Raw genomic sequence first — 57,671 nt, forward strand, 5'->3', positions numbered from 1 at the left:
TATTTCGAGTAAAAGTGTTTTGACGAGATGGATTTCCAAGTATACTAGTGGGGAAGAAATGAAACCTACTCGTAAAGGAAAAGGACTATCTCATATGAATAAAGGACGTAAAACCACTCTCCAAGAACGTATTGAAATTGCTCAATATACGATCGCTAATGATTTCGATTATCAGAAGTCGATTGAGAAATACAAAGTTTCTTATCAACAGGTGTATGCATGGGTTCGTAAATATCAATCTGGCGGTGAGGATGCGCTTCATGATCATCGGGGACGTAATAAGCCTGTAGAAGAGCTAAATGATCATGAACGGCTCAAGCTTCGGATCAAAGAACTAGAGGCGCGAAATGAGTACCTGGAAATGGAGAACGCCCTTGCAAAAAAGTTGGCAGAGATCCGGCGACGAAATACACGTTAACCTTAGTTCGACATGTAGACTTGTATCAAGCCATCCAAGAACTGCACTCGGAGAAAGGCTACGCCATCACAAAGCTGTGTAAGCTAGCTGGAGTCGCTAGGTCTGCCTATTATAAATGGCTGAAATGGAAGCCATCCACCAGAGAACTTGAAATGATTTCACTCGCTAAGGAAGTAAAGCTGCGCTATGACAAGAGAAAAGGAGCACTCGGATACCGTCAAATCCGCACCCAATTAAACCGAAAACTCAAGAAAAATTACAACAAAAAGCGTTACTATCGAATCATGTGTGCTCTTGGATTGAAAGCAGTCATTCGCAGGAAACGACCCAACTATGTGAAAGCTTCAGAAATTCATGTAGCGGAAAATGTAATGAACCGTGAATTTCAAGCAGATGCTCCTAATATGAAGTGGTGTACCGACGTTACAGAATTGAAGTACGGGAACGGTCGTAAAGCCTATCTGAGTGCTATTCTCGATGTATACGATAACTCTATCGTCTCATGGGTGTTAAGCCCCTCCAACAACAATAAACTCGTCATGGATACGGTGAAGAAAGCCTACTGTAAGAATTCGGGGGTCACTCCACTTCTTCATAGCGATAGAGGCTTCCAATATACCTCACATGAGTATAATTGGCTCCATATAAAATACGGATTTATGAAAAGCATGTCTCGTGTAAGCCGATGCTTGGACAACCAACCTATTGAACGATTCTGGGGCACTTACAAATCAGAAAGCTATTATCTTACAAAGCACGTTACCTATGAAGACGTCCTCAAAGACGTTAAGGAATATATTCATTATTACAACAACTATCGCTATACAGAGTGTTTGGATGGCTTGTCACCTAACGAATACCGACGTGCTGCATAATGAACAAAACTCAGCTCGGTTTAACCGAGCTGAGGAATGCAAACTAACTATTTTGTTTTTTACACTGTCTACTTGACAGGGAGCACTTCAGACAAGGATGCGGTCTATTTCGATTCGCTAAAACCTTTCATAGCCGACCGCTCTTTAAAGCGGTGAGTGTACACGGAGTCGTGTTATCAGCACGGCTCCTCTTCTATTTTTATCATAGCATAGGTAAAATCATACCTCAATGTCTTAAATTCAGAATATGTAAGTTAGACAAATAAACAATACCAAAGGAGGGGACATTTGTGAAATTGGGTAAAATGTCGTTAGTCTTAATTTGCATAGTCGTAGTAATTTCTGTTCTAACTGCTTGTGGAGCTGATGATATCAAGCACAAAGAAAGTGATAATTGGCGAGTTTCTTTTCAGCGGAGTACAGGCGCCTGCACTATCGTTTATTTGGGTGAAGAAAACCTTATTGAAAATTTTAGATATGAAGTCATTGGTAATAACATATCTCAAGAAGGCAAAGCACTAAAAGAACATACCCCTCCATTTAAGATATCTGGAACTGTAACCGATTCGGAGAAGTCTAATGATCCAATAGAATTTAAAATCTTTTGGAATAATCAAAGTGAAAATGTAGTATTTGAATGAACAAGTTTGAAATTGAATAGTCGATTTGGCAATAGACATATATTTTTGAATACCTTAGGAGCCTTTGCTCTGTTAACGCTGTTCAGTGTGATCATATTGTTCAGTTATTGTTTCCAACTGTTGGTTTAGTTTTACTTGGACGATCCATACCGCAATTATTTCAACTTATTTGAAATAAAAATGATCAATAGCAACATACTATCAGGTCTCGCTATTGATAAGTCTTATTTTTTCATTGTACAAAGGATATTCGAATGTTCATGATATATTGTTTGAATTGTGTCTAAAAAGTTATATTAGGAACGTTGGTAGGTTGATAGAAAATTGGCCTCGGTCCTGAACTCTATCGAGGCTATTCGCATTCGTAGAGGTAGCGTTATTTTATGCCGAATTCCACTAAATATATCAATTATTTTACATTATTTAGGTAGTTATGTATAATAGAGTCGAATCGGCCGGTTCGACTAAAATGGAGAGGTGGAAGAAAATGAAATCTAAAAGGATATTTTCAGTTGTTTTTGCATTTGTTTTGATGTTCACACTCTCGCAAAGTGCTTTCGCAATTAGGGGTGAAAATGATACGAGGGAAACAGCTATGTGGGCAGACAACGGTTTTGCGTACAGCTCTTACACGGATCACCCCGATGATGAAGACTGGTTTAAAATATACAACAATGAAAGTTCCAGTAGATTTGTGTTCTTAACACTCGAAAACGACAGGTATATAAACTATGATATCATGGCCTACTACACAAGATCTGACGGAACTCCTGCCACCATAGAAGCGGGCGATCAAGGCCAGGGGCAAACAGATTTTTGTGGTTTCTGGATTCAGCCTGGAACAACTGCATATATCAAGGTAAAGGGACATAACGGAAGCTTTGGCTGGCCGGGATTAGAGACTACTTACAGACTGTTTATTAATTTTCAAAATTGATACATCTATAAATATGAGCACCCTCTATTTGGGTGCTTTTTCTTATGCTTTCCGATCAAGCCCGAGGGCTAACAGCTGGTGAACGCTCTGTATTTTACATGGAACTGGCTTGGGGTTGGCGAGGGAATTATAGCGCTACTAATACGTAAATGAATAATATATTTAGTGCCGGATACAATATTTTCATCTTAAAAGGAGCCATTCCTGTAATGAATTAATTTGAGGTTTGAATAAAAAGAGCGTCTCCTGTATGCTGGGTTCCGAATGGTCGACATTCATTCCCTAAGTTAGAAGGAGGACGCTCAATATGAAGTATAAACAATCTAAGAAACAGAATCAACGTATTGAACAAATTACCGAAAATACACTGGTTATCGGTGCAGACATCGCCAAAGAAACCCATGTAGCACGCGGGATCGATTTTCGTGGGATCGAATTGGGAAAAGATTGTGTATTTAAAAACGACCGTTCAGGTTTGTTAAAACTAGTATCGTGGATGAAGGAACTTCAACGGCAACATGCCAAGACTGACGTCATCTTCGGCATCGAACCAACCGGACACTACTGGTTTACCCTGGCTGAGTTTCTACAGCATGAGGGCATTAAACTAGTTATCGTAAACCCTCATCATGTTAGCAAGAGTAAAGAACTTGAAGACAATTCACCAACGAAAAACGACTACAAGGATGCCAAGGTTATTGCAGATCTCGTTCGTAACGGCCATTATTCGGAGCCCCGGCTTCCAAAGAGCGTTTATGCGGATTTACGCATCCTCATGAATCATCGAGAAAAGGTTATGTTAAACCTGGGTCAAGTCCAAAGACGGATTCAAAATTGGCTCGACCGGTTCTTTCCTGAATATCAAAACGTGTTTGCTGACTGGGAAGGAAAAGCCTCTCTCATCACGCTTGCAGAATTTCCTACCCCGCAAGAAATTGTAACACTTGGAGCTTTCACAGTTTTGAAACGGTGGAAACAAGAGGTTAAACGGGCGGTTGGCATGAAGCGAGCAGAGAAACTGGTTCAAGCAGCTCAGGACTCTATCGGCCTCACAGAGGGTTTAATGGCAGCCAAGATTGAATTGAAGAACTTGCTGGAGCAGCATACTTTGTTTACTCGGCAGATAGACGACATCATGAGACAGGTGGTAGAACTGCTTGAACAGATCCCTGGTTCGGAAGAAATGCTAACGGTTCCTGGGGTTGGAGTCGTAACATTGGCTGGATTTCTGGCCGAGGTAGGCGATCTCAAAGGATATAATCATAGTCAGCAGATTATACGGCTTGCGGGCTTTAATCTAAGGGAGAACAGTTCTGGGAAGAAGAAAGGGAAGTCCACGATTACCAAACGGGGACGGTCTCGACTTCGAGCTTTACTGTTCCGTGCGATGATGCCCATGGTGGCAAAAAATACAGAATTTAAAGCGCTGCATCACTATTACACGAAACGAGCCCAGAACCCGCTAAAGAAGAAACAATCTATTGTAGCCTTATGTGGAAAACTCATTCGAGTATTGCATACGTTGGGAACAAAACAGATACGCTACAATGCAAATGACGTATTGGGACCGGTACGCCAGTCTCAGCTACAGATGGTTGCTTAATTCAAACATTAACGATTCATCTTGCTTCACAGTGCTTAGACTTCAAACGCGACAAACAGAAGCACGGAGTAGCCGCAGATTTTTCATCATAAGGGCAACGACCCAGTAAAGGAGCAAGAAGCGGCATCCACCCCTTGAGAGGTAGAACGAAGGAATGTGAGGGCATAGACCCAGTGTGACATGGGAGGGTAAACCGTCGAGGGAATTGTGGATATCCAAGGTGCGATCATAGGTACCATCCACAGATTGGAAAATGTGTTCCAGGCTTTATTCCCGTCACCGGTTCCTCGAGAAAAATATGTCATAACAGCATGATATCCCCATCTCTTGAGAACATCGTGTTTGAGATTCTAAGAAAACGTGAGCAAATGAAAGAAAACATTAATTTATAGTGGGAGTGATGAGTATGTTGCATTCGGTTTTCTTGGCAATAGCATTTCAGTTTGCAGATACCATGGGATTCTCTGGGATTCTCGGTACAGGACAATACAGCAATTAAAAAGCTTGGACAAGGAACGAGCTTCGTTATATATACACCAACGGTATTTGGAACTGCTACAAATTATGAAATAAAAGTACCTGATCGTGCGACTATTAAAACAGACGAGATTCTTATTAACTATTTTGATGACCATGATGCATATGTGTTTGGAGCGAGACAATTAAAAAATAATTCGATTATCGAAAAAGAAATAGTACATTTGGATTAAATACAGGAACCCAACAGTCGAAGAAAATTACTCAGAAGGTTGAAATAAAGTCTCAAGGAGAAAAAGTATCTCTTAACGGAAAAAGTGGTTGGTATATACCCTATGTAGGAGAGCGGCCTACAGGTGGAATGCTGAAATGGATTGAGGGAGATACATGGAGTTAGATACTTCCAAATTATCCAAAGCTTCATTAATCAAGATTGCTGAATCAATGGTGGAAAAACATCATGTTTTTCGTCTAACCTTTTTTGTGGGCAAAGCCACAATCCCAGACGTAGTATTTATTCGCGCCGGCTTCGATCTTTGTACCATCTATTAAGCTTGCGTGGCGCAAGAGACAAACACGGTCGGTCAGGACTCTCCACTGATCTAGCGGTCAAAAATGTCCGTTAGAGCATGAAAACAACCACTACGCTCCTCTAACGGACACTTTTGACCCTTAGAAGCGAAAAATTCCATTTTTCGCGACAATTTCCTTTGTAACGGACATTTATGTCCGTTACAAAGGCGGGGTGACACAGAATCAACGCTAACGGACATAAATGTCCGTGTACGAGTGACCCGGCCAGAACAGGGGGATGCACGCATTTTGGGGTACGCAAAAGAGGCGTCTTCAAGTCGGAAGATCGACTTTTAACACAGCCCCCTGTCTTAACATTAGAACTACCTCATGCTATTCAAATCAATGATGCTCTCAAACTTGATGCCTGAATTATCGATCATCGTTTGATTGGACTGAATGAAGATCTTTTTCTCTGAGGTCAATTGTTCAAGAGCTGGAGCATAAGACTTCAAATCGTCCAAGGTTGTTGAGAGGATTTCTTGGCGTTCACGCTTTAGGTCAGCTTTAGAGTACTGCTTATAATACATACTTGCGCCGATTCCTTGTACACCGCCATTTTCTGTACTTGTGTTTAAATCAAAATCATTCACGGTGGTGATGATGATGTTTTCTAGCTCTAGCTCAGTTAGCTTCGATTCACGCAGAAATTTGCCAAGCCCGTTGAAAACCTGGAGAGTTGCTGGGATATCCGGAGTTCGAGCAGCATTGAGCAGTACACTATTGTCTTCATTGATTTGCATACTTCCGGCATAAGCGCCTGCATCACGCATCATTGGCATCAAATAATAGGTTTCCAAATATTTGGCCAGAACTCTCAACTTACCGGAGTAAGCGATACTGGAATCAGCGAGATTGCCCACCTGCATAACGGTGGCTACGTTCTCCGAGCGGCTTTGGTCGACAATAGCTAAAGAGTTTGGAACCGCAGGCAACTGAATGGTTGGCTTAGGATATACTTTACTGTTCAACTTAGCTAGTACCGGCTGCATGGATTCTCTAGCTTGCTTGTAGAAAGAACTACTACCACTTACATCGATGACTAGACCGTTGCGATTGAATACCTTGTCTCGTATAGCGGAGATTTTCTCCAAAGCTGCTTTTTGCTTATCTTTACTTGAGTTAACTTCTCGCAGATAGTGTAAATAAGACAAGGAGCCTGAGCCAATAGGGCCGGAGGCTAAGGTGTTATACCGATTAGCTGCTGATTGACTAGCTATGGCGTAATCGTAAATGAAAGCTTCATCTACCACATTGTAATGTACATTTTGCTCAATTCCCTTCAGATAATCCTCCAACTTACCAGAATTGAGAAAGCTTGAATCGTTTACGACCGTATCTAATTGCTCCAAAAGATCTTCAAGTTCAGTTTCTTTGCCATGAATGATGACATTTAGCGTAGGATGATATTCCGCGTTATTATTATATTTGCCATAGGTAGTGGAGAAGAAGCTAATTCCTTTAATGTTTCGTTGCTGTAGAACCTGATTATAGATATCGACCAGCAATTTAGCTTCAACCGCCTGTGAAGTCTCTAGGACGGATTGGTCAAATCCTAAGAGAATCGAAAATTCCCCTTTCATGTCAAAGTTAGTATGTGTATAAACCATTTGATCGATTGTCTCTTTTGTAGCGTCGAAGTTGAGGGAAGACTGTTTGAAATCCTCAAGTTTAAGTCTAGGGGTGGCTTGTAAGACTTCGGCAGATTCAGGCGTCGTCAACCATTTCTCAAACGCCTCGGATTGCTGCTGAATGGCCGCCAGCTCAGCTTTGCTGTATTGTTTCTCAGGAGCCTTTTTCTTGGCAGAAGGTTTGTTCTGGCTGTTGTCTCCCGCTATGACCGTACTTTTGTACGGGTTATCAAGGAAATAGCGTTTGACGATACTTTGCAGATAACTCTGCCCCTCTGGTTTCTTAAATTCGTTATAGTAGGCAGCTTTGTCCAGATAGAGAAGTGGATTATCGGCGTATGTAAAGCCATCCATTACGTTGGTGATATTACTTAAATCACTGCTATAACTTGAGTATTCATTACTTTGGTCCATCTGGGAAATGAGCTCTTCACGGTTAAAGCCGTTCCCCGCGAAGCCTCTCAGTGTCTGCATATAATCCGTGATGACTTTCTCCTTCTCAGCAGTCGCTATATCTGGAAAAAGGATTCCTTGTGTAAGTATTCCTCTTTCATTCCCAATGACGGTCAGCAGACTTGGATAGACTTTCGATACTTTCTCACTCGTTAGACTTGAGATTATGTCCATGGCTGCGACTGCCTTTGGATCTTTCATAGAAGGGCCAGAAAATAGCAGACCAACGCCGTATGAATCTGGTTTGTTTTCTCCTGGTAGGGCGGTATAGATTGTTCCTGATGGGATATTAGGCATGTCGTCAAAGCTGATATCTTCATTAGGCTCAGGCTTGTATTTCGATAGATAAGAATCGAGGGTGCCAAGTGTCCAGTTCAGGTCCTGATTGCCTGAGAGATAGATTAGCGCATTAGAAGGTTTGTAGAATTGGCGATAGACCTTAAGCACATCTTCATAAGTGAGCTGCTCTAATCCTTCTAACGTGCCGCCACTCGTAAAACTGAGGGAGGTTCTGCCATAAAGACTGTTATAAAGTTGTTCCATCAGGAATTGACTGGCCTCCCCACCTTTATTCATTCTTCCCTTTATCTCGTTGTACACGATCCCGTTATATTGAACTTGTCCATTTTTAATTTCTTGGCGTACGCCTTGCTGCAGGAAAATGTTCTTTTCATGTAAAAGCATAGGTTTCAGTAACGCGTTGATGTATACATCTGCTAGATTCTGAAAATCCCTCTTATTTCTAGTCGTAAAAGGGTACATTGTATAATCATCTGACGTCATAGCATTCAACAAGCTGGCCACGGAATTGCCTTTAAGAGAAATTTGAATATTACGCGAGGGGTACTTCTCTGAGCCGCACAGAAGCGCATGCTCCAGTACATGGTTTGCTCCCTTATCATCTTCAGGCGGTGTCTTGAATCCAATAGAAAAGGACATATCCTCGCTATTATTATCAAAATAGAATACCTGTGCACCTGAACTATGCCTTAATAAATACGCGGTTTGTTGTTCATTTAACTGCTGTTTCTTAACAAAAGTAAATCCATATTTGGCTATATCAATTCCTGCAATGTTATGGTCAAAGGTTGGACTTAATGGAGTTACTGTCTCAACAACAGCACCAGGTGATCCTTCATTAGATACGGCTGCCAAAACAGAGCTTGAAGCTGACAAGGTTAGGCTGGCTGATAGCAATATAGCGCAACTTCGTTTACTAAAACATGATTTCAGAGTGATCTTCATAGTAAATTCTCCTAACTATTAGATTATGTAAACTTATGAGCGAATACTGGTAAGTATAGGTCATAGATTTAAAATATTTAGCAGAAAAAGATTAAGTTTTCCTAAAGTCCATAACCAGTTTTGATGTCAATATGTGAATACACGAATATTAAAAATTAAATGTCTTGATGTTCGATGCTTCCCAATGTTATGCTCTAAAGAGCCTCCTACATAGATCTAGGGGGTTTTATTTCGTGTTTACTCGCGCGTCCATAAATCTATTAAAACTACGCCTATTATGGGCGACAATTGATATAAGCAGTATTCTAGGAGGTTAAGCATGAGAAAATTTATAGCTGGGGTAATTGCTGGGGTGCTTCTCTTTGGGCTTGCGTTTGTGTTCACGGATACCGTCAAATCACTAACAGCGGCGGAAACCGGAATCTACAATATTAAGAAAAAGGATGGCACCCCGGTCTCGGAGGGCGTTGTCATACACGGAACAGTCTACGCACCGGTTCGAGCGATGGCTGATGCGGTCGGTTGTCCATTATCGGTAGAGGGGAAGACGATTATCATCGAAGGCTCTGGAAAGCCGCCGATGATTCAGACAATGGCCAGCGCATCGAGCGAGGAGGATCAATTGCTGGCCGAGATTAACAGCTACAAAGCGAACATTAAGACAATGAAACGTGTGATCGATAAACTAGAAGAAGAGAAGACCAAAGAGGTGAACCCCGGAACGCCTCAAGGACCTGCAAGCGATCCTTAAGAAGCAATATGAAAACTTAGGGGCAAATCAGGCGAAGGTCAGTGTCCTGGAAGCCAGACTAAAGAAGCTGAAGGAGGAAAGGGCCGCTAATAAATAGGGAGTGTGGAAGTGTTTGCTATAATATAACTTGTACATGGAACAGGCTTAAAAGGGTGGTCGGCTAATCTCCCGGAAGGGAGGTGATGCCTGTGGAGATTAAGGACGCATTGACGATAATGATCGGATTTGGCGGGCTAATTATAGCACTGCTGATGCTGATTGTAACGATAGTCGTGGCGATTAATCAAAACGAAAAGAAATAGACCGCCCACCAGGTAAAATATTTATCATAGCACAAGCTAATTCATACCTCAATCACGGGAGAACTTCAAATAACGTCTTATCCGGGAGGTCTTATGGTTAAATTTCTGAAGCTGAACGGTCTCAGTACTTTGTATGGTCTGCATTTTGCAATTCAAATCGAACTGCTGATGAACACATACCGACTTGCGAGAGTAACAGAAATGGATTTGGCGAAGGCGAATACGATGATCGGTTGGACGGTGCTGCTGATATGGATAGCCACATCGTTTCTGATGTATGGGCTGACGAAGGTTTTATTAGGGAGTCGAAAAATAAAATTCTGGACCTCTGTGCTTTGGATTCCGTATGCTGCAGCTGTTATTTATGCCTTTGGCAGTCTGTTCCCGATCACGGATCGAGGGGAGATGCCGTCGCCAGTCATGGGACTTATCTTAATCGGGGCAGCATTTCTGTATCCCTTCTATATTATATTGATCAATATGCTGAGCTTCATACGAAGTGAGGATGTTCCCAAGAGTGGGTAGCGTTATATGACTGCAATCGCGTTTAGTTGCATATAAGCAGTTATTTTCCTCCCCTTCACCGCCAGTCCACCATATAACATATAAAAAAGCCCCGTCAGAGCGATCTAATCCTCTCTGACGGGGCTTCTCATTAATTCTGCTCTTCCTCAAGCTTCCGCAGCTCGATTCTGCGGATCTTGCCGGAGTTGGTCTTCGGAAGATCAGCGATGAACTCGATCTTGCGCGGATACTTATAAGGAGCCGTCAATTGCTTGACATGCTGCTGCAGCTCTTTGATCAGCTCGTCCGATTCTGTTACGCCGGTCTGCAGGACGATGAAGGCCTTGACGACATGCCCTCGAATCTCATCGGGGCTTGCGACAGCGGCGCATTCCTTCACCACCGGATGCTTCATCAGAGCCTCCTCGACTTCAAAAGGACCGATGGTGTAGCCGGAGCTAATAATAATATCGTCGCCGCGTCCTTCAAACCAGAAGTAGCCATCGGCATCTTTACTGGCCCGATCCCCGGTAATGAAGTATTGCCCGTGGGTGGCGAGCTCTTTTTTCTCAGGATCCTTATAGTAAGTATGGAACAGAGCTGGCATTTCACGGTGTACCGCGATATCGCCTACCTGCCCGGGAGGTGCTACTTGCCCATCCTCATCCACAACTTCCACGAGACCCTCGGAGATCGCCCGGCCCATCGAGCCGATGCGTACTCCGACATCCCTCAGATTGCCGATCAACAGTGTGCTCTCCGTCTGTCCATATCCATCACGGATCGTTATGTTGAATTTCGTCTGGAAGGTGCGGATCACTTCTTCATTCAGAGGCTCGCCGGCAGATACGGCGCTGCGCAGAGAAGCTAGGTCATAATCCTCAACGTCTGTAGCTTTTGCCATCAGTCTGTATTCGGTAGGCGTGCAGCATAATACATTGATGCGCAGCTCTTGAATCAAGCGCAAGTACTCCTTCGGAACGAAATGGCCATCATACACGAAGCCGGTCGCGCCATTACCCAATATCGATAAAAAAGGGCTCCAGATCCACTTCTGCCAGCCTGGGGCTGCAGTGGCCCAGACGAAATCGGACTCCTGAATATTGATCCAAGGGGAGGTGATCCGTAAATGGGCGTAGCCCCAGCCATGGCGATGCACGACGCCCTTCGGCTGCCCTGTCGTGCCGGAGGTATAGGCCAGGATCGCCATATCATCGCGATGGGTCTGTACAGTCTCAAACTGCAGTGCTTGTCCTTCCATAAGCTGATGTATGTTTAGCCATTCATGCTGGGTATCATCAGCCTTAGGAAGATCCGACGTGGTGAGTCGGTATTGCAGGGCGGGCAGTTCCTCCTTGATCCGTTCGACCTCTTGGACACCTTCCGGCCAGACGATGACAGCCTTGGCTTCAGAATGAAGGAGCCGATAAGATATATCCTTAGCTCTTAGCATTTGAGAAGAAGGGATGATGGCGAGGCCCAATTTCAGACATGCCAGATAAATCACATAGGCCATAATACTTCTGGGTACCATGACCAGCACCCGGTCTCCTTGGAGCAACCCCAGCTTTTTCAGCGCATGAGCAAGCTGATTAGCCTTGCCAAGCAGTTGTCCGTAAGTGATCTCATCGCGTTCTCCCGCTTCATTTAAGTATTTCAAGGCGAGCTTGTCCGGATTATGGCGTTCGAACTCTGAGGCCATATTATAGAATTCCGGCGCTATCCATTGCTTGTAATCCATCTATACCGTCTCCTTTTGTCGGCGCATCCTCAGCTGTTGAACTCATAGTTCAACAGTTACTTCATCTCAACGAATATGATGAGGTATTAGTATCAGATGCTAATGGTGCTTATTATACTACAGTATGGACTATGTATGAATTATAAATATGAATTGCAATTGAATTTTTATAAAGGAAAAGGTCTGGATTGTATCCTAATGCACAGCCCCTTCAAGGATCTGAAGGGGCTGGCAACTATATTATTACCAGTAGCTTCTGTGGCAATTTTTATGGTGATGACGGCGCCGGCGATGACGAAGCACTCCGTGATCCACAGTAACATGACAGTGTTTGCTCACTTTTGGTACAAATTTGATCGTAGTCACCTGAGTCTCGACGATTCTCTTGAAGCGGGTTTTTGGTCTTGGCTCACGATGGCAGCATCCTTGTTGATAATACATTTTTATTCCTCCCTTCTGTGGTAATGCATTGTATGACGTTGTGATAAGCACGGAAACGTACAAATGACCAAAATGGGGAGGGGCTAACTGAAATGCAGGTATTTGGAGGGGATAGGTGGGAGAAAATATATAAATATCCCGGCAGTTTAGACGAACCGCCAGGATAGTGTATAATCAGATAGTGGCTTGAAATGAGCCGTATATTCAGTTAGCATACGTGTAGCTGTCATTCGTCTTTTTTAACAGTTTTTTGAATCCGGGTGAAGCATACAGTTTCTTGTCCTTGGTAATGAATAGCACCTCTGTATTGGGGATACTCTCGGCGAATTCCAGGCCTTTCTCTACCCCCATCAGAACAAGCGCGGTGTCCATCGTATCGGCATCGGTTGAACTGTCGGTAATGATTGTAACACTGCTGATGTTGTTATCAACAGGGTAGCCTGTCTTCGGATTGAGAATGTGCGGATACATTTTGTCATCTTCAATGAAATAACGCTCGTAGATCCCTGCGGTAACGACGGTCTTGTCATTAACAGGCACGGTACCGATCGGCTTGCCGCGCTGTTGGTCGGGATCCTGGATTCCGATGTTCCAATCCTTGCCGCCGGGCTTCTGGCCCATGGCATATACATTGCCGCCCAGATCGATAATCGCGCTATCAAAGCCTTGATCTGCCAGATAGTCGTAGACGAGGTCAGCGGCGTAGCCTTTACCGTAGGAACCAAGGTCGATTTCCATCCCTTTTTCCGTCAGGTACAACTCGTGCTTGGCTTCATTTAGTTCAAGCTTCCGATAGTCGCACAGCTTCTGCATGGCTGCAATATCTTCGGGGGAAGGCACATGGGCGCCTTCATGGCCTATATTCCATAAGCTGACGAGCCTGCCGATGGTCGGGTCCAACAGGCCCTCTGAACGCTTGGCATATTCGACAGCATAGGCGACCAGATCGAACGTATCCTTCGACACTTGAACCGGCGCGATTCCAGCATTTGCGTTAACCTTGTAAATTTCGCTGTGCTCATTCATTCTGTTGATCTTGTTGTCGATTTGTTTCAGAAGATCTCCGAGCTCGTCGAAATTCTTCTTGGTTGCCCGCTTGTCATAAATTTTGATATTTACTACAGTATCAAAAATAAAGAAGGTTTCCTTCATAGGATCAAGAGTTTGGGCTTCGCTTTCGGAACTGGGGCTGGCGTTGTTGCCGGAATTTCCGCAGCCTGCGAGCAGGGAGCCGACAATGGACATCGTTACCAACAAAATAGCTGCTTTCTTCATATTCATCGGATTAACCTCTTTTCTGCCTGACTTTTATCGTCCTTGATTGTAGCAGAAATGAAACATTACTAAAAGGACAAGTTTTCACAATAAAATCAGTTCCTTTCTTATTTAAAATGATTATTTTGTGAAAAGATGGAGGATGAGACAATTATCACACTTGTGTGATGAAAGTTACATGTATAATGAGTTCATCTAAGATTTAGATTATCAAAAAATAAGGAAATAAGGAGTTGCACATGAAACGCGGAGATATTCTGCTGATCGGATTAGTCGTCGTTATTGCGTTAGCCTTTATTATTCCACGCTGGTTCGATCGAGATTCAAGTGAAAAAAATCACAACGAACTTAGAACTGCTAAAATCACGGTAGATGGGAAATTATTTAAAGAGGTAGAACTTACACAAGAAGAACAAACCGTGGAAGTCGAAAATGAACACGGGCTTAATATTCTGAAGATTCATGATTACGGGATTGAAATGATTGATGCGGATTGTCCAGATAAAGTATGCCTTTCTTTCGGATTCGTAGATCGGACAGGAGGTACAATCATCTGTCTGCCGCACAAGCTTATGGTAGAGATTCAGGGTCCGGCAGAGGAGGATGGTATTGATGCAACAGTTAAATGAGCAAGCTAATATCGCTCTGAAAAGAACAGTTATCGTCGCTATTTTTGCTGCGGTGGCTGTTGTGCTAAGTTTGGTTGAATCTTTGATTCCTCTCAATATGGGGGTTCCTGGCGCCAAGCTGGGGCTTGCCAATATTATGGTTTTGACCTGTCTTTACTTTTTACGTGCTCGGGATGCTCTGATGATGGTGCTGCTCAAGACTCTTCTGACAGCCTTTATCTTCGGCACATTTTCGAGCTTTCTGTTCAGTATTATGGGGGCGCTGTTCAGCTTTGTAGCGATGTGGTTCCTGCTGTGGGTCGGCCGAGACAAGCTTAGCTTTATCGGCATCAGCATCGTCGGCGGGATTGCGCATAATATCGGGCAGTTGACAGCTGCATGTATTTACTTCAACACCTCGAAGATATTCTACTATTTGCCGATGCTGCTCATTATGGGCGTACTTACGGGGATCGCGGTAGGGATCGCTGTCAGGTACCTGGTACCCTCCTTATCGAAGCTGTCCTTGTTCGAAAATTTCCTGGGATAACAGCAGCTATAACTGGTAAGAGAGGCTTAACAGGCGGTGACTGTATGAGAAGGCGGAGGAGGAGAGAAAAATGAAAGACACGGTACTGGCATATGAATTGCAGCAGGTGTCCTTTGCTTATCATCCGCAGCAGCAAATTCTCGATAATATCAATCTGCGAATTACGGCGGGCAGCTGGGTTACCCTGGTCGGCGCTAATGGCAGCGGGAAGTCGACACTCGCCAAATTACTTGGCGGGCTGTTAGCGGCAAATGCCGGCAAGATTTACGTTGAAGGTACCGAGATGAATCAGGAATCGATTACACATCTTCGGCCGCGGATCGGCATGGTCTTCCAGAACCCAGATAATCAATTTATCGGTGCAACCGTTGAAGAGGATATCGCCTTCGGTTTGGAAGGGCGCTGCTTGCCCCGAGATGAGATGGTAGAACGAGTGAAGCGCTATGCGGATAAACTGGAGATCGGTCATCTGTTGTCCAAGCACCCTGCGGAGTTGTCCGGCGGGCAGAAGCAACGGGTGGCCGTTGCTGCGACATTGGCGATGGAGCCGGGCATCGTTATCTTCGACGAAGCCTCTTCTATGCTGGATGAGAAGGCGCGTGGGGAACTGCAATTGATTATGCGAGAGATGAGCGAGAGTGGCGGATATACGATCATCTCTATTACCCATGATGCTGAAGAGATATTAGCTTCCGATCGGGCAATCGTCCTGAAGGATGGCGGAGTAGCGGCTGATGTCAGCCCCTTGGAGCTGTTCCGCAATCAAGAGCTGCTGAGTTCCTGCCGTCTGATCGCCCCGTTCCGGGTGCGTCTGATTCAGGAGTTGAGCAGCCGGGGCATTGAGCTTGATCCTGGCCAAGACATCGAGGAGGTGAGTGAGCAGCTATGTCGGTACATTTCGAGCAAGTAAGCTTCGCTTATGATGATCGCAGCTTATGGAGACACGGCGCGTTGGCCGATGTCAGTCTCTCCATAACGCCGGGCAGCTTCGTCGGTATTGCCGGCATAACTGGCTCAGGCAAATCCACGCTGCTCCAGCATCTTAATGGGATTCTGAAGCCTACTGCTGGAAGAGTGAAAGTGCTAGATTTCACAATAGGAGCAGGGGATAAAGGACCGCTGCGTGAGCTGCGGCGGCGTGTCGGTCTTGTATTTCAATTCCCAGAGCAGCAATTATTCGAGGATACCGTAGAGAAGGATCTTTGCTTCGGTCCGCTTAACTTCGGAGTACCTTTGGAGGAAGCAAAGGATCGGGCCAGTCGGGCGCTGGAAATGCTGGGGCTAGACGATTCATTTCTGCCGCGCAATCCGTTTCATCTTAGCGGTGGGCAGATGCGCAAGGTGGCGATCGCCTCGATCCTGACGATGGAGCCGGATATTATCGCGCTGGATGAGCCTACGGCTACGCTTGATCCGCAGAGCCGGGCAGAGCTGCTCCAGCTGCTATCCCGGCTGCAGCGCGAGGAGGGCAAGACGGTCATCGTCGTTACGCATCGCATCGAGGAAATGCTGCCGTATGCGGAGTCCTGGATCGTGATGAAGGACGGCACACCGATATTTCAAGGCACGCCCGCTGAGCTGGTTCGTGAAGAGCGGCATTTATCGGAGGCTGGTCTGGCTCTTCCGGAATGCATTCGGCTTTGGAATCAGCTGGCGATCAAGCTCGGTTTGGAGCAAGAGGAGCCCTGCTTGAGCGCTGAGGCTATTGCCGAACGGGTAGCTGCTTTATATGAGCATGAGGTTCATCCGCCTACATGGGGAGGAGGAGCTGGCGATGCGGGATAAGTTGCTATTCGGCCGCTGTATCGACACAGGGTCCCCCATTCACAGACTTGATCCACGAGCCAAAATTACGGGGATGATACTCTATCTCATCGCGATTATAGCTGTCGGTTCCTGGCCGATGCTGCTCGTCACTGTGGTTTTTTCCATTGTTTATATGCTGGCGACGCGGATTCCGCTGAAATATTTCGTGAAGGCCGCCAAGCCGTTATGGGTACTTATGGTTTTTATTTTTGTTGTGCAAAGTCTGACGGTGGAGAGCGGCGAGGTTGTTTTGCAGATTGGCGGCTGGGCTTTATATGCCGGCGGCTTAAAGAGCGGATTCATCGCGGCGGCCAGAATGGCCTTGCTGGTTTCTTTTACAGCGATTCTTACGTTTACGACGACACCGGGATTGCTGAATCAAGGTCTGGACGGCGTGTTGAAGCCGCTGCAGAAGATCGGCATTAAGACGCAGCGCCTGACGCTGATGATGAGCATCGCACTACGCTTCATACCAACCATTCTCGACGAGACGCACAAAATACTTAAAGCACAAGCGGCGCGCGGCGCGGATATTAAGGAACTGCCGTGGAAGGAGAAGGGGAAGCTGCTCCTATCTTTGCTCGTACCGGTGACGGTCAGCGCCTTTCGTCGGGCAGAGGAACTAGTACTGTCGATGGAATCAAGAGGCTATATCGTCGGGGCACCCCGATCGGAATATCATTTGCTGACATGGCAGACCAAGGATACCTGGTTTGTACTCAGCTATGTGCTTCTGGTCGCGGTCGTTCTGACATATCGATTCATATAAAAATACTGGGCTGGAGGGAAACGTCATGGCACGTTATTTTAATGGAAAAGAAGTTGAATTGCTGGCACCGGCAGGCACCTTCGAAATCTTCAAGGAAGTGATTCAGGCGAATTGCGATGCGGTCTATTTCGGTGGACCGAGCTTGAACATGCGGCTTATGCGCAAAGGCTATAATTTCACGCGCGAGGAGATCGTGGAGGCTGCCAAGATGGCTCACTCCTTAGATAAAAAAGTATATATCACCGTCAACAATCTGCTGAACGAGAATGAGCTTGATGAGGCACGGGATTATTTGCAGTTCCTCGATGGCGCAGGTGTGGATGCCTTGATCGTTCAGGATTTTGCTATTTTAGAGTTAATTAAGGAAATGAATCTGTCGCTTGCCGTCCATTCCTCCGTGATGATGAATGTGCATAATGTGGAGATGGTGAAGGCGCTGCAGGAGTTGGGTGTATCGCGAGTGGTTTCTTCCCGGGAGATGGATCTGCAAGAGACCCGTTATCTTAAAGCAGTGACAGGGATTGAAATAGAATATTTCGTGCATGGGGATATGTGCTCGGTGCATGGGGCTAACTGTTATTTCAGCTCGATGGTATTCGGGATGAGCAGCAACCGCGGGAAATGTATGAAGCCGTGCCGCTGGGATTATCGGATCAAGAAGGATGGATATGTCTTCCCGGCCGAGTACCCTCTAGCAGTTAAGGATATGTACATGTATGAGAATATACCAGAGCTGATCCATGGCGGCATTACCTCCTTTAAAATAGAGGGCCGCATGCGCGATACCGCATTCGTATTGATGCTGGTCAATGCTTATGGCGACGCGATTGATCGCTATATCGCCGATCCGGTCGGATTTGAGCGGACGCGCGACTCGAAGCTGCTCTACGAGAACCGCAAGCGTGATTTTTCCACGGCATACGCCTTCGGACGTCCTGGATTATCGAATATTAATAAGCGCTATGAAGGTACCGGCAAGTTCTATAGCACTGGCAAGGTGTTCAGTACGCCTACGGCGGAGAGAGAGCTTGGGGAGAAAAGATTGGATGCGATTCGCGACAAGCTCGCTGAAATCCGTAAACCATCTGCGTCCACGGCCGAGGTGTCGGTACATGTCAACAATGTAGCTCAAGCGAAGGCAGCTTTATCTGCGGGAGCCGATCATATCTATCTGTCGGGTGATGTATTCGAACCGGATCATGCATTTACTAAAGAGGAGATCCATGAGCTGGCTGCAGATAAAGGGAAGGCGAAGATCTATCTATGCCTGCCGCGTATGATGAATGAGCTGCAATTCGAGATGTATGATGGTCTTTTGTCAGGAGATCGGCTGCCGATCGATGGCATTATGGTCACTAATCTCGGTGCTATTCATAAATTTGCGAATGCTGGATACCCGCTGATCGGGGATTACAATCTGAATGTCTATAATCGTATTTCGGCGGAATTCTATCATCGGCTCGGCGTAGAACGACTTACCGCTTCGATGGAGCTGCCGCTGAATGATCTGGCTGCGCTGCTGGATCATACGAACCCGCCTATGGAGGTTATCGTACATGGCTCTCCAGCGTTAATGTATATGGAACATGATTTATATGAAAATACGGAAATATTCGAGCCGATCGGTGAAGAGGAGAATTATTTCGTAAATAACAGCATTCTCGTGATGAAGACGGATAAAGGGGAGAACCCGGTGTATCGGGATGTACACGGTCGTTGTCATCTGATGATGGCTAAAGAGCTGTGCTTGATGCCGGTTGTGCGCGAGCTGCTGGAAGCAGGGCTGTCTGTATTGCGTATTGAGGGTGCGACCTACAAGCCGGAGCAATTGCAGCAAATTGTGAGCGCCTATAAAGCGGCTATTGCTAACCCTGAGACAGCGGAGCAGACTTACACGGGTATGACATCCGTCTATGCAGGCTATACGCTTGGAGCATTGCAGTTCGATGGCGGCGATGTAGGGAAGAGCCTGGGGATGAAGGAAGAGGCTGTCACAACCAGTATTAAATCGTAATGGTAATATAATTCATTTTAACCGGTTTTGTAATAAAAGATTCACACGGAAGGAGCATGAAAGATGCATCAATATATCGGACCTGAAGGTGTTCTTGAGAAGCGCAGTCAGTATTTCTATCCTTGCACCAGCTATTTCTATCGTAATCCTCCTCAGATCGTTAAGGGCGAGATGCAGTATATGTACGGACATGACGGCAAGCGATACACCGATTTCTTCGCCGGTGTCTCTGTCTGTGCCAGCGGTCACTGTAATCCTGACATAGCCAAGCGTACAGCAGAACAGCTCAAGACTTTACAGCATACCTGTACGCTGTATTTGACACAGCCGAACGTTGATCTGGCTGAGCGTCTGGCTGACGTATTGCCTGGGGAGCTGCGCCGAACCTTCTTCGTGAACAGCGGTTCGGAAGCGAATGAAGGCGCGATGCTGCTGGCTCGCTTGCACACTGGACGCAAGGGTTTCATTGCCTTGGAGCAGGGGCTGCACGGGCGTACTTACTTAACGATGAGCGTGACTGGCCTTACGATGTGGCGGGCTGATCCGCAATTGGCGCAGCCCGGAGCGGAGGATGTAACGTTTATTCCGCGTCCATATGAATATGGAGTAGATGCAGATGTAGCCGCCCGGCGCTCGATTGACGCTTTGAAGGCCGTCCTAGCTGAGAAGGGGGATTCCATCGCCGCGATGATCGTTGAACCGATCCAGGGCAATGGCGGAATTATCGTTCCGCCGGACTGGTATTTTCCTGAAGTGAAGGCGCTGCTTGAGCAATATGGCGTACTGATGATTGATGATGAAATTCAGACCGGTTTCGGCCGTACCGGAGAGATGTTTGCGATGAGCCGCTGGGGAGTCGTTCCGGATATTATTACGATGGCCAAAGCACTGGGAAGCGGCATTCCGATCGCGGCCTTTGCTTCGACCGATAAGATTGCGGCCAGCTTCACACGTCCATCTGCCTCCACCTTCGGGGGCAATCCGGTATCCTCTGTAACCGGCCTGGCTGTCCTTGATTATATCGAAGCGCATGGAATGGTTGAGCACTCTGCCAAGCTTGGTGAGCAGCTTATGTCAGGGCTGAGAGAGCTTGCCGAGCGTTACAGGGAAATCTCTGACGTGCGCGGAGCAGGTCTGATGGTGGGAGCTGAGCTATGCGCGGATGATCCGGCGCGCGGAGCAGCTTTGATTGATGAGGTGCTTGAAGAAATGAAAGACCGCGGATTCATTATTGGCAAGAACGGCGTAGATCGTAATGTGCTGGCTTTCCAGCCGCCGCTTGTCATTACAGCACAGGATGTTGAGGAGATGCTTAATGCGCTGCGGTCTTCACTGCAAATTGTAATGAGCTAGAGACAATTGAGCTCTAACATTATTCCATGAAAAAGTTGCATAGTGTGCGTGTTATGGAATAAGAAGGAGAGTGGAATCCATGGAATATGCCAAAAAAATTGGCTCGAAGATCAAGCTATATGGCGAGCTGGTCATGTTCTCACACACGTTATTCTCCCTGCCGTTTGCCATCATTTCGATGGTATGGGCGGCAGGAGGGCTCCCTTCCGGGCGTGTCATGCTCTGGGGACTGATCGCGTTGATCGCTGCCAGGAATGGAGCAAATGCCTTCAATCGCGTCGTAGACCGTGTATTCGACGAGCAGAATCCGCGGACGGCGCATCGCCATCTGCCAAGACGGCTGCTCGATGCGAAGGAAGTGCTGATCTTCGTCGTCGTCAATTACGCGATCTTTATTTTTGCCGCGGCGATGCTGAATACACTTTGCTTTATTTTGTCGCCGGTCGCTATCTTCCTGATCTCATCGTATTCATATACGAAGCGATTCACCTTTCTAAGTCATCTGTATCTGGGCTTCTCGATCGCTTCGGCGCCGATCGGCGCCTGGTTCGCTGTGACGGGGAAGTTCGCCTTCACACCGTTCATTCTCGGCACGATCGTCATGCTGTGGATCGCCGGCTTCGACATCATCTACGGATCGCAGGATATCGATTTCGACCGCAGTCATGGACTATGGTCCATACCGAGCTTCTTCGGACTGAAGAATGGGCTGCGGATCGCCGCAGGCCTCCATGCTATTATGGTGCTGCTGCTCGTTGTCTTGATCCCGATCCGTCATTTAAGCTGGCTCTATATACTCGGTATCGTTATCGCAGTAGCCCTGCTGATGGTCGAGCATAAAATCATCAAGCCATCGAACCGAAAACGGATGAATATCGCATCCTACAACCTAAATCAAGTCATCAGCATGGTCATCCTCTTCTGTACGATGGCGGACTTCTTCCTGCTGTAGACGAGTGGGGAGATATCGAAATAGGTTATATGCGGAACCGTATGGGCCAAGTCTGCAAAAAGGCAGGCTTGGCTTTTGCGCGTCTAAATCGGGCGTAAACCCCATTCGTGTCACCACAAAAAACTACTAACTCGAGCCGCAAACCCTTTGCGCCCACTGCGAAAATCCCCGTGCAAGGTAAAAAGATGCAAATATGCAGGCTTTACACACTACGACGGCGACAACGAGCATACTAGAGTAACAAAAAAGCGGCCCCCTCTACAGATACATGAATCTGTTAAAGGAAGTCCGCCTTTTTTAATTATCGTTTACCGATCTCTTCCACTAAAGAAGTCTAGCAGCACACGCAAATCCTTATGTGCAGGATAGGCACTCAATTGATCGATGAGGGCTGCGGCCTCGTCCAGATAATGCTTGCTTAGCTGCTCGGTCTTGGCGAGCGCATCGGATTGCTGGATGGCTGCAATGACGGGATCGATCAGCTGCGACGGAGTGTCTGCCGAAATTGCGCGGATTCGCGGAGCCAGAGGCTCATCCTCGAGCGCAAACAGCACCGGCAGTGTAACCTGGCCATGACGCAAATCGCTTCCGGCAGGCTTGCCCAATTTCTCCGAGGACTGCGTGAAATCAAGTATGTCGTCACGAATCTGGAAGGAGATCCCTAGCTTCTCTCCGAAGCTGTAGAGCAGATCAGCTGTAGCCTCGTCTACGCCAGCGGCGAGTGCGCCGATGCGGAGACAAGAGGCCATGAGCTGGGCCGTCTTATTTTTTGATTTCTCAATATATTCCTCAATCGTAACGTCATAATCATACAGATGAGTTAGCTGCTGATATTCCCCGATGCATAGCTGTGTCGTAACTAATGACGACAGATCATAAGCATAGCGCTCACGCTCTGCAGAATATGTAGAGATTAGCTCTATGACACGGGCTGACATATAGTTGCCAACATGCAGCGCCTCGTAGACGCCTAGCTTAACGTGTAGCGCTGGCTGACCACGCCGAAGTGATGAATTATCGATTATATCGTCATGAATTAAAGAAGCGGCATGAATGAATTCAGCCGCTGCTGCCAGCTGCCAGATCTTGCGTTTATCCTGAGGCTTACCAAAACGGCTGCCGACAATAACCATTAAAGGACGGATGCGTTTGCCGCCCGATTGAATCTGATCGATGATACTCTTCGCCAGCGTAGAGGAACGCGGAACATCCTTATCGTACTTAACGATATTCTGAATTTCGCGATCTACTGCCCGCAGCGAGATATCTAATGCCTCATCAAGCTTCATGAGAAGGTCCCTCCTCTAATTAAGAGTGTCTTCTTGCTGCACAAGGAGACAACTAGAGAATTATATCGCCTGGATCGCTCTGCTGCAATTCCCTTCGAACTGAAGGAACCATTCCCAGCCTTCAATCAGCAGCGTATCTTGGGGATTACCCTCTACATGCTTGATTTGAATTCGTTTGACGATCGGGGCCAGATGGGTAAGCAGGTCATACTCTTCCCATTTCAGGCATAGTTGCACATACAGACTGTATAGGTAGTCGCCGTTCAGCACCTTGCGGGTGAGTGTTTCCCCAGTGCAATTATCACAGCACATATGGCTCTGAAGGGCGAGCTTGATTGCGATGTAAATAGACAAGTGACGTTGTTTACGGACAGGGGTCAGATCATATTGATCCAGTAGGCTGACCATGGGTAGAACGTCTTCTTGCTGTAGTTTGAGGTGAATGCCAGATTCGGGCGAAATTTCACCCTGCAACAAAAGACAAGCATCTTGAACGAGCTTTGTTTCCATAGGGCACACTCCTTAAAGAGGTAGTTCAAAAAGTTTCATCCAACCTTCTCGGTGCTGAAAAACCTAAGCTGCGATACGGGAAATCAGACTTTTTGAACACTCACTTAAATAGCAGGTAGGTTTGCAGGGAGCCTGACACCGATTTGGCATATTCCAGCTAAAATTGCGATGGGGAATGATTCACTGCAATTCATTATCAAGTAAGTAAGCTAGACACTTGGATAGAAAATTATGCAGGGAAATGCCATGATCAGTTATGGTAATTCTTCGAATTAAAGATATGGTAAAAATTAGAGTAATGTACGGCAGGCGCACATTACTCTAATACGAACTATTTGCTAATATATCTTAGTTAGGAAGATCAGTCCGTATATAGATACCATCTACGAACAAACGGGATTTTCTTCCATTGTTTCTTAAGCCATGGCAGAACGTAGTAGTCCAGGCCGAACATGCTGCCGGAACCACCGATCAGGGCAACGCCTGCGGTCATGTACCAGATCATTTCCGTCGAAGCCATGCTGGAGGACCAGATCATAACGCCCAGACCAACCGTAACCGCCGACGATACAGCGGTGAACAGGCCGAGGATGAGGCAAATGCCGATCCCGATTTCCGCAAATACCATGAAGAATTGGAACACCGTAGCAAGAGCGGTATAACCACCGTCTGAAGTATAGAAGAAAATGTCCATGGACCATTCAACTATACTCTTGATGAAGCCTGGAACCGGTAATGCGGTTACTGCAGTCGAAGCACTCTCTACAGCAGATGCAGCAGATTGAGCATCTACAGTTTGCGTTACTGCGCCAGCTGCCTCACTGGCTGCCGATACAGCGTCGCCAGCTTTCGTAGAAGCAGGGATCAGGAAGATGTTGTTCGGATCCTTCAGAATCTTAGGCAGCTTGTCGATACCTTCTTCTAGCCATTTGTAGCCTACGAAGATACGCAGCGGCAGCAGCCAGAAATTCGGCGAGCGTTTCGAGAAATGTCCGCCTACGAAGCTTCTGCGGTTGTTTACATGGAAGAATTCATGCATCATATAAGTCCATACTTTATTGAAGCCACATACCGTGAACAAGTAATACATATTAATCATATGCTTGAAGAACATAGCCAGGAAGCCGCTAACCATGAACATCTTGTTCGGCATACCGACATTGGCTACCCCGTAGCGGCTACCGATACATACCATCGTACCATGGAAGCCTGGTTTATAGGATTTCTTCGGTTTGTTATGAACGTCTGCATAAATGTTATGAGCGATTACCGGAGCGGCTTGCTCGGCATTCTCAACCATCTGTGGTACAGGACGAGTCTCGCCTTCTGGAATATAGAAGATGTTATCCCCAACGATATATACATTCTCGTGATCTACGCTTTGAAGTTTGTCGTTGGTGACGATCCGTTTGCGGCCTTCCTGTTTCACATCAAGCTTGCCAACGAGGTCGGAGCCTTCAACCCCTGCGGTCCAGACGATAGTGTCAGCTTCAAGCTCTTTGTCGCCTAGCACAACGCTGGATGCTTTAACACCGGTGATTTTCGCGCTTGTTACGATATCAACGTTCATCTTCTTCAAGCGTTTGGCTGCTTTGTCGATCAGCTTATCCGGAAGGATAGGCAGGATCTTCGGAGCCATATCGGCAACAGTAAGCTTAACCTCACTAGGATCGATGAAGAACTCCTTGCAGAGCTCATCGCGGAACTCTGCAAGCTCACCAATCAGTTCAACACCCGTAAATCCGGCGCCAACGACGATGAAGGAGAGCATTTTTTGGCGTTTAGCTGCATTCGTCTCTTTGGCAGCTTCGCTGAACATGCGGCGCACTTGATGCTTCAGACGAACGGCATCTTCATAGGACCACAATGTGAGTGAATGCTCCTCAGCACCTGGAATGCCGAAGAACGTTGGCTTACAGCCAGTACCGATGACGAGATAGTCGTATTTGTAGGTGTTTTTAGCTGAATGAAGCTGTTTGGCATTGAAATCGATGCCATCAATAGAATCAAGTACAACATCGACTTTCTGACCTTGGAAGATTTTCTTAAGTTCAATCTTTACTGAATCTTCTTGTGCACGATTTGCTGCAACTTCATGCAATTCCGTCAGCAGGGTGTGATAAGGATTGCGATCGATCAGTTGGATCTCCACATCTTTATCTTTCTTGAACAGTTTGGCAAGATGTTTGGATGTCGTAACACCGCCGTAACCGCCGCCAAGAACGACAATTTTCTTCAAAAGGGTCACCTTCTTATATTAAGTAATAATCGCACAGGGCGAATTGTTGCAGTAATTTATTTGGCTTGATCAAGCGCTTTGATAGCCAAATCATAGTAGGATTGGACAGAGATCGTTACACCAGAGATGGCATCGGTCTTGCCTTCTTCGTTGAAGCTCAGAGCGGAAGCATCTTGGTTCTCAACGAGGTATTGCTCAGCTGTAGCTGCTTCCTCATGCCATTCAGCCTGGGCTCCGCCAGCTTTCATGCCGTACTTGCCATCGATGGAAGCTTGTTTCTTGTCCTCGCCAGCTTCATTTACACCGCTGAAGTTAGCTTTTACGATCTTGCCTGCAGCAACGACGATGTCTACAGTATCTTTCCAGCCGGATTTACTGAAGCTGTCGCCTTCTGCATGATAGGTTCCGTCTTTGTATGGGCCAACTTCAACTGGGCCTGCATCAAGAGCAGCTTTGGCCAGGTTAACGAAGTCGCCAACATGGATGGATACACCGGATACAGCGTCAGTCTTGCCTTCATCATTCAGTGTGATGGCTGTAGGGTCTTGTTTTTCGATCAGGAATTTGTCGAGGGCTTCAGCTTGTTCATGCCATTCCGAAGCAGCGCCGCCAGCCTTCATACCGTACTTGCCTTCTTTGGAATAAGTGATCTTGTCGACAGGAGCTTTGTCACTGATGGCATTCCACTCTACATCGGTAATTTTACCGCCGGATACTGTCAGGGTCATGATGGACTGCCAGCCGGACTCAGCGTCAACTTCACCTTTTGCGAAATATACGCCATCTTTATAAGCGCCTGCTTCTGCATTGGAGCCTGCACTGTTGTTACTGCTGCTGTTATTCGTAGGTGTGTTGCTTGCTGCGTTGTTCCCGCCATTTTTGCTTGAGCCGCAGCCTGCAAGGAGACCGAGCAACAACACGCTGCTAAGCAAAATAATAGATGCCTTTTTCATAGTAAATGACCTCCAGTTTGTACTTAAAGAATGTATATTAAAATGTTTTGGACATTTTAATAGTGAAGCCTTGGGAGACAAGGTATCTCGAGCTAGTGAATGTAATCACAAAAGCTCTGTTCGATGGAATTTTAGCATATAAACATATACAGCAATGTGAAAAATGTCACTGGGTGTGTGACATAAAACAACACCTTGTCCAAACCAAAATTCAAACATACCGCGGTGTTTCAGTAATGGAAACGATTACTTTGATTTTAAGTAATTTTTTAATTTATTTTTGAAATATTTTTAAGGAGATATTTTTTCCCCATTAATATAGTAGCTTTCCGCATTTAAGGTTAAATCATGCTTATATAAAAATTTTCTTGATCGCTTCGCGCTGTGATTTGGGACCGAGCACATATAAAGTATCTCCGGCATGAATTTGAGTATTCCCGCGCGGGGTTACAATCTGTTCTCCACGGATGACCGCCGTGACCAGTGCCTCATTTGGCAGCTCAAGCTCCTGCAATTCTTTGCCGACCACACTCATGTCCTGCAGAACATATAAATGATTAATCTCCGATTTCGTCTTGCCAAGAGCGACGAGTTCAAGCAGGGAATGTTGCGGCCGCTTCGTTGCATCGGTTAAACTGAGCTTCTCAGCCAGAGGAGAGATCGTAGCCCCCTGGATAACAGCGGAGGTCAACACGACGAAGAAGACTACATTGAAATACAGCGCCCCATGCGGTAATCCACTCATCAACGGGTAGGTTGCGAGAACAATCGGAACAGCTCCGCGCAGCCCAGCCCAGGATAGCAGGATTTTCTCTTTGAAGGGGATCCTGGTGAAAAGGGTGCTGATGAACACGCCGATCGGGCGGGAGACGAACATGAGCAGCATGGATAGGGCCAATCCCGGCAGTACGATCTTCGGAAGCTGGCTCGGGAATACGAGCAGACCGAGTAAGGTGAACATAGTGATCTGCATGATCCAGCCAAAACCTTCATTGAACTGCAGAATAGATTGCTGATGAGTGAGGTCGCTGTTCCCGAGCACGAGGGCCATCACATATACCGCAAGAAGTCCGCTGCCGTGAAGCAGGCCGGTAACCCCGTAAGTGAGAATCGAGAAGGCGATCGCCATGACGGGATAGAGACCCGAAGAGTCAAAATTCATATTATTGATCGTCTTGACCGCAAGCCAGCCGAATACGAGCCCTAACAACAGCCCCAGCCCCATATCTCGGCAGAAGCTCAGGATCAGCGGCAGCAGCGCATGATCAGGGCGCTGAATCCACTCGATCAGCGTAACCGTAAGAAAGACAGCCATGGGGTCATTGCTGCCAGACTCCGCTTCAAGCGTAGCAGAGATACGCTCTTTGATATTCTTCCCGCTAAGCACAGAGAATACGGCAGCCGCATCCGTTGAGCCGACGATCGCACCGAACAGTAGCGCCTCCGCCAAGGATAAATCGAGGATATACATTGCACAGATCCCAATAACGACCGTAGTTATAATGACGCCTAGCGTTGCCAGCGACAATGCGGTGGGGATGACGGGCTTGATCGTCTGGAACTTCGTCTGCATCCCGCCTCCTAGCAGAATGACGATTAAGGCGAAGGTACCGACCAGTTGCGCCAAAAAAGCATTGTCAAAATAGATGAACCGATTGAGAACCATTCCTGCAGCGATAAAAAATACGAGTGCCGGCAAGCCAAAACGCGTGGAAAATTTGGTTGCGAATACACCGATAAGCAACAGGCTGGCCAATAGGATCACGATGGAATTCGTCATAGTTGTTGAATCCATAGCCTGCCTCCAAGTTTAATTTAGTACCTTACTGTATTATTATACAAACGATTTTTTTTATTTGCATACTGTTATGAAATGTTAACCCGTATTTGCCGATAAATAAGGAAGAAGATGGCAACTACAAGATGGAAGGAATGACATCCCTTGACGGTATATAAGACATTCGTCTCTCGTCTTCTGCTTCAGTACGTAGTAGGTGCTGTGATCGCCATCGTAACTATCGGTGGGTTAATGATATTTATGCCGTTTAGCCTTAGTCAGCAGGAGTGTTATCTCATCATTGGCATCCTGGCTGTCTCAGTATGTACCATGCTGGTGCTGGAAGCTATTATACTCAAGCGGCAGATCAAGCCGATCAAATTGGCGTTTCTTGAAGGGGTGGATAGCTTCCAGTCCATGCAGAACGTGTATTTCCGGGCGCATCGGTATCCGGAGCTGGCGGCAAGGCGTATTCTCGGTCCTCATTTATTCGGACTCATGCTGCCTTTGGTCGGTTTGACGTTGCTGTTTATCCATACCGGCCAACTGTCGATTCCTTATTATTATGTCATGCTGGTGTTCGTTACCGGAGCACTGATCGTCGGGATGCACACTTTGATTGAATTTTACCTGACCTATAATTATGTTCGACCGGTTCTGACCGAGTTATGTACCCAGTCCTTCGCACAGTTCGGCAGAGAGCTGTCCCTTGGCGGCCGCGTATTCATCCCACTGAAGCGCAAATTAAGATGGAGCCTATTCCTGATGGGGGCGATCCCACTGCTGCTATATGGGCTATGCGTTCAGTTCGGGGTAGAAGGCTGGAATATGGGCCGAATAACCTCTTATTGGTATTGGGCGCTCGGCGTATTGGTGATAGGACTTGGCTACTCATTTATCGGTTCCAGACTGCTTACACGGGAAATTGTCCTGCCGATTCAGCATTTATATGAACGTATGTCTGATGTGCAAATTGGTCATATGCATACCGGGGCGAGCGATCTATTCTCTGATGAGTTCTCTCGATTGGTGTGGGGATTTAACCATATGCTGCGTGGGATCAATGTGCAGAACGCCCGCAACAATCAATTGGTGGAGAGCTATTTCGCCACCTTGGCGGCTGCCCTGGATGCCAGAGATCCTTATACGGCCGGGCATTCCCTGAGAGTAGCGGATTATGCGGTTCTCATCGGCAGGCTTGCCAAATTGAACGAGCGGGAGATGAATGAGCTACGTCAGTCAGCACTTCTTCATGATATAGGCAAGATAGGAATTCGTGATTCGGTTCTGTTAAAAGAGGGCAAGCTGACCGAAGCGGAATGGGAGCAAATCAAGGAACATCCGGTGCTAGGTGAGACGATATTGAAGCAGATTGAGCCGACGAGTTTCATGGCTCCGATTCTGCCCGGAGTCCGCTCGCATCATGAACGATATGATGGCAAAGGATATCCTGATGGGCTTAAAGGTGAGGAAATCCCGTTATTTGGCCGGATTATCGCGGTTGCGGATGCCTTCGATGCGATGACCTCCAACCGTCCCTATCGTGCAGGACTGGACCGAAAGACGGCGTTAGCTATTCTGGAGGAAGGCCGGGGAACGCAGTGGGACCCTTATTTTGTGGGCTTATTCGTGGAAATGATGAGAAGAACTGAGCTTGATGTAGCAGCGTCTAAAGAATAATTTGCGCGAAATAACGGCAATCCGAGATGTTCACATTTTTGGGCACGCAAAAGGGGCGTCTCAAGTCGGAAGATCGATTTTTGAGACAGCCCCTATTTTTGCAGAGCTATAAATTTACGTCCTGATCAGGTCTCGGCGGCTTGGTTAGTGCAGCGCGGGATGTCGAACCTTGGCGCGCACGCGAGTAGCTGTTCCATACTTTCGTAATAATTATAAATACAATTTCACCTAAAATTATGGAGCCCAATGCATCGTAGATTACATGCTGCTTCACCAGCAGGGTCGAGATAATAATTAATACGGCTCCGGCAATGAAGGCGGCTTTGACCGATTTGCGAATCGTTCTTGCAGCCAGTGCTCCCCTCATAATGACATAGGAGTGCAGGGCGTGAATACTTGGAAAGCAGTTATATGGATTGTCCACCCCGTATACATAATCGAGCAACAGCTTCTTATCCCAGGTGTCAGGAATCACCTCGGGACGTATAACGGTGGTCTGGTAATAGAAGTAAATGAAATAGCAGACAATAAGTCCGATGTTCATGACGATAATCGTGCGATAATAGGCCGATCTATCCTTGTAACAGAGATAAAGAATCCCGATGATGATATAAGGATACCAGCCGATATAAGGGATGGCCATCGACGGGATGAGTGGAAGCCAGTCATCGATCGGAGAGGTCAGGACATGGACATTCCGGCCTCCATTATTAAGCAAGCCGTAGAACAGACCCATCAAGCCTATTGAAGCTGAGAAGCATAATGCACGAAGATAATCTTTGGATAGATACTGCCGCAAGAATACACCACCTCGTAGAAGTTTGTTCAATCGTCAATCAACGATAGCATTATCATAACAATTTTTGGGCGATGAAGGAAATGAGAGGTTGCGATGAGCATTCATTAGCGGATACAATTAATAGAATTAATGAATATTCGCAAAAGGCGGGATTGAAATGGCAAAGCAAGCGATAGCAACAACGGCGGCACCTGGGGCGATCGGGCCTTACTCTCAGGCCGTGCAAGCAGGGGAGTACATATTTGCCTCCGGGCAGCTTGGGTTGATACCGGAGACGGGCCAGTTGGCAGAGGGGCTTGAGGCGCAGGCGACTCAGTCGCTCCGTAATGTCAGCGCGATATTGGAGGCGGCGGGCACCGGGCTTGACCAGGTTGTGAAGACAACGGTCTTCCTGAAGGATATGAACGATTTTGCCAAGGTTAATGAAATTTACGGCTCCTTCTTCGCCGAGCCTTATCCGGCTCGTAGCGCTGTGGAGGTGGCTCGACTGCCCAAGGATGGCCTGGTCGAAATCGAGGTCATCGCTTTGAAGAGGTCTTAGTAGCACTAAGAGGCATGGGTCGCAATTTATAAAATCGCGTAAGTTAGTTGCAGAAATACACTTATTCCCCGGGAAGTTAGCTTGAAATCAGGATATAGATGCGGATATACAACTATTCTCTTGCTTAAGCCAGGATTTGAAGGAGAAAACATGTGAGTAGTTGTATAACTGCAGCTATATCTTCTGTTTCGGGAAGCAAGGGGCAATATAGCTGCATATTAGCATTTATATTCCCCAAACTATAGAAAACCGTCAGGGCGATCTGCCTTGACGGTTTTCTTATCCGCTGTACAAACTTCCATCGAGTTTATATTAGTTTATATTTCGTATAAAATAGTAAGGATGGGTTAATGTTTGGTATTTAAAGAAATGGCGGGAGATCAGCATGAATCAACGTCTTTTTGGAATATGGCTGGGAGAGGTTCTGTTCTGTTTCTCCGGTGAGGTGTCGGAGGCGAGAGTAGACGCCTGGACGGCTGCTGTACGGAAGCTCACGCTAGAGCCAGGGACGCGGCCGTTTCAGCATGCTGCACTGCGGCTTGCGGAAGTCAGATACCCGGTCTCCGCCGGGTATGGGCGAGCAGGCGCCTCGGAACGTAAGGGATTGATCGGCAGGACGCTGGAGGGTCTTGCCCTTCCGGTTCAGGATACATGGGAAATGCTGCTGAATTACGATGCGGGGCAGTTGGCCTCTCAGCAAATTCAGGCAGGTGGAGAGTTCGAATTTTGGAGTAAGGCGGCCCGCTTTGCGCTGGAGCTGATGCTGCGTGGCAGGATTTCGCCGGGCATCAGACCGAGACAGATGAGTGGAAGAAGACGCACGGGTCAGGCATCAGCCCAGTCCGTCTGGGTGCCTTCCTTAACCGATACGGAGGATGAGGCCCGCTTCCGGCAGTTGGCTGAGGCAATGCCGCCGATCTGCCTGGCAGCGGTGCAGCTTGGTACTGGGCAGGAGGAAGGCTCTATTCTGAACCGTCAGATGGGTCTGCTATATTCCTTCCTATCGGCCATGATCGATTATGAAGTACGTAGAGGATATGAGCAGCTTGGGCGCGGCTTGAATGCAGCGCGAGCCAGATATAGGAGAGGCTATTCTCCAATGGCGGAATTATGGTGGAATGAATTGCTCAGCAGCGGTGACGCCCCTTCCAATCTTCAGGGACCGTTGGCGGAAATCGGCCAGCTCATCGTGGATATTACGGAGACTGGCGGCCGGCCTCCGAGCGATCAAGAGGAGGAGCCAGAGGGCAAGAGCATCGGGTCGTTTCGGTTATGCCTGCGGATTGAGCCAGAGGAGCCTCAGGAGGATGAGGCTAACTTGATAGGCGGGCGGGCTAAGCCATTGCCAGATGCCCCGTTCAAGTCGAAGGGGCAGAGCGAGCAGCTCTGGCGGCTCTCATTCTGGGCAGAAGGTGTCGAGGACCCGAGAGTGCTGCTGCCTGCAGGCTTGGTGTGGGGCTATCCGCAGCGGGACATGGAGATTCATGAGCGCCAGTATAAGGATGTGCAGCAGCACTTGCTGCTGCGATTAAGCAAGGCGGCTCATATCGCTCCTGTGATCAAGGAAGCGATGCAGGGACCCTGCCCTGAGTCGATCATTCTGCATCCTCAACAGATGTATACTTTCTTGAGCAAGTCGGTATCCGCGCTGCGCAAGCAGGGAGTAACGGTACAGATGCCTACGCGCTGGACGAAGGAAGGACGGCGCCATGTGGGCGTGAAGCTCAAGGCTGCCGGATGGTCCGGGGGAGGAGAAGGGGGATCTACAGTTGATGCCCCGAAGCTGGGTATCGACAAATTGATCAGCTTCGAGGCGCAAGCTATTCTGAATGATGCTCCACTGAGCTACGAGGAACTGGTCGAGCTGTCAGCATCGAAATCGTCGCTCGTGCTGTTCCACGGAGAATGGATCGAGATCGATACGAAGCAAATCAGGCAAGTGCTCAAATTCATGAAGCGCCAAGAGACAGGGACGATGACTTTCCGCGAGCTGATGCATTTATCCCTGGATGACGACTTCGATCTTCACGGGATACCGATCGATGCAATAGAAGCCGAAGGGATGCTGTCCATGCTGCTGGCAGGGAACGGGAGCTATATGGCCGGGCTGGCTGACACGCCCGTTCCGTCTGCCTTGAACGGGACGTTGCGCCCTTATCAGGAGCGAGGCTTCCGCTGGCTTGCCTTGATGCGTCAGCTGGGCTTCGGCGCGCTACTCGCTGATGATATGGGACTGGGCAAGACGATACAGGTGATCTCGGTGCTGCTGGAGGGGCTTCACTCTGCAGCAGGCCCAAGCCTCATCGTCTGTCCAACCTCACTGCTCGGGAACTGGCAGCGTGAATTCGCCAGATTCGCGCCGCAGATGCGACTCTATGTTCATCATGGCAGTGATCGTCAGCATGGCGAACAGTTCCTTGAAATGTGCCATGAGTATGACATTGTGCTGACGACCTATCAATTGACCGGGCGAGATGCCACGGAAATGAGAGAGGTGCCCTGGAGCTCCATCGTTCTCGATGAAGCCCAGTATATTAAAAATTTCGGCACGAAGCAGGCACAGAGCGTTATGAAGCTCAGCTCGACTCACAGGATTGCGATGACCGGGACCCCCGTAGAGAATCGCCTGAGCGAGCTGTGGTCGATTTTTCATTTTCTGAATCCGGGGTATTTAGGCTCTCATGCCTCTTTCCGCTCCCGCTTCACGGGTAGTGGTGAACGGCAGAATGCTGAGCTTGAGAAGCTGCGCAAGCTGATAGCGCCCTTCCTGCTGCGTCGCCTCAAGAGTGATCCGGATATCCGCAAGGATCTGCCGGAGAAGATTGAATTGAAATCCTATTGCAGCTTGACTGCGGAGCAGGCCAGATTGTATCAAGCGGTCACGGACGGACTGATGGAGCGTATCTCCAGCAGTGAAGGCATTGCCCGAAAGGGGCTGGTTCTGTCCTCACTGACGAAGCTGAAGCAAATATGCGATCATCCCCGTCTTGCCGGGACTCGCCTAAGATCGTCGGCGAATGGGGAGCGCTCCGGGAAGCTGGATCGATTGATCGAATTGCTCGATCTTATTATGGATAATAAAGAGGCGGCTTTGATATTTACGCAGTATGTACAAATGGGTGAGCTGCTGCAAGAGCAATTGTCGGCAAGGTATGGCGGAGTCCCGTTCTTCTTGCACGGCGGCGTTCCGAAGCATGACCGTGATCAGATGGTGCATGCCTTCCAGGAAGGGCAAGGCTCCCCGCTCTTCGTACTGTCACTGCGAGCGGGCGGCGTAGGTCTGAATCTCACACGGGCCAACCATGTGATTCACTTCGACCGCTGGTGGAATCCAGCGGTGGAGAATCAAGCGACTGACCGCGTGTTCCGTATTGGCCAGCAGAAGAACGTCGAGGTGCATAAGCTGATCTGCCAAGGAACACTGGAGGAGCGAATCGACGAGCTTATCGAGCGGAAGAAGGCGCTATCGGAGCAGGTTGTCGGCTCCGGCGAGCATTGGTTAACGGAAATGTCCAATGAAGAGCTGCATCATCTGATCGCCTTGCAGGGCGGATTGTAAGGGAGGGCCTGAAATGGAACATAGCAGTAGAAATCCCGCGCTTAGCCAGGTCGAACTGAAGCTGACTGCGGAGGGGCTGCGGGTCACGCTTCCTGCACAGGAAGTCCCAGAGGAGGCGGGGCAGAATCGCCGGGTCGTTCTGCTACCGCGGCTATTCTTCGACCAGGCCAGGCAGAATCTGCTCGATCGTCTGCAGCAGTTTCCGCTGCAACTCGCAGCTCTTGATGAGGAGGGGGCTGAGGCGGTCGCCGATCTGCTGCCCCGGCATTTCCGGCAGCTACATTTGAACGAGGAAGCCCGTAAGGACCCTCATGCAGCGATGGTACGCGGCTCTGTCTGCTCTTGCGGGCAGATGGGCTGCGCTCATATCAGCGAAGCGTTGGAGGGCGTAGAGGCCGCTTGGAGCGCGGTTACAGCTGCGACCCGGCTGGAGTGGCTAGGCTGGACCGCGGAGACGCTAGTCCATGCCGTACTCGACAGCTGGGCGGCACAAATGCCGATGAGGGATGCCGAGGCTGAGCTGAAGCGGATCGCCGGGCGTCTCGATACCCCGGCATACAGGAGCAAGCAGGGGGAGCTGAACCTCGCCGAATGGCTGGCGGAAATGGTCCATAACGGCCGCCTCCATCAACCCGGGCCAGAGCTCCATGATGTGGAGATCAACCTGTCCCAAGCGAAGCTGCAGGTGCAGGCTGATCGTCTGCAGGCTTGGACGAATCTGCTCCCGGGCGTGCCAGGTGCGGCGCAGGGCCTGTCGCTCATCCTTGAGCAGACAGGCAAGAATGCGGAGCAGCTTGCCAAGCGGTTCAGGGCACAGAAGCCATGATGAAGTCTCAAAAAATATATACGAAGGGGCTGTCTCAAAAGTCGATCTCCCGACTTGAAAGGCGCCTCTTTTGCGTGCCCAAACGTGCCCAAAGATGTGAACAGCCCCCTGTTTTGGCCGGATCACTCGGACACAGACATAAATGTCCGTTAGCGTTGATTCTGTGACATCCCGCCCTTGTAACGGACATAAATGTCCGTTACAAGGGAAATTGCCGCGAAAAATGACATTTTGTGCTTCTAAGGGTCAATAATGTCCGTTAGAGGAGCTAAGTTGTCGTTCTCAGGCTCTAACGGACATTTTTGTCCGCTAGATCAGGGAAGAGTCCTGACCGTTCGGGTTTGTCTCTTGCGCCACGCAATCTTAATAGATGGTACAAGGATCGAAGCCGACGCGAATAAATACGGAGTTTGGGATTGTGGCTTTGGCCCACAAAAAAAGTTGGACGGAAAACATGACGTTTTTCCGCCTAACTTTTTATTTTAGAGACTTATTGGACAGCCCCTTCGTATTTTGCGATAAGATCGACCGACTTATCATTTTTTCTTACGTGAGTAGATTCGGGTGATCCGTGTGATCCGTGTGAACGGGCTCAGAGCTGCCCATAATCTCTTTGCGCAGACCGCACATTTTCTTGTCCAGGGCATCTGCGGCTTTGGCGGCTTCGGTCAGTTCTTCAACGACATGATAAGGCACTTGCTTCTCATATTTATAGTATAGGATATGCTCCATGCTGGCCCAGAAATCCATAGCTAGCGTGCGCATTTGGATCTCAACCTTCATCCAGCGCTGTCCCTCCAGCAAGGTGAGGGGTACGGCGACGATCAGATGCAGGCTCTGATATCCATTCGGCTTCGGATGCTCGATATAATCCTTGATCTCTAATATGGTGATGTCATCTCGTTGCTTGAGATGATCCAGCAGACTATATATATCCTGGACGAAGGAGAAGACGATACGCATACCAGCGATATCATGGATCTTGTTGACGATATTGTCGATTGTGACGTCATATCCTTTGCGCTGCAGCTTGCTCATAATGCTCTTCGGCTCTTTGATACGTGTTTTTATATGTTCGATCGGGCTGTATCCGTTGTCGATCTTCCATTCGGTTTGAATTAGCTTGATTTTGTTCTTTAGTTCATCCAGTGCAAGTTGATATAGGATAGGAAGCTTCTTCCACTCTTCAAATTTACGCAGGTCATTCTCGCCGATTTCCCAATACAATTCCTTCAGGTTGAGCTTCTGCAGGACACTGTTACTTTCTTTACTGTTTGGCGTGTTCAGGGCAATCTACTCCTATATTTAAGATTTCCTTCCCTTTTATTGTAACTTGAATAACTTGTCAAAATCAAAACAAGACTTAGGTACAGTTTTCACCGCGGTTAGAAATCTGTTATGATATTTGCAGAATTAGCAGGCTGCTTAGTTTTCAGTAAGTAGCGTTGGGGAGGGAACACGATCATGAATTTCTTCAGAAAGATTAAAGATAGCGCGGGCAAAATGACCGATCGTGCACAAAATGTTGTGGAAATCGGGCGTTTGAATACGCAAATTTCAAATATTGAACGAGAATTGGGACTGTATTATCAAAAAATGGGCGAGGTATTCTATGAGGGGTACCACCTTAAGGATATGTCGGAGGCGGAGAAGGAGATGCTCGAGCTGGCCAAAACCTGCGATCTGCTTGTAGAGGAACGGGATGAGGTTCGCTTCAAGATCGCCGAGCTGAAGAATGAGAGGCTGTGCGGGGCTTGTGGCAAAAATGTAGCTCAGGACGCACTGTTCTGCCCTTATTGTGGAAGTAAGCTGGGGAAGCCAGACCGGATTACGAATCGTTCCGTCGATGAGCTGAAGGATCTTCATGTAGAGGAGAGCGCTGTCTCGGATGAGACGAGGATCTATACGTCGCCGCTTGTGGAGGACCCCGCTCTGAAGGCGGTCCTTGAGAAAGAGGAGGACCCCGAGCTGGAGGAGCGCCGCCAGCTTCAATTGGAGCGCGAGCGTGAACGGCAGGAGGAATTGGATCGACGGATTCGCACTTGGCAGGAAAATGTAGATCATGTGAAGGCGGATCTCGCATCTAACGATAAGCCCTATACGAAGGAACCCAGTACGAGGGAGTCCAGTATGAAGGAGTCTGATAATGAGTCGGGACTGCAGACGGTAAAATGCCAAATCTGCTCCTCTGTACTGGTCAAAGGAACGAAATGGTGTCCGCATTGTGGCTCAGAACAAATCTGAGCTCCGGGGTCAACCTGAAATATGAAAATATGTCACTAAGTTGTAATAATTGACGTCTTACGATCAGATAGGTCCTACGTAATAAGTAGTAAGACGACGGTTTTTCCTTACGGCACGAAATGGTCGGGAAATCTCGGTCATAACCCGTGCCTTTTTCTTTTTCTATGAATGTGTTCTTAGGCAAGGGGTGAATGGGGCTTATCGGTCAAGGGAATGCTGGAAAGACAAGAGTAAATTAGGGAGATGAGAATTCATGGAGTGCATTGTTCACTTTGACGTGCATCATAAGGATGGAGTCAAGCAGCTGAGAGGACTTATTTTTCTACCGGAAGACAAGAAAATTCCATCGGAGAAGGATCTCCTGCAGATGTTCATGGAGATGGGATATAAACTTAGAATGGATAACCGGGATCGAATGATATTTACACCGACTGAGCCCGGCAGCGGTTATGAATGGATACGTGTGCGTGAGCTGGATACAGGAGAGAAGACCTATAAGGAGGATGCTGAATTAAAATCGCTCCTTAGCAATCTAATCCCTCAGGATTTCAGACCCATTTAACCTATAATAATTTGAAAATCGCCGTGAAATTTGCAGCTTTTTGAAAAAAATTCACGAAAGGCACGAAATACCTCTTTATTTCCTCGCATGGTTTGCGTTATACTTCAAACATTGTGTATAATGTCGTTTTTTCATAGATTTTCTCGTATAAGTGCAGGGATCGGCCTGCATGTCTCTACCTGATCACCGGAAATGATCGGACTACGGGAGAAGAGCTCTATACCGGATTTTGTTCAGAGGGCGAGGCTCTGTGCAAAATTCTTTTCGGTGTCAGAGCATTTTCTTCGTGGGTTCACTTTCCTGTAGGGGAGTGGGCTCTCTTTTTTATTATTTCACACATATGAGGGGGACAAGTTCTATGAAGCTGCTAAGAGAGAAAGTGATGAATGAGGGTATCGTATTAAGTAATCAGGTGCTGAAGGTGGACTCCTTCCTGAATCATCAGATGGACCCGGTGCTGATGAGGGAAGTAGGGGCTGAGTTTGCCCGTCTGTATCAAGGTGAGAAGATTACGAAGGTGCTGACGATTGAATCATCAGGTATTGCGCCGGCGATTATGACGGCGCTTGAGCTGGATGTTCCGATGATCTTCGCCCGCAAGAATAAATCCTTGACCTTGAGAGATGACATCCTGGTGGAGAAGGTGTATTCCTTTACGAAGCAAGAGACGAATGAGATTACAGTGTCCAAGAAATTCCTGAGCAATGAGGATCGCGTACTGATTATCGACGATTTCCTCGCGAATGGTGAAGCGGCTTTTGGTCTGGCGCGTGTGGTTGAGCAGGCGGGAGCTAGTGTAGTCGGGATCGGAATTGTGATCGAGAAATCATTCCAGCCTGGAGCCAAGCTGCTGCAGGAAGCGGGATATCGCCTCGATTCTTTGGTGCGTATAGCATCGCTTGAGAACGGGACAGTTACTTTTGCATAAAGGCTGCGATGCGGCCTGTTATTGAAGCAATATATACTTAATAAGGCAAGCCTGGGGAGGAACTAGTTAAAATCATGGAACAACACCACGAACGCATTTTTCAAAGGAACAGACATCCTTTCAAGACGTTTTCTTTGGGTATTCAGCATGTATTGGCTATGTACGCCGGAGCGGTTCTTGTACCGTTAATTGTAGGCGGGGCGCTTGATTTTAATCATGAACAATTAACTTATCTGATCTGTATTGATTTGCTGGCTTGTGGTGTAGCGACCTTGCTGCAGGTCTGGGGCAATCGCATCTTCGGCATCGGATTACCGGTGATGCTGGGCTGCGCCTTCCAGGCTGTATCGCCAATGATCGCGATTGGACAGACGGAAGGCTTGGGCGTATCCGCCATCTATGGTGCGATTATAGCCTCAGGCTTATTCGTGTTCCTGTTCTCCGGCCTATTCGGCAAGCTGATCGCCTTCTTCCCTCCGGTCGTTACCGGCTCGGTCGTTACGATCATCGGGGTCACCTTGATCCCGGTCGCTCTGACCGACCTTGGCGGTGGGGATGCAGCAAGCCCGGATTTCGGCAGCCCGCTTAATCTGGCCCTCGGCTTTGGTGTATTCATCTTTATTATTCTGCTGAATCGGTTTACAAGCGGGTTCCTGCGTTCCATTTCCGTGCTGGTGGGCTTGATTGCCGGTACTGTGACCGCCGGCTTGGTCGGTGAGATTAACTATACGCCTCTGATGGAAGCGAGCTGGTTCCATATGGTGCAGCCTTTCTATTTCGGGCGTCCAACCTTTCACGTATCGGCGATTCTGACCATGATTCTGGTGGCGATCGTCAGTGTTGCTGAATCGACAGGCGTCTTCATGGCCCTGGGCAAAATCGTGGACAAGGACATCAACTCAGAGGATCTGACCAGAGGCTATCGGGCTGAAGGTCTGGCGATCATGCTCGGCGGTATTTTTAATTCCTTCCCTTATACCACCTATTCGCAGAACGTCGGATTGATCCAGATGAGCCGAGTAAAAACGCGGGATGTCATCGTCGTAGCCGGCGGCCTCTTGATCCTGATCGGCTTCGTGCCGAAGATCGCGGCACTGACGCAGCTTGTACCGAGCTCTGTTCTGGGCGGGGCGATGATCGCCTTGTTCGGGATGGTACTCTCCTCCGGTATCCGTATGCTGGGGGATCAAGTGGACCTGAACCGCCACGAGAACCTGTTGATTATCGCTTGCTCCGTCGGCATGGGCCTTGGCGTGAGCGTAGTGCCGGGTCTCTTCGAGAGCCTGCCTTCATGGCTGCGCATTCTGGTTGATAACGGCATCGTAGCCGGCAGTGTCACCGCGATTATTATGAATCTGCTGTTTAATGGGCTGAATGGGCATAAGCCGAGAACGGCTGCTGCCGAAACAGACCAGGACGTTTAACTCTAGAACGGGGTCTACATCCGGTTCAACTGCCGCTCTGCGAGCTCGCCGATCCAGGGGAGCTTGAGCCATTTCCCTTGCAGCGCGGTGAACATCAGAATGATCCACAGGAAGACGCCGAGCAGTGTTAGAAGCAGATTGACTACGAGCCCGATGAACGGTATAAATCCGGTCACGGCGTGGGCGATCATCAGTCCGGCGAACAGCATGACTGATTGCAGGGCATGGAAGAGCACGAACCTGCTTCTGCGTTCGACGACCAGGAAGATGACGCCGCCGACAAAGGCGAATAAGTAGCAGAGAAAACCAGCTATGTTCTCGTAGAGTCCAGTGGACGATTTGAACGGGGACATAGAATAGGCACCTTCTTTCCCAAGAGCTTGCAGGGAGTGAAGCGGAGAGGGTGATCAGCTTCGTGGGCTGCTTCCGTCTTGACTATCCCTGTCTGTAAAATGTATGACGAGCCTTGGGTGGACAGAACCTGGTTCGGGTGACTATTACAAATTGAACGAATATTCCTCCTGCCGGGCAGCTGTATTCTGCCAATAATCTAATATATCGTTAACGATGAGCTCCGCGGCCTTAGGCCTGCGGAGCTCATTTATTTTACTCCGGATCTCGCCCAGCTTCGCCTCATCGTCCAATAGAGTTATGACCTGCTCGGTGAGCTGCTTATAGTCATACGCAGTGCGGGCAATGCCCTTTTCTTGCAGGTATTTCGCATTATTACGCTCTTGCCCGGGCACCGGACGGTACAGGAACATCGGCAGCCGACATTCCAGCGCTTCAGCCAGGGTAAGTCCGCCGGGCTTGGTAATGATGCAGTCGCTGGCTTTCATCAGGGTGGCAATATCGTTGACATAGCCATATAAATATAAATCCGGATGGTCGCCCAGGGCCGCTCTTAGCCCGTTATACAATGCTGAGTTACGGCCGCAGACGGCAATGACCTGTATGTTCTCCTCCTGCAGGAGTCGTTCGCAAATATGAATATTGTCCTGCATTACGCCAGCGGCGCCGCTCATCAGCAGAACGGTGCGCTTCCCGGGATGGAGCTGTTCTAGCCTTGCCAGCGGGTGAGGCGCCTGCTGAGGAGGTGCGGTGGTCAGCTCAAGCTCAGTCTCGGAGAAGGCAGGCTGGATCGGAATACCCGTAACCTGAATATGCGCTGCTGGGATACCGCGCGACTCAATCTGCTGCTTCAACTCTTCGGTAGCGACATAGTAGCGGTCAACATCGGGATGAATCCAGCGGCCGTGCAAATCGAAATCGGTGATGACATTGAACAAAGGGATAGATTTTCCGGTTCTTTTGAGCAATCTGGGCATGGTAAGCTGTGGGAAGGTATGGATGACGATGTCGGGCTCGAACTGGTCGATGATCTGCTGCAGCTTGCGTACGCCGAGAGAATGGAGCAAGGAATGAAGAGGGTCTCCAGGCTGTAATTCCTTAGTGGAGTTATATAGCCAGCCGTATACCGAAGATAGTGATTTATAGCTGCGCATATATACGAATTTGGTGAATTCATTCAATAAAGGATGGGATTTGGCCATCAGGTCAAGCAGGACGACCTCATCGACTCCTTTGGCCTGCAAGCAGGCTTCAATAGCTTTGGAGGCGCGATAATGCCCGTCGCCATAGCTGGCAAAGAGGATGATGATTTTAGGCATTCTTGTGCTCATGGATTATTTCCTCCGATCCAAGATTGGCAAGTTAATCATTTGCTGGGGTTAAGTATATTCTAACTTGAACTTACTTTTATATTAACCTGTATTTGTTAAATAAATGAATGATTCATAAAAATAGGTATTTGGAAGAAAGCTGAAACATGAAGCTGAATATGTTACAATAGAATAGATAGGAGGTTTTTTCCAAATCATTGCACCGCGTAATGCTAACGGATACTGCAAGACGCTTTTCCACTGTTCTTGATCTAACGAGAGTCTCTTTGGGGCACACTAATCATAGTGTCAAACGAAAAGGTGGGAGCAAATTTCTGATTTAACTTCATGATTTTACAACCGTGCTTTCAGAGTTCTCAAGATCGGGGCATTTATTTCAAGCGTTCTGGGAGGGAATTAGTATGGCTACAAAAGGTCATAATGAAGTGAAGGAAAGCTTGCGGGAGATGACCCGAATATTCAAACCAAAGGATCCGAAAAAGTTTGTGAAGGAATATGTCAAGAAGTATCGGATAATGGGGGGCTATGAGGAAGAACTAACTCTTATTGTTGAGAATGAGTTGGATAAATTGGATTCGTCGGTATCCTGATATTACATATCAGGGGAAGTTATATGGCTTTTAATCAGGAATTCCTGAATATAATCGTCCTGGCGGATAATAGCCGGGGCGTTTTTTTCTTCTATTCCAGGGGGGAGTTGGATCTCCACTTCATCCTTTATTGAGCGATAGCTGCTGAAATACACTTATTTCTGGGAACAGGAAGTGAAACTAGAAAATAACTGTGTAAATACAACTATTTTCCGATAGACGCCTCAATTTAGAGAAAATCTGTGCGAATAGATGTATAAATACAGTTAAATCCTCTATAGAGGGCATAAGCTATCAATATAGCTGTATATTTGCACTTATTATCTGGTTTCCGTCAATGGGACGGGGAACGTAATGTAAAAGTAGTGTTTTCTATGGCTGGCTTGTACAGCTTCATATTTAAAATATTTCGAATTTATTCGGCAGAAAGGAAGTGCCTTGGTGTGAAGGTGAGCTTGAAATCGAAGGAGGAAATTGCAAAGATCAGGGAGGCAGGGGAGATTCTCGCTGATTGTCGTGCGAAAGCTGCTGAATTGATCGCTCCTGGAATTACGACTATGGAGATCGATGCTTTTGTGGAGAAATATCTCGCCGAGAGGGGGGCTACGCCGGAGCAGAAAGGGTATCGGGGCTTCCCCTTTGCTACCTGTGCTTCGGTGAATGAGGTGGTATGCCACGGGTTCCCGAACCATACCAAGCTGAAGGAGGGCGATATTCTCACGATCGATCTGGTTGTGAATAAGAAGGGCTGGCTGGCTGATTCGGCCTGGACATTCCCGGTTGGAGCGATAAGCGAAGAGGCGAAGCGGCTGATGAAGGTAACTGAGCAGGCTCTCTATGCGGGGATCGAGCAGGCGGTACCAGGGAACCGGATCGGGGATATCGGATACGCAGTTGGACGCTGTGCCGATAAGGCTGGAATGGGGATCGTGAAAGCGCTGATCGGACACGGGATCGGACGTAAGATGCATGAAGCGCCGGATGTGCCGAATTTCGGTCGGCCGCATAGTGGAATGATCATCAAGACCGGCATGGTGTTCACGATCGAGCCGATATTTACGCTCGGCGATAGCGGGGCGGTACTATGGGATGATGATGGCTGGACGATCCGCTCGGCGGATGGTACCTTGGGAGCCCACTTTGAACATACTTTGGCAGTTCTGGAAGATGGGCCAGTTATTTTAACGAAATAAGAATTGCTGGAATTTGCGAAAAGAGAGCGAAAGCTCTCTTTTTTAATACAATTTTCAAACAATGTTAAATGAAATGTCAAATATGTCGAAATTGTATCAGAGCGGTTAATGGGTGTGTTGTAGCTTGCTGGGAACAAGTTGATCCGGTTCGTTCCGTCGCCTGTAAACGTTGACAAACATTGATACAATGCGTATTTTATAAATTTTGAACATTTTGTGAACTACCCCCGATTCATTGACAAAAGATGGGTTCAATCATATATTTAATAGGTGATTGTTATAATTGACAATGGTATGTGGTTGTGCTAGGTATTAGGACTTATTTGCTAGAAATGCAACATCTTTGTACTTGTACATATTGGGAGAAAACGTAAAGTGGGGTAGATCAAATGATGAAACCTGGAAAGGCTTTAAAACGGCTTATTCCCCTGTTCTTCGGTATTTCGCTCTTGCTCTCCGGATGTGGCCGGGAGGATCTGTCTGCACTTAGGCCGCAAGGGCCGGTTGCGGAGGGGCAGCTCGGTCTGATTAAGCTGGCGATTTCTATCATGGTCGGCGTTATGATCGTCGTCTTTGGCATCGCCGCCTATGTCATCATCAGATATCGTCGTAAGCCGGGACAGAACGGTATCCCTAAGCAAGTGGAAGGGAGCCTGAAGCTGGAGATTATCTGGACGGCCATACCTCTATTACTGGTATTGATCCTGGGGATTGCCACGGTTCAGAAGGTATTCGCCTTCGGGGAGGATTACTCTCAGGATAAGAATGCGGTAAGAGTCGATGTAACCTCCCATTTGTTCTGGTGGGAATTCAGCTATCCGGATTACGGGGTGACGACAGCCCAGGACATGATTATTCCAGCTGGCAAGAAGATTGCTCTGAAATTAAGAACGGCTGACGTGCTCCACTCCTTCTGGGTACCTGCTCTTGCTGGTAAGACGGATACGAATACGGACGGAACGGTGAACAAGGCCTGGATCGAAGCGAGCAAGGAAGGCGTATACCTGGGGAAATGCGCTGAGCTCTGCGGACCGTCTCACGCATTTATGGAATTCAAGGTGAAGGCGGTCAGTGAGGAATCATTTAATAAGTGGATCGAGGAGATGAAGGCTCCGGCTGTACTACCTGAGGACCCTGCCGTTGCCGAAGTATTCAGGAATCAGTGCCTGACTTGTCATGCGGTCGGCGATCAAGGCGGACCTATAGCGCCGAACCTGACCGGGATTGGAAGTAGGGAGACGATCGCCAGTATTTTGCTGAATGAAGAGGGGGTCGGCAAACCTGGAGATGACAGGAAGCCGATCAAGGACAATCTGGTCGAATGGATGAAGGACCCGCAAGCCGTGAAGCCGGGCAATACGATGCCTTCGCCTAAGGAAGACTTGGGACTGACGGATGATCAGATCGAAGCGATCGCCCAGTATCTGGCGGATTATAAATTATCTTATTGATCTAGCGCCTCTTCAGGCATGAACGGCAATTCTAAGGCAAAGGAACTTAAAGGGGGTACAAACCTTGGCTCACGCTCATTCTGTTAAGCGGTACAAGGGATTGATGGACTGGTTAACTACAGTCGATCACAAGAAAATCGCTGTTCTGTATTTGATCGCAGGTGCTTTCTTCTTTGGAATAGGTGGGATAGAAGCGCTGCTGATCCGGATACAGCTCTACAAACCGATGAATAACTTTGTGACGGCGCAGCAGTTCAATGAATTGATTACGATGCACGGGACGACGATGATTTTCCTCGGGGTTATGCCAGTCATCTTCGCGTTGATGAATGCGGTGATTCCGCTGCAGATCGGTGCGCGCGACGTAGCGTTCCCGTTCCTTAACTCACTCGGCTTCTGGACCTTTCTGTTCGGTGGCTTGCTGCTCAATCTTAGCTGGTTTATAGGCGGCGCTCCGGATGTGGGCTGGACCGCATATACTCCACTGTCTTCGACGACCTATAGCTTGACGCACGGCGTTGATTTCTACACCATCGGCCTGCAGATCGCCGGTCTCGGTACATTGATCGGGGGGATCAACTTCCTCGCCACCATCATTACGATGCGTGCGCCGGGGATGACGTATATGCGGATGCCACTGTTCACCTGGACGACGTTCGTCACCTCAGCGATGATCCTGTTCGCCTTCCCGGCGGTAACCGTAGGTCTCGTACTGCTGACCTTTGACCGCATCCTGGGAGCGAATTTCTTCGATGTCGGTGCTGGCGGTAACCCGGTGCTATGGCAGCATATCTTCTGGATCTTCGGACATCCCGAAGTATATATTCTGATTCTGCCGGCTTTCGGTATCATATCCGAGGTCGTGAGTACATTCTCGCGCAAGCGTCTGTTCGGTTACAGCTCGATGGTATTCGCCACGATCCTGATCGCCTTCCTCGGCTTCATGGTCTGGGCTCACCATATGTTCACCACCGGACTTGGGCCGGTGGCCAACGCGTTGTTCTCGATTGCGACGATGCTAATTGCCGTTCCGACCGGGATCAAGATCTTCAACTGGCTGTTTACGATGTGGGGCGGTCAGATTCGCTTTACCACGGCGAACCTGTTCGCCGTTGGATTTATTCCAACCTTCGTTATGGGCGGTGTCACCGGCGTCATGCTGGCTTCGGCCCCGGCGGACTATCAATATCATGATACTTACTTCGTCGTCGCTCACTTCCACTATGTTATCGTGGGAGGGCTCGTCTTGGGCTTGTTCGCAGGGCTTCACTATTGGTGGCCGAAGATGTTCGGACGGTTGCTTAACGAGAAGCTGGGCAAGCTGGAATTCTGGACCTTTATTATCGGTTTCCAAATGACTTTCTTCGTTCAGCATTTCCTTGGATTGATCGGCATGCAGCGCCGCGTATTTACCTATTTGCCGAACCAGGGCTTTGATCTGATGAACCTGATCAGTACGATCGGTGCCTTCCTTATGGGCGTCGGGGTTATTGTACTCCTGATCAATATCGGAATTACTGCGCGCAAGCCGAAGGGTGTCGCGAATGATCCGTGGGAAGATGGGCGTACGCTGGAGTGGACGATCTCTTCGCCTCCGCCGGAATATAACTTCAAGCAAATTCCGCTCGTTCGTGGGCTGGATGCTTTCTGGAAAGAGAAGATGGCGGGCAATAAGGAGATGACCCCGGCTGAGCCGGTCGGTTCGATCCATATGCCGTCGCCGACGATTCTACCGTTCATCATGTCGGTCGGACTGTTCATCGCCGGTCTCGGGTTTATGTTCACGAGCGATGATTTCGGGAATAGCTTCATGAACTTTATTTTTAATAATTATATTGTTACAGGCCTCGGCCTTGCGATTACGCTCGGAAGTATGCTGGTGCGTTCGCTCTATGATGATCACGGCTGGCATATCGAACCATCTGAATTGAATGAGAAGGGGGTAAAGGCATGACGACACCTCACCCAGAGCAAGCTTCCGGTGTCCTTCCTCATGAACTGGAGAAGGCTACGCAAGAAGGCCGCAATAAAGTGATTGGCTTCTGGCTCTTCCTGGGCGGAGAAGCTGTATTGTTCGGCACGCTGTTCGCAACCTTCCTTACGCTTCGGAATCAGGTGGCAGATGGCCCGTCGGCCAGTGAATTATTCAGTCTGCCGATGATTGGTGTTACCACTTTAATCCTGCTAGTAAGCAGCTTGACGAGTGTATTCGCTGTACAGGCGATGCATCGCGGTGATCGCAATGTTCTCGCCCGATGGCTCGGAATTACCGTCTTGCTGGGACTCGCATTTCTGGTGCTAGAGATTTATGAGTTCTACGAGTATATGGTACATGAAAATTACAGCATGACGACAAGTGCATTCAGTTCCGCTTTCTATACGCTAGTGGGTTTTCACGGAGCGCACGTCTTGTTCGGAATCCTGTGGATTTCGATCCTGATCGGACAGCTATTCAAAAAAGGGCTGAACGTAGTTACCGCTCCGAAGATTTACGTATCAGCGATGTATTGGCATTTTATCGACGTCGTGTGGGTATTCATCTTCACCGTAGTATACCTGCTTGGAAAGGTGGTATGATGGCATGACGATTCAAGATTCGGATAGCGGCACCACGATTAAGCGACGGCACCGCCAGGAAGGACCGCAGAAGCACGTCATCGCTTTTATTTTTTCCATCGTTCTGACGATGATTGCCTTCGCTTCGGTATTAGCGGGCGGAGTCAATATCGCTTTTACTGTAATGCTGCTGCTGGTCATGGCCGTGCTTCAGGTGCTCGTGCAGCTCGGTTACTGGATGCATCTTAAGGATAAGGGGCATATGATCCCGATTTTGTTCATGGCTGGCGGATTCTTTGTGGCAAGTTTGTCAATTATCGCCGCACTATACTGGATGTGGTGGTAGGAAATATAGGAGAGGGCTTGATTCCAAGCCCTCTTTTTATGTATAAATATTAAAGGGAGTATGATATATGTCATACATAGGAAATGGAAATGAGGATCGCCTGGACGACAGGCTTGTTAAAGTAAATGTTCATCATATAGTCAGAATCGAAGTCTCCGGGAAGGAGGGGTTCATGTGCTAGGGTTAGAATATTTTACATTTACACAGGTGTGGAGCCCGGTGGTGTTGTCGCTTGTCCTGCTTACTGTGGCGGGTTATTTCATCTTGACGGGGCCGCTTAGTGACAAGTATGGGCAAGGAGAGAAGGTGTCCCTCAATCGGAAGCTGTTATTCCTGTTAGGACTTGCATTACTCTATATGGCTCAAGGCGGGCCGGTTGAACTGCTCGGTCATATTATGTTCAGCTTTCATATGATCAGTATGGCGCTCTCGTACTTGCTGGCACCTCCGCTATTGATGCTCGGCATCCCGACCTGGGTGTGGAGAGCGATGGTGGCTTTGCTCCGCAGGAGTCCGCTGCGCAGACTCAAATTTCTGATTCATCCCGTTGTGGCGGCGCTTGTGTTCAACGGTTTATTCTCTTTCTATCATATTCCCGTTGTTCACGATTACGTCATGCTTCATTTTGGCGTGCATCGCTTGTATTATATCGTCTTGTTCATCGCGGCAGCGCTGATGTGGTGGACATTAGTCAATCCTTTGCCGGATATGTCGGCAGGGAAGGGTGTCAAGAAAGTCGGTTTTATTTTTCTCAATATGGTGCTGCTCACCCCGGCGTGCGGATTAATTATGTTCGCTAAGGACCCGATGTATGCGACCTATAGCGATCCGATCGTGTGGTCTAGAGCGATGGGGTATTGCATCCCGGGCGATACATCGATGCTGCTGACCCAGTTCGGAGGTCCGGAGTTCTTCGGCTATCTGGAGCCGGTGGTCGATCAGCAGGTGGGCGGGATTCTAATGAAGTTCATTCAGGAGATTATCTTCGCTTCGATGCTGGCTTTTGTGTTCTATCATTGGTACAGACAAGAGAATCGTGGAGAGGATGACGAGGAAATCCTGAAGGAGACCTATGCTTCCTCAAGTGAGCTGAAGCAAATATAAGTGGAATGAAAGCAGGAGGATGGATAGTCATGGACGTTTTCACATTATTTCCGACGATCAGTACAACGTTCATCGTTATTAGCGCCGTACTGGTTGCTATCGGCTGGGCCTTGATTATTAAGGGGAAGCGCGGAGCACACAAGAAGACGATGATTGCGGCAGCTGTCGCGGCATTGCTATTTTTTATCGTTTATATGTCACGAACGGTATTTATCGGCAACACTTCATGGGGAGGACCGGATAATCTGAAGGTGTACTACCATATCTTCCTAGTCTTCCATATCGTTCTCGCTACCGTGGCTGCAGTATTCGGGATTACGACATTGGTGCTCGGGTTCAAGGAGAAGTATGCCAAGCATCGCAAATGGGGCCGCACGACGTCGGTCATCTGGTTCTTCACAGCAATTACCGGAGTAGCGGTGTATGTGCTGCTGTACATCATGTACCCAGGCGGACATACGAAGCCGGTATGGGAAGTTATATTGGGCGCTTGATCTGGCATAGATTAGAGCGTAATGTGCGAAAGCCAACCTGAGTAGGGTTGGCTTTTTTGGTATGCGCCGCTATCATTGCGGAATTCCTGCATATTTGCAGGCTTTGGCGGAACCTGGGCATCAACAGTGAATTGTAGCTTACTCTAACGTGCGGCTAACGAAACGTGGTATCGTTATATTGCCTCAATAGCTGCCTCAAGCCTCGTTTTAGCTCAAATAGCGATATGGTGTTTCCTTAGATGCAAATTGTCCCTGTTTTCGAGTAAATAGCGCTCTGTAGTTTCCTTAGAAGTGGGAGCAACTGGATTCCCAAAATAATTGGAATATATAGGTTGACGACGAAATAAGCACAGTATATACTGTGTATAAAGATATAAACAGTAAGCACAGTGATTATAAACAGTGAACATAAAATGTCTGCAGCATAAATAGAGTCACAGATTAATAAATGCTTGGTTACATAGGAGAGAGATAGGAAGGGTGATGGAGTTGAAGGGTTGGAAGGATGCCTGGGTTATTTTTAAAAGAGATTTATGTGTAGACCGATTTTATTTGCTCTGGAACGTGATGTTCATGCTATATTTCGGCGTGATGTTCAGCACGATGCTGTATTCTGTCTCCAGGGACGAGGGAGTATTTCATCCGCTGGCCGATTGCCTGATGCTGGTGTTGATGCCAATCGTCGGATTCTACTTCTCACGCCGCTCCTTCAGTTACTTAAGGGAGAATTCATATACGCAGATGTTGTGGTATTATCGCATCCTGCCGATTCCGAGCAGGACGATTATGAAGAGCAGGCATTTGCAGCTGATTACATCGACCATTTTTAATGGCTTTATCTTTTTTGGAACGATTTTCTTGATTCATTGGATATGGAAATTAGATATGAATATGGGGATTGTTCAATTTATAGCTTTTGCCGTCACTTGGCTCGGATACACCCTGTGCATTAATGGACTCTACATATATATGGAACTTTTGAAAAAAGGCAAGGTGTATTTTTGGTTAAGTATGATTCTGATGCTTGGCACGGTAGTCGTGTCTGTAGCCATCTCTATCTTCAATGGCAGTCTGGTGAGATATACGATCGATCTTTCTGTTCGATATTCGCTGCTGTCTCCGCTGATGTGGGGCTCTCTCCTAATAGGATTTGTGATGCTGTACTTGATGGGGATCTTAACCGTGCGGAAGTTGAATGATCGTGATTTGATCTGATGGATGAGCAGCGATATAGAGAGCGGAGGTGAAGGGAAAGGTGTGGATTCCGATTCAAATTGATGATCAGAGCGCAGAGCCTTTGTACTATCAGATTGAAACACAGCTTAAATCTTTAATAGTCAGCGGGCAGATCGAAGAAGGGACGCTGCTGCCGTCTATCCGTGAACTTGCCGCAAGCCTTAGCTGCAGTGTCATAACGATCAGACGGGTATATCAGGATCTAGAGAATGAAGGGCTATTAAGAACCAAGCAGGGAACGGGCACCTTTGTCGCCAAGGTCGGAACCGGAGAGCGGGATGAGTATCGGAGAACGGTCGTTCAGACAGCAGTTGAGACGGCGGTCGATACCGGCATTTCCGTACAGTATGGAGAAGAAGAGCTGAAGCAGCTTTTTCTAAAAATATTAAAGCAGAAATACGATAAGAAAAGCGGGAGGGACAGAGAGTGACGGAAGGCATGGCGATTGAATTCAAAGGAGCAGTGAAGCATAGGCGCAGACATTCGATCGGACCGATTGACCTTAAAATCCCGCAAGGCTACATCATCGCCCTGGTCGGGTCCAATGGCTCCGGGAAAAGCACGATGCTAAGCATGATGATGCGTACGATTAAGCCGGATCGAGGGGAGATCCACTGGTATGGCGAGTCGTTCAGCGGCGAGCTGCCTCTGGAATTAAGACAGAGTATTGGCTATGTGCCCGAGGGGCCGATTGCAGAAGAGAACGGGATGACGGCGGATGCTATCGCCAAGTTCCGCGCGCATTGGTGCCCAAGCTGGGATGAGGCAAGGTTCAACGGGCTGATAGAGCAGTTTCACGTTCCGCGTAACGAACGGCTTAACCGGATGTCCAAAGGGGAGAGGCGTAAGCTTGAAATTTCCACTGTGCTGGCAGCCAGACCGAGACTGATGCTGCTTGACGAGCCGTCCTCAGGACTGGACCCATTCGCTTGGGGTGATATGATCGACGAGCTGCAGGCTTATATGGAGAATGAAGATGTGACGATTATATTATCGACTCATATCGTAGATGAGGTTAAGAGATTAGCAGATTACATCGTACTGGTGGATGAAGGCCGGGTTCTTGGCATGGTGGAGAAGGATTCGCTCTACGGTACCTGGAAGGAACTGTGGGTCCAAGGGGCGCTGGAGGGACTGAGTCAGGTCAAGGAAGTAGTCAAATGTGAGCCGGACGGACCGCATTTGATGCGGATCATCGTGCGGGATAACGCACAGTGGAATCAATACCTGACGGCCACAGGGATGCAGATTATGAAATCCCATTCCCTTGAGCTGGAAGAGATCTTGCGGCTGTGGATCAAAGGATATGAGCCTGAGGAGTTGTTAGTATAGCTGATGCACGCTCATATGTTTTTCACATAGATTATCAAATTTTCATTGAAGTGGGGGATAACGAAAGATGGTAACACCTTTAATGCTTGACAAGGTTATGAAGCAATTCGGTGAGAAAACCGCGGTTAATGAAATCTCATTACAGGTAGAAGCTGGAGAAATTTACGGTCTGCTCGGTGCCAACGGGGCGGGTAAGACGACGACGATGCGGATGGTGCTCGGCTTGATCTATCCTGATGATGGCCGGATTCTGTATCATGGGAAGCCCTTCAGTAAGGAATTGCAGGGGGGCATGGGATATCTGCCGGAGGAGCGCGGATTATATCCTAAAGTGAAGGTCTCCGATCAAATTAAATATTTGGCCAAATTGCGTGGGATGACGGAAGCCGAGGCTGAGAAAAGCTTGCGCTACTGGCTGGATCGGTTCGAGGTTCCGGAGTATTACGATAAGCGTATCGAGGAACTATCCAAGGGGAATCAGCAGAAAATGGGCTTCATCGCTGCTGTTGTGCATAAACCGAAGATTTTGATTCTGGACGAAGCCTTTAGTGGCCTGGACCCTGTGAACGTAGAACTGCTTAAAGCGACGGTAAAAGAACTGCGCGACGAAGGTACCAGCATTCTGTTCTCCACCCACCGGATGGAGCATGTGGAAGAATTATGCCGGAACATTACGATTCTCGATCGCTCCAATACGGTGCTGCAGGGTAATCTGCGGGACATTAAGAAGCGTTATCCGCGTGAGGAGATTCTTCTCTATACGACGGGTGAAGTGAATGGCCTGGAGCTGCTGGACGGCGTTGAACGGGTGGAACGGAAGGAACGGGGCTATTCGATCCGGATTTCCGATGTCGCAGTGGCGAAATCGATCCTGCGCAAGGCGATGGATGAGAGTGAAGTGGAGCATTTCGAGATTAAGGAGCCGACATTGAATCAAATCTTCATTAGAGAGGTTGGTGAGGTCCATGAATAAGCTTAGTAACGTGATCGGCTTTACGTTTAAGAATAAAGTCAAGACGAAATCTTTTCTGATAACAACTCTGGTATTGGCGCTGCTATTGACGATCGGCATTCATGTTCCGTATTTCATCGATAAATTCTCGGGTCAGGAGAGCGGCCCGGTGAGTATCGGACTCGTCTATTCCGATTACCCTGAGCTTGCGAACTCGCTTGAGAAGCATCATGGCAAGCTAGCTGTATCCGGCTTGAAGCTGACCAAGTATGAGCAGACGGACGGGCAATTGGCTAAGGATCTGGAGTCCGGGAAGATCGCGGGTTATCTCCAGTTCGTGAAGGCGAATGAAGAGAGTTTCCCGGAAGTGGATTATATCTCTAAAAAAGACAGCATCAAAGGCGAAGTTCAGACTGAACTACAGGCCGCGCTGCAAAGTGTGAAGACGGAATTTATCACCAAAGGCTCGCTGACCGATGCCCAAGTGGCTGAATTGAACGCTCCAGTGGCCATAAATGTACAAAAACTGTCCGCGCAGGACGGGGCTGAAGCCAGTAAGGACGATAACGACTTCTCGCCAGTGGACTTCGCTGTGATGTACGCCCTTATTATTCTTTTGTTCATGACGATTATGATGACGGGCAATATGATCGCTGCTGAGGTAACCGCTGAGAAGAGCTCGCGGATTATGGAAATTCTGATTACGAGCACATCTCCGTTGACCCAAATGTTCGGTAAAATTATCGGGATGTTCCTGATCGGCCTATTGCAGATCTTCATTTTCGTCGGAGTTGTGGTCATCAACCTGTCGCTGCCATACAATCAGGAATCCTTGAAGGGATATTCCCTGGATTTCTCACAAATGGACCCAGCGGTACTGATCCTTGGTCTCGTATACTTCATCCTGGGTTACTTCCTGTATGCGACTTTGTTCGCTGCTGTCGGTTCGCTGGTGAGCCGGACGGAGGAGTTGGGTCAAGCAGTTATGCCGATTACGATGCTCTCGCTGGCTGCTTTCTATATCGGAAGCTTCAGCATGAGTGCGCCGGATTCGATTTTAATGAAAGTAAGTAACTACGTCCCGTTCTTCTCACCGATTACGATGATCGTGCGGATGGGGATTGGGACGCCGAAGAGCTGGGAGATTATCATTTCTATTGTAGTGCTGCTCATTTCTATCTATGTTTTTGGCTGGCTGTCTGCGAAGATCTACCGCACAGGCGTGCTGCTCTATGGCAAGCGCCCTACGTTCAAGGAACTGCGTAAAGCGATGAAGGCTTACAAGATTTAGCAGAAGGCTCAAAGCTAATAAAAATCTAGACTAGGGAGAATTAAACATGAAAAACTGGAAACGAGTGCTCTTATCAACTATTATCTCGGTGGGACTTATAGCTACGGCAGCGCCTGCCATGGCCGCCCCGCAGCAGACGGGAGTCAAGGTAAATGATCAAGTCGTTCAATACACTGGAGGCGAGCCGATCATCGATAGAGGGACGACATATGTCCCCTTGAGAACAACGCTTCAAGCAATGGATGCAAAGCTTACGGAGGCGTCCGATGACACGATTCATGCGGTAGTGAACGGCAAATCAATTACGCTAAAAGGCAAGCTCAAACGAATCAATGGCGTGACTTATGCACCCATTCGGATCGTTGGCGATGCTGTAGGATATGAGGTTCGCTGGGACGCCAAAACGCGCACGGTTTTGCTGGTTTCCGAAGCGGTAGAATCCGCTGCGAATGGCGGCCGTGGATTCATGTGGGAAGTAGAGAACAACGGGAATACAGTGTATTTAGTAGGTTCCATGCATATTGCCGATGACAGCTTCTACCCGCTGCGTTCGGAGCTTGAAGAAGCATTTGCGGAGGCTGACTATCTCGGTGTGGAGATTGATCTTAGCAAAGCGGCCGATGAGGCGCAACAAAAATTGATTATGGATTTGGGTATGTATCAGGATGGAACAACACTGAAGGATCATGTGTCCAGCGAGACTTATGCCAAGGTTGGCAAAATTCTGGAACAGAGCGGCATGAAGCCCGATACTTTGGATGCATTCAAACCTTGGGTAGTGGGGACCACGATCAATAGTCTGAAATCGGTTAAGGCCGGGTATAAGGCGGCTGAAGGGATCGATCTGTATTTCATCCAGAAAGCTATCGAGCGTAAAATTCCTGTGCTGGAGCTGGAGTCTTATGAATCACAGTTAGGGATGTTCAACGGTTTCTCCAAGGAATTGCAGGAGAAGAGTCTCAACGATATCCTGGACAACTTTGACGTGCTGGATGACACCGTAGATAAAATGGCTGAAATGTGGAAAACGGGCAATGACGAACAGCTTCTGGAGCTCACCAACAGCATAGCTGCCGAGGGCGGAGAATACAATAAAGCGATGCTGATCGACAGAAACATCAAAATGGCTGATAAAATCGATGGATACCTGAAAAGCGGCAAAAAAGAGGAGTATTTCATCGTAGTCGGCGCAGCCCACTATCTCGGCGAGCACGGAATCGTTAAGTTACTTGAGGATAAAGGATACAAGGTTGTTCGGAAATAGAATAGTTCTGTAAAGGCTGTTTCTTATAATAGCTTCAGATGAAGAGGTAGATAATTTGTATCTTGAGGTGTTATATCTCATTTGGATATAATTTCGGCGCTTTTTGTCTTAATTATAGTGGTTACTCACAATAAAAACTGGAGGCATATTCTATGATTAACAACAAGCTATGGGGGAAGTGGAGCCGCCTAGCGGCAACTGTACTACTAGGGGCTACGGCGCTTTTCGGGGGGACTGATCTAACTGTAAGGGCAGAGCAAGCCCAAGCCCAGACCCCGGCACCGATAATTAGCAATTGGTCTGTTCCTACCCTTCATGAGGGAGAGAAATATGGAATATTCCCGATCAGTTGGTACTATGACGGTATCTTTCAGCAACCGATTGACCAAGCTAAGCTAAGCATGTTGCTTGAGGGGACTGCTGCCAAGCTGGATCAGCTTGGTTACAATAAGAAGGATTCAACGATGCCCTTGGTGGCTGTGGATAGCAAAGTGATCACTAGAGATACAGTTCTGCAATCTCTGCACGGCTTATTAGCTCGTTATGAGCTGCCGAAGGCATTCGGACTTGATTCCGTTGCTCCGGTGGACTATCTTCAGCAGAAGGGGATTGTGACAGGTACGAAGAGCGGCCTTGAGCTCGATCGTCCTTGTACCGTTGAGCAGGCAACCGTGCTTGCTTCCAGATTAGTAGAATTTAGCTATGACACCGCCGAACAAGGCGCGAAGGGCGTTTTCTGGAAAGTAACCCATAACGACAACACTATGTATCTGCTGGGCTCCATTCACCTTGGCATCTCTGAGATGTATCCGTTGGAGAAGAAAGTCAGAGATGCATTTGATGCTGCGGATGATCTATGGGTAGAGGTCGATACGTTATCTTCGGATATGAGCTACCTTATCGAGCAAATGAGCTATACAGATGGGACGA

At 48.1% G+C, this 57,671-nt stretch carries 51 protein-coding genes and 1 riboswitch (1 of these 52 running past the window's edge); of the genes, 39 read left to right on the forward strand and 12 right to left on the reverse strand.

Annotated elements, in window-relative coordinates:
- The 5 genes from BFJ94_RS22380 to BFJ94_RS22400 form a co-directional block, all read left to right on the forward strand.
- The coding region (locus BFJ94_RS22380) for a helix-turn-helix domain-containing protein (protein WP_205571047.1) at positions 1 to 418 on the forward strand (418 nt) is incomplete at its 5' end.
- A gap of 20 nt (positions 419 to 438) precedes the next feature.
- On the forward strand, positions 439 to 1,293 hold the full coding sequence (locus BFJ94_RS22385) for an IS3 family transposase (protein WP_120464622.1): 855 nt from the start codon (positions 439 to 441) through the stop codon (positions 1,291 to 1,293).
- A 290-nt stretch (positions 1,294 to 1,583) separates the two neighbouring features.
- The gene (locus BFJ94_RS22390; RefSeq protein ID WP_120464623.1) at positions 1,584 to 1,934 is read left to right on the forward strand and encodes a hypothetical protein; all 351 of its coding nucleotides are present in this window, start codon (positions 1,584 to 1,586) and stop codon (positions 1,932 to 1,934) included.
- A gap of 487 nt (positions 1,935 to 2,421) precedes the next feature.
- A complete protein-coding gene (locus BFJ94_RS22395; RefSeq protein ID WP_120464624.1) occupies positions 2,422 to 2,871 on the forward strand; it encodes a hypothetical protein in 450 nt (149 codons plus the stop codon).
- Positions 2,872 to 3,178: 307 nt separating this feature from the next.
- Positions 3,179 to 4,474, forward strand: coding sequence for an IS110 family RNA-guided transposase (locus BFJ94_RS22400; RefSeq protein ID WP_120460554.1), 1,296 nt, complete (start codon positions 3,179 to 3,181; stop codon positions 4,472 to 4,474).
- A gap of 1,373 nt (positions 4,475 to 5,847) precedes the next feature.
- Here BFJ94_RS22400 and BFJ94_RS22405 read toward each other — a convergent pair.
- Positions 5,848 to 8,853 (reverse strand): insulinase family protein, encoded by a 3,006-nt coding sequence (locus tag BFJ94_RS22405; RefSeq protein WP_120464625.1) that lies wholly within the window; start codon positions 8,851 to 8,853, stop codon positions 5,848 to 5,850.
- Positions 8,854 to 9,172: 319 nt separating this feature from the next.
- On the opposite strand from BFJ94_RS22405, the gene BFJ94_RS22410 reads away from it, so the two are divergent.
- From BFJ94_RS22410 to BFJ94_RS22420, 3 genes are all read left to right on the forward strand, one after another.
- Complete coding sequence (locus tag BFJ94_RS22410) at positions 9,173 to 9,604, forward strand: hypothetical protein (protein ID WP_120464626.1); 432 nt, start codon at positions 9,173 to 9,175, stop codon at positions 9,602 to 9,604.
- 182 nt (positions 9,605 to 9,786) lie between these two features.
- Positions 9,787 to 9,906: a putative holin-like toxin gene (locus tag BFJ94_RS22415; RefSeq protein ID WP_438803689.1), complete on the forward strand. Its 120-nt coding sequence runs from the start codon at positions 9,787 to 9,789 to the stop codon at positions 9,904 to 9,906.
- 93 nt (positions 9,907 to 9,999) lie between these two features.
- Positions 10,000 to 10,431, forward strand: a complete 432-nt coding sequence (locus BFJ94_RS22420) for a hypothetical protein (RefSeq protein WP_120464628.1) — start codon at positions 10,000 to 10,002, stop codon at positions 10,429 to 10,431.
- Positions 10,432 to 10,561: 130 nt separating this feature from the next.
- Here the strand turns inward: BFJ94_RS22420 and BFJ94_RS22425 are convergent, their stop codons facing one another.
- Together BFJ94_RS22425 and BFJ94_RS22435 are read right to left on the reverse strand one after the other, a co-directional pair.
- Complete coding sequence (locus BFJ94_RS22425; protein WP_120464629.1) at positions 10,562 to 12,151, reverse strand: acetate--CoA ligase; 1,590 nt, start codon at positions 12,149 to 12,151, stop codon at positions 10,562 to 10,564.
- A gap of 645 nt (positions 12,152 to 12,796) precedes the next feature.
- Positions 12,797 to 13,873 carry an FAD:protein FMN transferase gene (locus BFJ94_RS22435; RefSeq protein ID WP_120464631.1) on the reverse strand — a complete coding sequence of 359 codons (1,077 nt, stop codon included), beginning with the start codon at positions 13,871 to 13,873 and terminating at the stop codon, positions 12,797 to 12,799.
- 233 nt (positions 13,874 to 14,106) lie between these two features.
- On the opposite strand from BFJ94_RS22435, the gene BFJ94_RS22440 reads away from it, so the two are divergent.
- The 8 genes from BFJ94_RS22440 to BFJ94_RS22475 all read left to right on the forward strand — a co-directional run bounded on the left by BFJ94_RS22440 (position 14,107) and on the right by BFJ94_RS22475 (position 21,919).
- Positions 14,107 to 14,496, forward strand: coding sequence for a NusG domain II-containing protein (locus tag BFJ94_RS22440; RefSeq protein WP_120464632.1), 390 nt, complete (start codon positions 14,107 to 14,109; stop codon positions 14,494 to 14,496).
- On the forward strand, positions 14,480 to 15,025 hold the full coding sequence (locus BFJ94_RS22445) for a Gx transporter family protein (protein ID WP_120464633.1): 546 nt from the start codon (positions 14,480 to 14,482) through the stop codon (positions 15,023 to 15,025). The genes BFJ94_RS22440 and BFJ94_RS22445 overlap by 17 nt, the downstream gene beginning before the upstream one ends.
- 70 nt (positions 15,026 to 15,095) lie before the next feature.
- Positions 15,096 to 15,935: an ATP-binding cassette domain-containing protein gene (locus tag BFJ94_RS22450; protein ID WP_120464634.1), complete on the forward strand. Its 840-nt coding sequence runs from the start codon at positions 15,096 to 15,098 to the stop codon at positions 15,933 to 15,935.
- A complete protein-coding gene (locus tag BFJ94_RS22455) occupies positions 15,911 to 16,810 on the forward strand; it encodes an energy-coupling factor transporter ATPase (protein ID WP_120464635.1) in 900 nt (299 codons plus the stop codon). The genes BFJ94_RS22450 and BFJ94_RS22455 overlap by 25 nt, the downstream gene beginning before the upstream one ends.
- On the forward strand, positions 16,800 to 17,600 hold the full coding sequence (locus BFJ94_RS22460) for an energy-coupling factor transporter transmembrane component T family protein (protein ID WP_120464636.1): 801 nt from the start codon (positions 16,800 to 16,802) through the stop codon (positions 17,598 to 17,600). Before BFJ94_RS22455 ends, BFJ94_RS22460 begins: the two co-directional genes overlap by 11 nt.
- A 25-nt stretch (positions 17,601 to 17,625) precedes the next feature.
- Positions 17,626 to 19,614, forward strand: coding sequence for a peptidase U32 family protein (locus BFJ94_RS22465; RefSeq protein WP_120464637.1), 1,989 nt, complete (start codon positions 17,626 to 17,628; stop codon positions 19,612 to 19,614).
- 63 nt (positions 19,615 to 19,677) lie between these two features.
- Positions 19,678 to 20,967, forward strand: coding sequence for an aspartate aminotransferase family protein (locus BFJ94_RS22470; protein WP_120464638.1), 1,290 nt, complete (start codon positions 19,678 to 19,680; stop codon positions 20,965 to 20,967).
- 79 nt (positions 20,968 to 21,046) lie between these two features.
- Entirely contained in the window at positions 21,047 to 21,919 is an 873-nt protein-coding gene (locus BFJ94_RS22475; RefSeq protein ID WP_120464639.1) for a UbiA-like polyprenyltransferase, read from the forward strand.
- 308 nt (positions 21,920 to 22,227) lie between these two features.
- Here the strand turns inward: BFJ94_RS22475 and BFJ94_RS22480 are convergent, their stop codons facing one another.
- The 5 genes from BFJ94_RS22480 to BFJ94_RS22500 all read right to left on the reverse strand — a co-directional run bounded on the left by BFJ94_RS22480 (position 22,228) and on the right by BFJ94_RS22500 (position 28,705).
- The gene (locus BFJ94_RS22480) at positions 22,228 to 23,208 is read right to left on the reverse strand and encodes a polyprenyl synthetase family protein (RefSeq protein ID WP_120464640.1); all 981 of its coding nucleotides are present in this window, start codon (positions 23,206 to 23,208) and stop codon (positions 22,228 to 22,230) included.
- Between the two features lie 60 nt (positions 23,209 to 23,268).
- On the reverse strand, positions 23,269 to 23,718 hold the full coding sequence (locus BFJ94_RS22485) for a hypothetical protein (RefSeq protein WP_120464641.1): 450 nt from the start codon (positions 23,716 to 23,718) through the stop codon (positions 23,269 to 23,271).
- A gap of 361 nt (positions 23,719 to 24,079) precedes the next feature.
- Positions 24,080 to 25,957: an FAD-dependent oxidoreductase gene (locus BFJ94_RS22490; RefSeq protein WP_120464642.1), complete on the reverse strand. Its 1,878-nt coding sequence runs from the start codon at positions 25,955 to 25,957 to the stop codon at positions 24,080 to 24,082.
- A gap of 56 nt (positions 25,958 to 26,013) precedes the next feature.
- The gene (locus BFJ94_RS22495) at positions 26,014 to 26,910 is read right to left on the reverse strand and encodes an FMN-binding protein (RefSeq protein ID WP_120464643.1); all 897 of its coding nucleotides are present in this window, start codon (positions 26,908 to 26,910) and stop codon (positions 26,014 to 26,016) included.
- 352 nt (positions 26,911 to 27,262) lie between these two features.
- On the reverse strand, positions 27,263 to 28,705 hold the full coding sequence (locus BFJ94_RS22500) for a potassium/proton antiporter (RefSeq protein ID WP_120464644.1): 1,443 nt from the start codon (positions 28,703 to 28,705) through the stop codon (positions 27,263 to 27,265).
- A gap of 147 nt (positions 28,706 to 28,852) precedes the next feature.
- Between BFJ94_RS22500 and BFJ94_RS22505 the strand changes: the two genes are divergently transcribed.
- Entirely contained in the window at positions 28,853 to 30,367 is a 1,515-nt protein-coding gene (locus tag BFJ94_RS22505; protein WP_120464645.1) for an HD-GYP domain-containing protein, read from the forward strand.
- A gap of 106 nt (positions 30,368 to 30,473) precedes the next feature.
- On the opposite strand, the gene BFJ94_RS22510 is transcribed toward BFJ94_RS22505, so the two are convergent.
- Entirely contained in the window at positions 30,474 to 31,166 is a 693-nt protein-coding gene (locus tag BFJ94_RS22510; protein ID WP_120464646.1) for a phosphatase PAP2 family protein, read from the reverse strand.
- A 157-nt stretch (positions 31,167 to 31,323) separates the two neighbouring features.
- Here BFJ94_RS22510 and BFJ94_RS22515 point away from each other — a divergent pair, with 157 nt between their 5' ends.
- The 3 genes from BFJ94_RS22515 to BFJ94_RS22525 all read left to right on the forward strand — a co-directional run bounded on the left by BFJ94_RS22515 (position 31,324) and on the right by BFJ94_RS22525 (position 36,092).
- Positions 31,324 to 31,707: a RidA family protein gene (locus tag BFJ94_RS22515; protein ID WP_120464647.1), complete on the forward strand. Its 384-nt coding sequence runs from the start codon at positions 31,324 to 31,326 to the stop codon at positions 31,705 to 31,707.
- Between the two features lie 385 nt (positions 31,708 to 32,092).
- Positions 32,093 to 35,266, forward strand: a complete 3,174-nt coding sequence (locus BFJ94_RS22520) for a DEAD/DEAH box helicase (RefSeq protein WP_120464648.1) — start codon at positions 32,093 to 32,095, stop codon at positions 35,264 to 35,266.
- Positions 35,267 to 35,279: 13 nt separating this feature from the next.
- Positions 35,280 to 36,092 (forward strand): hypothetical protein, encoded by an 813-nt coding sequence (locus BFJ94_RS22525; RefSeq protein ID WP_120464649.1) that lies wholly within the window; start codon positions 35,280 to 35,282, stop codon positions 36,090 to 36,092.
- A 546-nt stretch (positions 36,093 to 36,638) separates the two neighbouring features.
- On the opposite strand, the gene BFJ94_RS22530 is transcribed toward BFJ94_RS22525, so the two are convergent.
- Complete coding sequence (locus tag BFJ94_RS22530) at positions 36,639 to 37,379, reverse strand: GTP pyrophosphokinase (RefSeq protein WP_120464650.1); 741 nt, start codon at positions 37,377 to 37,379, stop codon at positions 36,639 to 36,641.
- A gap of 177 nt (positions 37,380 to 37,556) precedes the next feature.
- Here BFJ94_RS22530 and BFJ94_RS22535 point away from each other — a divergent pair, with 177 nt between their 5' ends.
- The 4 genes from BFJ94_RS22535 (at position 37,557) to BFJ94_RS22550 (ending at position 41,250) form a co-directional block, all read left to right on the forward strand.
- Positions 37,557 to 38,336 carry a zinc ribbon domain-containing protein gene (locus tag BFJ94_RS22535; RefSeq protein ID WP_120464651.1) on the forward strand — a complete coding sequence of 260 codons (780 nt, stop codon included), beginning with the start codon at positions 37,557 to 37,559 and terminating at the stop codon, positions 38,334 to 38,336.
- Positions 38,337 to 38,589: 253 nt separating this feature from the next.
- Complete coding sequence (locus tag BFJ94_RS22540; protein ID WP_120464652.1) at positions 38,590 to 38,898, forward strand: hypothetical protein; 309 nt, start codon at positions 38,590 to 38,592, stop codon at positions 38,896 to 38,898.
- A gap of 123 nt (positions 38,899 to 39,021) precedes the next feature.
- Positions 39,022 to 39,122: riboswitch (purine riboswitch) on the forward strand.
- Between the two features lie 134 nt (positions 39,123 to 39,256).
- The gene (locus BFJ94_RS22545) at positions 39,257 to 39,826 is read left to right on the forward strand and encodes a xanthine phosphoribosyltransferase (protein ID WP_120464653.1); all 570 of its coding nucleotides are present in this window, start codon (positions 39,257 to 39,259) and stop codon (positions 39,824 to 39,826) included.
- Positions 39,827 to 39,900: 74 nt separating this feature from the next.
- Entirely contained in the window at positions 39,901 to 41,250 is a 1,350-nt protein-coding gene (locus BFJ94_RS22550; RefSeq protein ID WP_120464654.1) for a nucleobase:cation symporter-2 family protein, read from the forward strand.
- A 14-nt stretch (positions 41,251 to 41,264) separates the two neighbouring features.
- Here BFJ94_RS22550 and BFJ94_RS22555 read toward each other — a convergent pair whose 3' ends face one another.
- Entirely contained in the window at positions 41,265 to 41,603 is a 339-nt protein-coding gene (locus tag BFJ94_RS22555) for a DUF4870 domain-containing protein (protein WP_120464655.1), read from the reverse strand.
- 144 nt (positions 41,604 to 41,747) lie between these two features.
- Positions 41,748 to 42,932, reverse strand: a complete 1,185-nt coding sequence (locus BFJ94_RS22560; RefSeq protein ID WP_120464656.1) for an MGDG synthase family glycosyltransferase — start codon at positions 42,930 to 42,932, stop codon at positions 41,748 to 41,750.
- Between the two features lie 401 nt (positions 42,933 to 43,333).
- Here BFJ94_RS22560 and BFJ94_RS22565 point away from each other — a divergent pair, with 401 nt between their 5' ends.
- From BFJ94_RS22565 to BFJ94_RS22635, 15 genes are all read left to right on the forward strand, one after another.
- Positions 43,334 to 43,522, forward strand: a complete 189-nt coding sequence (locus BFJ94_RS22565) for a hypothetical protein (protein ID WP_120464657.1) — start codon at positions 43,334 to 43,336, stop codon at positions 43,520 to 43,522.
- 443 nt (positions 43,523 to 43,965) lie between these two features.
- Positions 43,966 to 44,715 (forward strand): type I methionyl aminopeptidase, encoded by a 750-nt coding sequence (map, locus tag BFJ94_RS22570; RefSeq protein ID WP_229716990.1) that lies wholly within the window; start codon positions 43,966 to 43,968, stop codon positions 44,713 to 44,715.
- A 389-nt stretch (positions 44,716 to 45,104) separates the two neighbouring features.
- Entirely contained in the window at positions 45,105 to 46,166 is a 1,062-nt protein-coding gene (gene coxB / locus BFJ94_RS22575; protein ID WP_120464659.1) for a cytochrome c oxidase subunit II, read from the forward strand.
- A gap of 103 nt (positions 46,167 to 46,269) precedes the next feature.
- Positions 46,270 to 48,120, forward strand: coding sequence for a cytochrome c oxidase subunit I (gene ctaD, locus BFJ94_RS22580; RefSeq protein WP_120465371.1), 1,851 nt, complete (start codon positions 46,270 to 46,272; stop codon positions 48,118 to 48,120).
- Positions 48,117 to 48,743: a cytochrome (ubi)quinol oxidase subunit III gene (locus tag BFJ94_RS22585; protein ID WP_120464660.1), complete on the forward strand. Its 627-nt coding sequence runs from the start codon at positions 48,117 to 48,119 to the stop codon at positions 48,741 to 48,743. Before ctaD ends, BFJ94_RS22585 begins: the two co-directional genes overlap by 4 nt.
- 4 nt (positions 48,744 to 48,747) lie before the next feature.
- Complete coding sequence (locus BFJ94_RS22590; protein ID WP_120464661.1) at positions 48,748 to 49,068, forward strand: cytochrome C oxidase subunit IV family protein; 321 nt, start codon at positions 48,748 to 48,750, stop codon at positions 49,066 to 49,068.
- Positions 49,069 to 49,242: 174 nt separating this feature from the next.
- Positions 49,243 to 50,172 (forward strand): cytochrome c oxidase assembly factor CtaG, encoded by a 930-nt coding sequence (ctaG, locus tag BFJ94_RS22595; RefSeq protein WP_120464662.1) that lies wholly within the window; start codon positions 49,243 to 49,245, stop codon positions 50,170 to 50,172.
- A gap of 29 nt (positions 50,173 to 50,201) precedes the next feature.
- Positions 50,202 to 50,666 carry a DUF420 domain-containing protein gene (locus BFJ94_RS22600; protein WP_120464663.1) on the forward strand — a complete coding sequence of 155 codons (465 nt, stop codon included), beginning with the start codon at positions 50,202 to 50,204 and terminating at the stop codon, positions 50,664 to 50,666.
- A gap of 480 nt (positions 50,667 to 51,146) precedes the next feature.
- Positions 51,147 to 51,881, forward strand: coding sequence for a hypothetical protein (locus BFJ94_RS22605; protein ID WP_162944377.1), 735 nt, complete (start codon positions 51,147 to 51,149; stop codon positions 51,879 to 51,881).
- Between the two features lie 40 nt (positions 51,882 to 51,921).
- Entirely contained in the window at positions 51,922 to 52,332 is a 411-nt protein-coding gene (locus BFJ94_RS22610) for a GntR family transcriptional regulator (RefSeq protein ID WP_120464665.1), read from the forward strand.
- Positions 52,329 to 53,234, forward strand: a complete 906-nt coding sequence (locus BFJ94_RS22615) for an ATP-binding cassette domain-containing protein (RefSeq protein ID WP_229716991.1) — start codon at positions 52,329 to 52,331, stop codon at positions 53,232 to 53,234. Before BFJ94_RS22610 ends, BFJ94_RS22615 begins: the two co-directional genes overlap by 4 nt.
- A gap of 67 nt (positions 53,235 to 53,301) precedes the next feature.
- Positions 53,302 to 54,207 carry an ABC transporter ATP-binding protein gene (locus BFJ94_RS22620; RefSeq protein WP_120464666.1) on the forward strand — a complete coding sequence of 302 codons (906 nt, stop codon included), beginning with the start codon at positions 53,302 to 53,304 and terminating at the stop codon, positions 54,205 to 54,207.
- Positions 54,200 to 55,477, forward strand: a complete 1,278-nt coding sequence (locus BFJ94_RS22625; RefSeq protein WP_120464667.1) for an ABC transporter permease — start codon at positions 54,200 to 54,202, stop codon at positions 55,475 to 55,477. The genes BFJ94_RS22620 and BFJ94_RS22625 overlap by 8 nt, the downstream gene beginning before the upstream one ends.
- A gap of 46 nt (positions 55,478 to 55,523) precedes the next feature.
- Positions 55,524 to 56,741 carry a TraB/GumN family protein gene (locus BFJ94_RS22630; protein WP_120464668.1) on the forward strand — a complete coding sequence of 406 codons (1,218 nt, stop codon included), beginning with the start codon at positions 55,524 to 55,526 and terminating at the stop codon, positions 56,739 to 56,741.
- A gap of 152 nt (positions 56,742 to 56,893) precedes the next feature.
- On the forward strand, positions 56,894 to 57,671 hold the 5' portion of the coding sequence (locus tag BFJ94_RS22635; RefSeq protein WP_120464669.1) for a TraB/GumN family protein. The gene runs 617 nt beyond the window's last position; only the first 778 of its 1,395 coding nucleotides appear in the window; the start codon lies at positions 56,894 to 56,896; its stop codon lies beyond the right edge, outside the window.

It is taken from the genome of Paenibacillus aceti (genome assembly GCF_003614185.1).
Taxonomy (GTDB): Bacteria; Bacillota; Bacilli; order Paenibacillales; family Paenibacillaceae; genus Fontibacillus; species Fontibacillus aceti.

Bases quoted from the DNA above. Each gene is read 5' to 3' on its own strand.
- BFJ94_RS22495 (WP_120464643.1), bottom strand. From the start codon at position 26,910: ATGAAAAAGGCATCTATTATTTTGCTTAGCAGCGTGTTGTTGCTCGGT.
- BFJ94_RS22480 (WP_120464640.1), bottom strand. From the start codon at position 23,208: ATGAAGCTTGATGAGGCATTAGATATCTCGCTGCGGGCAGTAGATCGC.
- BFJ94_RS22420 (WP_120464628.1), top strand. From the start codon at position 10,000: ATGGTTAAATTTCTGAAGCTGAACGGTCTCAGTACTTTGTATGGTCTG.
- BFJ94_RS22455 (WP_120464635.1), top strand. From the start codon at position 15,911: ATGTCGGTACATTTCGAGCAAGTAAGCTTCGCTTATGATGATCGCAGC.
- BFJ94_RS22525 (WP_120464649.1), top strand. From the start codon at position 35,280: ATGGAACATAGCAGTAGAAATCCCGCGCTTAGCCAGGTCGAACTGAAG.
- BFJ94_RS22625 (WP_120464667.1), top strand. From the start codon at position 54,200: ATGAATAAGCTTAGTAACGTGATCGGCTTTACGTTTAAGAATAAAGTC.
- BFJ94_RS22540 (WP_120464652.1), top strand. From the start codon at position 38,590: ATGGAGTGCATTGTTCACTTTGACGTGCATCATAAGGATGGAGTCAAG.
- BFJ94_RS22405 (WP_120464625.1), bottom strand. From the start codon at position 8,853: ATGAAGATCACTCTGAAATCATGTTTTAGTAAACGAAGTTGCGCTATA.
- BFJ94_RS22550 (WP_120464654.1), top strand. From the start codon at position 39,901: ATGGAACAACACCACGAACGCATTTTTCAAAGGAACAGACATCCTTTC.
- BFJ94_RS22440 (WP_120464632.1), top strand. From the start codon at position 14,107: ATGAAACGCGGAGATATTCTGCTGATCGGATTAGTCGTCGTTATTGCG.
- BFJ94_RS22560 (WP_120464656.1), bottom strand. From the start codon at position 42,932: ATGAGCACAAGAATGCCTAAAATCATCATCCTCTTTGCCAGCTATGGC.
- BFJ94_RS22485 (WP_120464641.1), bottom strand. From the start codon at position 23,718: ATGGAAACAAAGCTCGTTCAAGATGCTTGTCTTTTGTTGCAGGGTGAA.
- BFJ94_RS22545 (WP_120464653.1), top strand. From the start codon at position 39,257: ATGAAGCTGCTAAGAGAGAAAGTGATGAATGAGGGTATCGTATTAAGT.
- BFJ94_RS22500 (WP_120464644.1), bottom strand. From the start codon at position 28,705: ATGGATTCAACAACTATGACGAATTCCATCGTGATCCTATTGGCCAGC.
- ctaD (WP_120465371.1), top strand. From the start codon at position 46,270: ATGGACTGGTTAACTACAGTCGATCACAAGAAAATCGCTGTTCTGTAT.
- BFJ94_RS22590 (WP_120464661.1), top strand. From the start codon at position 48,748: ATGACGATTCAAGATTCGGATAGCGGCACCACGATTAAGCGACGGCAC.
- BFJ94_RS22450 (WP_120464634.1), top strand. From the start codon at position 15,096: ATGAAAGACACGGTACTGGCATATGAATTGCAGCAGGTGTCCTTTGCT.
- BFJ94_RS22475 (WP_120464639.1), top strand. From the start codon at position 21,047: ATGGAATATGCCAAAAAAATTGGCTCGAAGATCAAGCTATATGGCGAG.
- BFJ94_RS22395 (WP_120464624.1), top strand. From the start codon at position 2,422: ATGAAATCTAAAAGGATATTTTCAGTTGTTTTTGCATTTGTTTTGATG.
- BFJ94_RS22465 (WP_120464637.1), top strand. From the start codon at position 17,626: ATGGCACGTTATTTTAATGGAAAAGAAGTTGAATTGCTGGCACCGGCA.
- BFJ94_RS22470 (WP_120464638.1), top strand. From the start codon at position 19,678: ATGCATCAATATATCGGACCTGAAGGTGTTCTTGAGAAGCGCAGTCAG.
- BFJ94_RS22600 (WP_120464663.1), top strand. From the start codon at position 50,202: ATGGACGTTTTCACATTATTTCCGACGATCAGTACAACGTTCATCGTT.
- BFJ94_RS22445 (WP_120464633.1), top strand. From the start codon at position 14,480: ATGCAACAGTTAAATGAGCAAGCTAATATCGCTCTGAAAAGAACAGTT.
- BFJ94_RS22620 (WP_120464666.1), top strand. From the start codon at position 53,302: ATGGTAACACCTTTAATGCTTGACAAGGTTATGAAGCAATTCGGTGAG.
- BFJ94_RS22585 (WP_120464660.1), top strand. From the start codon at position 48,117: ATGACGACACCTCACCCAGAGCAAGCTTCCGGTGTCCTTCCTCATGAA.
- BFJ94_RS22400 (WP_120460554.1), top strand. From the start codon at position 3,179: ATGAAGTATAAACAATCTAAGAAACAGAATCAACGTATTGAACAAATT.
- BFJ94_RS22630 (WP_120464668.1), top strand. From the start codon at position 55,524: ATGAAAAACTGGAAACGAGTGCTCTTATCAACTATTATCTCGGTGGGA.
- BFJ94_RS22565 (WP_120464657.1), top strand. From the start codon at position 43,334: ATGGCTACAAAAGGTCATAATGAAGTGAAGGAAAGCTTGCGGGAGATG.
- BFJ94_RS22415 (WP_438803689.1), top strand. From the start codon at position 9,787: ATGCCTGTGGAGATTAAGGACGCATTGACGATAATGATCGGATTTGGC.
- coxB (WP_120464659.1), top strand. From the start codon at position 45,105: ATGATGAAACCTGGAAAGGCTTTAAAACGGCTTATTCCCCTGTTCTTC.
- BFJ94_RS22425 (WP_120464629.1), bottom strand. From the start codon at position 12,151: ATGGATTACAAGCAATGGATAGCGCCGGAATTCTATAATATGGCCTCA.
- BFJ94_RS22515 (WP_120464647.1), top strand. From the start codon at position 31,324: ATGGCAAAGCAAGCGATAGCAACAACGGCGGCACCTGGGGCGATCGGG.
- BFJ94_RS22410 (WP_120464626.1), top strand. From the start codon at position 9,173: ATGAGAAAATTTATAGCTGGGGTAATTGCTGGGGTGCTTCTCTTTGGG.
- BFJ94_RS22460 (WP_120464636.1), top strand. From the start codon at position 16,800: ATGCGGGATAAGTTGCTATTCGGCCGCTGTATCGACACAGGGTCCCCC.
- BFJ94_RS22435 (WP_120464631.1), bottom strand. From the start codon at position 13,873: ATGAATATGAAGAAAGCAGCTATTTTGTTGGTAACGATGTCCATTGTC.
- BFJ94_RS22555 (WP_120464655.1), bottom strand. From the start codon at position 41,603: ATGTCCCCGTTCAAATCGTCCACTGGACTCTACGAGAACATAGCTGGT.
- BFJ94_RS22520 (WP_120464648.1), top strand. From the start codon at position 32,093: ATGAATCAACGTCTTTTTGGAATATGGCTGGGAGAGGTTCTGTTCTGT.
- BFJ94_RS22535 (WP_120464651.1), top strand. From the start codon at position 37,557: ATGAATTTCTTCAGAAAGATTAAAGATAGCGCGGGCAAAATGACCGAT.